The organism is Enterococcus sp. 4G2_DIV0659, from assembly GCF_002140715.2.
In the GTDB taxonomy this organism is placed as follows: domain Bacteria; phylum Bacillota; class Bacilli; order Lactobacillales; family Enterococcaceae; genus Enterococcus_L; species Enterococcus_L mansonii.
In genome coordinates this window covers 3,355,759-3,408,316 of sequence record NZ_NGLE02000001.1, presented here as the reverse complement: position 1 = coordinate 3,408,316, position 52,558 = coordinate 3,355,759, and the positions used below count along the sequence as shown (strand labels likewise).

The following is a 52,558-nucleotide window of genomic DNA, read 5'->3' as shown; positions in this document are numbered from 1 at the left end:
TTAAATACTTGGGCATATTTTCGCCTGAAAAATCTTCCGTTTTTAATAATCTCCCTGAAAAAGCAATCACATTCCCGCGATCATCATTGATTGGAAACATGACACGCTGATAAAAACGATCTAAAAACTCACCGCTTTCCCTTTGGATAAACAGACCCGATTCTTTCAATAAGTCTTCAGTAACTTCCTCATTTTGGAAAACTTGAGTTAGAAAATCCCTTTTTTGAGGCGCAAAACCAATTTTAAAAGTCTCGATAATCTCTTTTGTCAAACCACGTTCTAACAAATAATCTAGCGCAGGCTCACCAATTTGAGTGTTCATCAACACATGGTGATACAAATCTGCCGCTTTCTTATGTAGTTCAATCAGCTTGCGATTTTGGAGATTTTCTGTCGAGTTTGATTCAATCGTACTGCCCCAGTCAATGGAGACAGGGATTTGTTCTAATTCAGCTACGCGTCGAACAGATTCTGGGAAATTAATTCCTTCAATTTCCTGCAAGAAATTAAAAACAGTTCCACCTTTTCCACAGCCAAAACAATGAAAAATTTGTTTGTCTTCTGCTACTGAAAATGAAGGGGAACGTTCTTCGTGAAACGGACATAAACCCATATAATTTTTGCCAGATTTTTTCAATTGAACATACTGTCCAACAACATCAACAATATTCGTACGTTGCCTTATTTCCTCTATCACTTCTTGAGGAATTCTTTGTGCCACTGTTCTCACCTCCAAAAAATAGCTAAAAGCTAATTCACGTGATCAGTCAGTAAAAAAGCACTGAAATCTTCAGCGCGATTTTCAAAAGACACAATTACACATGTTTCATTGTATCATACTAAACATAATTTTCAAGTAAATTGCATCTTTATTTTCATGAACTGTTTAATTTATTAATAAAATGTACATTAAAATAATTGTAGTGATACAAAGCTATTCTTAATACACGAAAAAACAGATAAATAGAATCTGTTTTTTCGACGAACCAAATCAATTTTTAAGCACCAAGGAATGTGCCCTAGCCTCATTGTCTTATAAGTCTTTAATTGTTTTTCCAGCTTTTTTCAATTGAACGAGTCCAATCAAAATTCGGACTAAAATGTTAAGTAACATCATTACAGCAAATATAGGCAGTGTTTGTTGCGTTAAAAACCCGACTTCTAAAATGCTGTGGAAAAGCATAGCAGCCACATAAATACCACCTACAGTTGTAATTGCCAAGAATATACGTAAAGGATTGAAAGGTAAACAAGCTCTAATAACAGCCATACAACTAATACCTATTAATAAGTAATACATCAAAGTAGTTGTATCCATTTGTGTAAAACCTTTTCCTTGAGCTAACATATAAACCGTCACAATATTCAAAACAACCAATAGCGCATTGACAGATGCATTCCTTAACGCTGTAGGTAAAAACTTCCCTTTTACTTTTCGCTTATCCCCTTCAAACGATAGGAAAAAGGCTGGATATCCTTCAATCGCTAAATCAATCAAAGTTATTTGAATTGGAATAAACGGAAAGGCAACTGCGCTAAATACGCAAATCATTGATAAAATAAATGAGTAAATTGTTTTTATAAAGAATATACTTGCTACTTTTGTTACGTTGTTAACCACGCGTCTACCTTCAAATAAAACGTCTGGTAATGTAGTGAAGTCAGAATCCAATAAGACTAAATTAGAGATCTGTCTTGTAGCACCATCACCTTCTGCCATTGCGATACTGCAGTCAGCCTCTCTCAAAGCCAACACATCATTCACTCCGTCACCTGTCATCGCAACTACGTGATCATTATCTTTTAACTCACGAACAATAATTCGCTTTTGCTGAGGAGTCACACGTCCAAAAACGGTATATTCATGAACGGCTTGACGTACTTCGGCTTCTGTCTCCATTGTTGATAAATCAATGTAAGATTCATAGCCAAAAAGACCAGCACGACGAGCAATGTTTGAAACGGTTACTGGATTATCTCCTGAGATAACTTTGAGATCAATCCCTTCTTCACGAAGATAAGCTAATGTTTCATTTGCATTTTGACGGATAGGATCATCGATTTCCAAAACAGCTAAAGGTTCTAAATAAGGGATGTTTTCTTCGTCTAATGGCGTATTTTCTGCGATTGCTAGCATCAAAACACGATAGCCGTTTTCTTGTGCCTCATTTACTTCTTTTGGTAAGCGATCCGATGCAACTAACTTTTCAGGTGCACCAAGGTAAACGGTGCCAATCTCTTTAAATTCCACCGCTCCCCATTTACGTTCTGAAGAAAATGGTAGTGTCTTTTCAGCCCCATATCGATTAGATAGTTCAAAGTGGTCACGAATTGCTTGCATGGTAATATTGTTATCTGTACTTTCAGCTAAGTAACTACCAATGATTTGCGGAAAGTTTTCATGATGACCAGCATGAAGTACTTCTACTTTTTGAACTTTCATTTTCCCTTCAGTTATCGTTCCTGTTTTGTCTAAACAAAGTGTATCTACATGTGCTAATGTTTCGATGGAATACATATCTTGAACTAAAATTCTTTTTTTAGCTAACTTTACAACACCCGTAGTCAGAGCAATACTAATCAATAGCACTAAACCTTTAGGTAACATTCCTAACAACGCTGCAGCCGATGCCACAACAGACGCCTTCATTCCAGAATCACGAATCAGGAAACCTTCCAAGAATAAAATGATCCCAAGCGGAATAATGACTAAACTTGTAAATTTAGATACTTTTCGAATCGAGTTGACCAGTTCTGACTGAATAGGTTTATGAACTTTTGCTTCTGCTGTGATTTTAACTGCATAATTATCTGCACCAACATGAATCACTCTAGCAAAAACTTGCCCACTGGCTAAAAAGCTACCGGACAACAAAATATCGCCTTCGGTTTTCTCAATTAAATCAGATTCACCAGTTAATAAGGCTTCATTGGCTTCTGCTTTCCCTTCTATTACTTCCATATCAGATGGCACTTGTTCTCCAGCCGAAATCATGACAATATCATCCATTACTAATTCTTTTGTATCAATTTCTACCTCGTTACCATCACGTATTACATGTACACTTTCTTTCGCAACAATGGATAATTTTTGAACTAAATTCCTTGCATGGATTTCTTGATAAATCCCCATTCCCATATTCACTAGTATAATGGCTAAAAAGGCTAAATTGGAATATGCGCCAACAAAGAACAAGCAAATAGCAATTGCAAAGTTTAAAAAATTAAATAGCGTCATCACATTATCGTAAATGATATCTTTGGTTGATTTAGCTACATTCTCTTCATAATTATTTTGTAATCCTTGTTGCTTTCGTTCTTCTACTTCTAATTGAGTCAGTCCTTTTTTTATGTCAAACTTATTTGTCATGAATTCGGTTCCCTACTTTCTCCTTGGTAAAAATACATCTTCTTTAGTTTACTTGTTAATGGAAAGAAGTTCAAGAAAATCCTCAAGAATGCCTTCTTTTTTAAAGAAAAAACGTTCTTGAGGATTAAAAAAAGCGTTCATAATAGCTTATTTGAGCCACCTGATAAATTGTTGATTCATCTTGACGATCTCAGCGTAAAACATGTTTCCGCCGTTACTATATAGATAGCCGCCATTATATAGCACCGCTTGAGGGCGATAATAACGGTACGTTTTTTGATCACCATTTCCAAGCAAAGGAGACAAAATTTCTTTTGAATAACTTTCTGCAAGTCGGATCGAATTTTTTTCACCACGCTCTTTTACATAATCAATATAATCTAGTCCAAAATTGTACGCTTGAACAGCCGTCCAGATATCACAATCAGACTGATTCGCTTTTACAATTGCTTGTGCTAAAAAAGCCGTCCCCACTTCAATACTTTCTTCAGATGTTGTGATCATTTGTTGTTTTCCATAAGCACTCTCACTACTTTGCATCAGGTCATCGGATTTCCCTTTTGATTCAGTATAAATAATGGCTAAAATTAAGTCTTCATATTCAGAGATATTGTTTTCTTTTGCTGCTTGTTTCACTTGCGTTTCATACCCCATCACCTGTTGAACATTCTGGCGAATTTTAAAGCCGAAATAGGCTGAAATTATCACCATCAATAGTAACGACAGGAGTAATATTCTTTTTACGAATTTTATTAATTTGCTCATCTAATCATCCAAACTTTTTGACGTACCAATTATCATACGATATTATTCAAAAAAAATCTAAAAAAAGGTGATTTCTTTAGTTTTCTTTAATAAAAAACAACAATTATAGATTCTCTTTTCAGTTTTAAATCTAATCAAAAAACGCTATACTAAACGAGATAGGTGGTAACGATATGAAAAAGCAAAAAAAGAAGCTTATAACTGCTGATAATAGTTTAATCTATTATGAAATAACGGGTCAAGGTTTTCCTATACTTCTTCTCCACGGAAATGGCGGAAGTGGTTCATACTTTCAAAAACAGATCTCAGCATTTAGTAAGTATTATCGCGTTTATACAATTGATAGTCGCGAGCATGGTCGTTCAACCAACGAAAGCAGCATTCTTTCTTTTGAGCAGATGGCCGAAGATGTATACTTGATTATGAAACAAGAACATGTCAAGCAAGCAGATATTATTGGTTTTAGTGATGGAGCCAATTTAGCAATGGTCTTTACTAAAAATTATCCTGATTATGTTCGCCGCCTAGTATTGAATGCTGGTAACACAGTTGTTAAAGGTGTACGTTTTCCTGTTCGAGTTGCGACAGCTCTTGAATTCGCTCTTTTTCGCTTACTGTCACTATTCAGTAAAAAGGCTAAAAAAAGAGTACGAACCATAAAATTAATGACTACAGACATCGGCGTCTCTACACTTGATTTGAGGCGTTTCAATGTAAAAACATTAGTAATTGTTGGAAAATACGATATCATTAAGTATTCTCATTCGATTTATTTAGCAAAAGAAATCCCTAACGCTTCTTTTGTTATAGTAGATAAACAAGGACATTCTTTTGCAAAAAAGGCACCAGAAATATTCAATAAAAAAATTCTCACATTTTTGAAAGACAAGTAGGTATTTAGAATGAAAAAAATCTTTTATTGGTTCAAAGACCATCTTAGCTATTTTAAAACAATCTTTATTTTTTCTGTTGTTATTATTATCATTCGAGAAATCGTTTCAATTAGCAAGACGATTTCGTTCACACAGTTAGCTTCTATTTTTCAAGATCTTCCCTTGTGGAAAATTATTCTTATGTTCCTTATGGGCCTAGTCGCCGTCCTTCCTATGATCGGCTATGATGTGATTTTGAATCGTATTTTGAAGCAAAAAACTAAACGTATTTTTCTTTTAGAAACTAGCTGGACAATTAATACAATAAATAACGTCGCTGGATTTGGCGGATTGATCAGTATTGGTCTTCGTTCAGAGATTTACGGCAAAGAAAAAGACGGTAAAAAAGTGGTCCGAGCTTTGTCTAAAATTTTAATATTTCTTATGTCTGGGCTTTCTATTTATAGTTTACTAGCATTCTTCTTGGTAGTATTTGGTGATACAAATGACTATCTACAGCAATATTGGATTTGGTTGATTGGCGGTGGTCTTTATTTTCCTGTGGTTTTACTAGCTAGTTGGCTCAAAAAAGATGACTATATCGGTGATGTTGATAATCGGACACGTGCAGGATTAATCTTAACTTCTTTTTTAGAATGGACAGGTGTCTTAGTTACCTTTTTATTGATTGGCTTTTTAATGGGGGTCAAAACGGACCCTCTTCAAGTAGCACCATTATTTATCGCCGCTTCTGTCATTGGTATTGTTTCAATGATTCCTGGCGAATTAGGTAGTTTTGATCTGATGATGATTCTCGGCTTATCAGCACTTGGCATTAACCGTGAAGTTGTCGTTGCGTGGATTTTACTTTATCGCTTGTTTTACTATATCGTACCGTTTATTATTGGTGTTTTTTTCTTTATAAAAAACGTAAGCCAGAATTTAAATGCTCGTTATTCTGGTATACCAAGAGAGTTATCGACAGAATTAGCACATAAATTTGTCGTATTTTTAATGTATTTTTCGGGCATTATGATTGTATTGTCAGCGACGATTCCAGAAGCGTTTACGGAGCTTAAATGGTTAACAAAATTTAATCCCCTATCGTTTCATATTATCACCCAGTTCCCAGCTATTTTACTTGGTTTTTTGTTACTAATTACAGGACGAGGAATTGCCGCTAGAGTTAAACGAGCTTATTGGCCTACAATCGGCTTGATTCTTGCCACATTGATTTATACATTCATTAAAGACTTTAGTTGGGGAGTGATTCTTTTTCTCACCCTTTTACTGATAATCGTAATTTTTTCAAAAGGAGAATTATTCAGAGAACAACTGGTGTATTCTTGGGAAATGGTGACAGTTGATGGACTTATTTTTCTAGCGCTGACTGTATTATATATTGTGATTGGTGTATACAATTTACCTACATTTCCACATCATAAACATCGCTTTATTTCGTTCTTTCTGTTCCCTTCTGAAAAAATTTGGTTTTCCGGATTCATTGGCATTTTATTAGTCACATTGGTTAGTTACTTATTTATTCGCTATTTACAAGGTGGGAAACGCATTATTGGTATCCCTTTAGAGGAGACACGGGCTTTCACTCTATTGAAAAAATATGGTGGAAACACGGACAGTCAATTGATTTTTCTGGAAGATAAAGAAATGTATGTTTACACCGATTCTAATGGCGAAGAGACCGTTTTAATTCAATGTAAAACAGTGAATAACAAATGCATCGTGATGGGGGATCCATCGGGTAAAAAAGAAGACTTCCAAACTGCAATTGAACAGTTTATCACCGAAGCCGATCTTTTGGGCTATCTGCCAGTGTTCTATGAAGTTTCAGAAGAGATTGTGATGTTCTTACATGAATTTGGCTATGACTTTATAAAAATGGGTGAAGAAGCACATGTCGATTTGCCTAATTTTACATTGTCGGGTAAAAAAATGAAAAGCGAACGAGCTGTGATGAATCGTTTTGCCAAAGAAAATTATCATTTTGAAGTTCTTCGCCCTCCTTATTCAGATGTATTGATGGATGAATTAAAGCAAGTTTCTGATGAATGGTTAGGCAGTCGCAAAGAAAAAGGGTTCTCACTTGGGTTCTTTTTGAACCCTATATCCAGCGAGGAGAACTTGCAATTGCGAAAAATCAGGAGAATAAAATCGTTGCATTTGCGACAATCATGCCAACTTATACCAAAGAAGAAGGAACCATTGACTTGATGAGATACAGTAAACATGCGCCTTCTGGTGTTATGGATTACCTTTTTGTTTCTTTATTCAATTACATGAACGAAGAAGGAATGACTTATTTTAATCTAGGAATGGCTCCTTTATCAAATGTCGGTACTTCGAAAAAAAGTTTTATCCAAGAACGGATCGCCTATTTAGTCTATGAATTTGGTTCACGCTTTTATTCTTTTCAAGGTTTAAGAGACTATAAAGAAAAATATGCGTCTAGATGGATTCCTAGATACACCTTATACTCTAGAAACAGTTTTATCGCCTATGTAATGATTGCTATATTAATGATTGATAATGCACCTATTGAAAAACAATCCAAGATTCATGGCGTTCACCGCATATTAAGGAATAGATCCCAACGTTAAAGAACAACGGTTGGACCAGAAACATTTAACTCTAAGAGTTGTTTCTGGCCCGACCGTTTATTCAAATTTAGAAAGCGAAACAAAACTGATCTTTCGTTTTGCTCCTCTCTCATTGTCCTTTTAATCAACCCTACCTACATCGAATTCTCCATTATAACAAGCATTACCAGAAATAATTACCTTATGTTCCCCTAGAGCTTCACGAAATACCTGCACCCAGACAGTTCCTTCACTTTGGACATGCTTTCCCTGATGAATTGTAATCTCTTTGTTTTTTTCTTTGGTGTATATATGATTTAATGAATAGGCGCCCATCACCCCAGATGCCGTTCCAGTGACAGAATCTTCTGTTGTCCCAGAAAATGGAGAAGAAAAATGTCTGGCATAAAATGTACCTGCTTCTCTTGAACACAAAGCAAACGGATGGATTGATGATTTCGGCATTTCTTTTAATATATTCGGAAAATCAGTTGAATTTGGCTGCATTTTATCTAATACGTCTGAATGAACTACAGGCAAAAGCAGCGTCCAAGAACCCGTATTGCCATATTGAATCGGCAAATCTGGATGAATATCTTGCAATTGAATACCAAGACTTTTACAAAGCGCCAACCGATCTCCTTTAAAATCGAGAAACTTGGGTTTTGCTTGCTGCATAGTAATTTTTTTATCTTGGTCATTATAATCTACTGGTAAAACTCCTGCGCCAGTTTCAATTTGCAATCGACGATCTCCTTTTCCCTCCGATAACGCAAACACCGCCCCCATTGTTGCATGACCACAAAGCGGTGTCTCATGACCAGGAGTAAAATACCGTAACTTACTATCCGCTTTTTCACTTGCACAGATAAATACAGTTTCATTAAAGCCTACTTCTCTGGCAATTTCTTGCATTTCTTGTGAATTATAATCATCACCATTCAACACAACCCCTGCTGGATTTCCTTGATTGACAGTTCTAGTGAATGCATCAATCCTTAAAACAGTCCTTCTCATCTTAACTCCTCCTATTTTTGATGATAAGTATACCATATATCGTTAGAAAGAAAATCTGCAGAGATCAAATATTCACAAAAAACCCCGCCAATCTGCAAGAGAAATGCGAGGAATAGCAAAACAAGCCTGATTTTGACTGTTGCTTCAAAATCAGGCTTGTTTGTCCTTTGACTTTTTCCTAAGCATTTCTTAGAAAGCGCCTAAATTATTTGTTATAAAATTGATCCATTTTTTTCTCAACAGCTTCACCACATACATTCGCAAATTCTGCGGATAAACGTCTCAGCTCAATTGCATCTTCTAAAGATAACTCTTCTGTTTGAAATTTTTCAATTAATACCAACAATTGTTCTGTTTTTTTCTTCATGAATATTACCACCTTATTATCTATCAATCACTTGTTCAAATTCCTTTTTTGTTGAATATCTTTGTATAACTTTTTAACTCATTAAGTGTATTGTTTCGTAGATAGGTACTTATTTTGCTCGAATAAAATTATCCGAAATCTCCCCAATAAGCCGTAAAAGCGCAACTTTCTTACCAGTATGCTATTTTTAACGACATCCCAAATTCTTTACGGTCATCAAATAAAACTTCGGTGTGCAAAGCGTTCTCCAAACAAGATAATTTCCCTCTAAAAAACAAATACATATTAACCATATCATAGAAAAAAAATAAAGCAAGTAAAGAAAAAAAGCTATTCGAGATTCCCCTCGAATAGCTTTCAGTTGCTTATTTTACAGTTACTTTACCAATTGACTCATTAGCAGAAACTGTTTGATTTCCTTTTGTTAAATCATAGCTTTCAACCACATCTTGATTAGTGAAAACAACAATCAAATCAGATTTTTTGCCAGCAGCTTCTAAAGCAGCTAAATCAATTGTGGCTACTTTGTCTCCTTGCTTCAAGACTTGACCTTCTTCAACATGTAAAGTAAATGGTGCGCCTTTTAGCTCAACAGTATCTAAGCCCATGTGCAACAATACTTCGATACCAGAATCTGTTTGGATTCCTAATGCATGTTTTGTTGGGAAAATACTTGTGATTTTACCAGAAACTGGTGTAGATACTTCACCATCTGTTGGGATCACAGCAAAACCATCACCCATCATTTTTGCTGAGAATACATCATCTTGTACTTCTGAAATTGGAACCACTTTTCCGTTTGCTACTGAATATAATTCAGTCTCTTTGGCTGTTGCTTTTGGAGCTTCCGTTTTCACTTCAGGCTTTTTTACTGGTTCACCTGACGTAACTGGTGCAGCACCATTACGGATTTTATTCATTTCGTCAGCCACAAATTGAACTTCTGTACCAACAATTACTTGGATATTTGTATCATCGATTACCTTCACACCTGGTACGCCAGCTGCTTTAATTTTTGCTTGGTCAACTTTCCCTGTATCTTTAACAGTTAAACGTAAACGAGTTGTACAGTTATCGATTGACGTAACGTTTGCATCAGCGCCTAAACCTTGGTAGATTTTGTTCGCTAAAGTAGCAAAACGGTTGTCACTAGTCGTATCAACATCGGGTGTTTCTTCGCCATCACCCTCTTCACGACCAGGAGTCATCAAGTTGAATTTTTTGATTGCGAAATCAAATACAACAAAGTATAAAACTGCCATCACTAAACCTTGAACAAGCAACATATACGGTTGATTTGCAATTGGGTTACGTAAACTTAATACAAAATCGACTAGACCAGCACTAAACGCAAAACCTGCTGTCCAGTGGAAAAGTGCTGAAATCAACAATGAAATCCCTGTTAAAATAGCATGTAAAACATATAAAGGCCATGCAACGAACATAAATGAAAATTCTAATGGTTCAGTAATTCCTGTGAAGAATGATGCAAAAGCTGCCGCAATCATTAATGAAGCAGTTGCTTTTTTCTTTTCTGGGCGTGCGTTACGATAAATCGCATAAGCACCAGCTGGTAAACCAAACATCATCATTGGGAAGAAACCAGCTTGGTACATACCAGTGATTCCTTTTTCTCCAGAACCAGACAAGAAGTTACCAATATCATTGATACCAGCAACGTCAAACCAGAATACTGAGTTTAATGCGTGGTGTAAACCAGTTGGGATCAATAGACGGTTAAAGAATCCATACAAGCCAGCACCAACAGCACCTAATTTAGAAATCGATTCACCAAATGTAACTAGACCAGAGAAAACTACTGGCCAAAGGAAAAATAACACACCAGAAGCTACTAGCATTGCTAAAGCTGTCATAATTGGTACTAGTCGTTTTCCACTAAAAAATGATAATGCCATTGGTAATTTTACTTGACTAAAGCGATTGTACATTGCCGCTGCAATCAAACCAGACAAAATCCCGATAAATGCGTTACTAATTTTAGCAAACGCCGGATCAACTTGCTCTACTGGAATTCCTTTCATTGCCCCAACTGCTGCACTTGAAAGTAATGTCGTTACAACTAAGAATGCAACCAATCCACTAAGTGCTGCTGCACCATCTTTATCTTTAGACATACCTAGAGCTAAACCTACCGCAAATAAAATTGGTAGATTATCAATAATCGCTCCACCTGCTTTAACTAAAAAGACAGATAAGAAATTTGGATCTCCTAAACCAGTCATAACGTTTGGATCAATCCAGTATCCAATACCCATTAAAATCGCTGCAGCTGGCAATACAGCTACAGGAAGCATCAACGAGCGTCCCATTCTTTGCATATACGCTTTCATTTTTGTATCTCCCCTTGTCTTTTATTTGATCATCTTCAGCCGTTCAATATGAATGGCCAGATAACCTAATTCTTCGTTTGGTACTTGATAGTGAAAATTTCTCATTAACAAAACTTGAACTTTCTTGGAAATCTCGTAACTTTCCGCATACTTTTTTCTTACGATATCCAAAATCTCATCATCTAATACTGCATACTGACTTTGTTGAAAACGATGAATAAACAAACGTAAATGATTGACCAGCCGTGAATAACTTAGACTCATTTTCTCATCATGAATATTGATCTCTAATTCTTGCTCAATTAAATGAATAATTTCTGAAACGATGGTGACCTCACGAATACTTTTACTATTATCCGTTCTGCCGCTACGAGCACTATGAATATGGATCGCAATATAGCCTGCTTCATCATAACTAAATGGAATTCCAAGTGTTTGTGTCAAGTAATCAACTGCCCATTGAGCAATCGAAAATTCTTCACTATAGAGAATCTCAATCTCATTCAACAGTTTATTGCGCACAATAATATTATTTTGAATATTTTCTGCCGCAAATGCAATGTGATCACTCAAACCAATATTAATATGTTCATTCAGTTTTTCTCCAAGAACCGTCTCAGCATGTGTGATGATTTCTTCTGTGACAAAAAAATATTTTTCATCAATTTGCGATAATAAAACTTGAAGCTTTTTCAAGCCCTCAGGTTCCATTACAAACATTCGCTCCACCTGTTGTGGGGATAACAAATCATTTTTCTTTTTATTAAAACCCACGCCTTTACCAACTGCCACTTTTTCCTGTCCTTTATCAAGGACCAGTACCGCATTTTGATTGAGCACCTTTTTGATTTTCATAAACATTCCTCTTCTGCAGAAGTAGATTGTTCGCTAACTTGCGTCAGGACAACAAAAAAGCATAGAACAATCCCGTCAAAATATGAGTATATCATATTTTAATGAAATTCTTCCATGCCTAGTATTATCTAGTCACATGAAAACGCTATTCTTGTTTTGTTAACAGTGTTAGTTTACAAAGATATAGACCATTTGTCAATCATTTTGATTCATTTTTCCATACTGGTTAAAAAAATCTAGCACTTGTCGATTAAATAAAAGAAAAACGAGAGTGTTCTCAGCAATAAGAACGCCCTCGCTTACTTTTTATTCTTCCTCTTCAGGATCTGCGTACTCATCTTCATCATCAAAGTCATCATCTACATCATCTTCGTCAATGATTGTAAGATCTTCTTCGATCCCTGGTAGTTCTTCTTCTTCATCGTCAGAATCTGCGCCGATTTCTTGAAGATCTGAATTATACGCTTTGATTTCTTCATCTTCTTCATCGTCATCATCATAAAGAATGTCGTCTTCATCTTCATCCGTCAATTCGGCATCTTCCGGATCATCATCGTTGTAGTCGATCACATCTTCATCATTGGCATCAATAATAAATGCATTGACTTTCTTACGTTTTCTACGGCGTGGCTTATCTTCTTCATCATCTTCTAAACCATGAGTTACTTCTTCGTCGATAGAATCAATTGGATACCATGAGCGCAAGCCCCAACGGTTATCTCCTAAAGAGATAAAACTGCCATCAATATTTAAGTCAGTATAAAATTGTGCCAAAGAGTCACGAATTTCGCTGTCAGATTTTCCAAGATAATTTTGAATTTGGTTTACTAGATCAGAGAAGTCCATTACATCTTCACGTTGTTCTAAAATTGCGTGCGCAACTTCGATCATGGATAATTCATCTTTGTTAAACCCGTCAAATACATTAATTTCCAAACGGTACACGTCCTTTCACAGTCTACTCCTTATCATACAAAAACATCAAGAAAAAATCAATTGATTCTTTCATAATTACGCAGTAAATTCTAGTTCCAAATGATATTCCCCAATTTTTTCAGCTTGAGAGTATAAATCATAATCAACCAAAATACTTCCTGCAACAGGTTGATCCTTCAAACTAAAACGCAAATTTTGGGTAAATGTACTGATTTGAAAAAGACCATAAGGTGTTTTATAGCTTGTTTCTATACGTTCTTGGTAGGCAAACTTCAAACGCATTCTCATTTCACCTGCACGAATCAATTGTATGGTTCCATCTGGTTCAACTTTAATTGTCACGGTCACCGCTTCGCCTTCTTCTTGTTCTTCTTTGTAGCGAATATATAAGGTATCTCCTATTTTGACAATTTGCCCCTCTAAATCAAAATAAAAATTTTTCTTTTCCCCCGCCTGATCCACAACTGTTTTTAGTTGAATAGATACTGGCGTTCCTTGTGATAAATCCATTAAAAGCACTCTCCTTAATATAAATACATACCGGGCTAATCCTGCCTAAACAGAAAAATAAGACAGCATGTGAAAGCGCACTGACTTATTTCGCCTTTTTCAAATACTTAGCGCCTATTAATAGCTGTACAATCAGACCAATGCTTCTGCAATCGTCTGATCAATAACCAGAATGGTGCAGCATTTTCCAAGCAATAATGGCTTAATACTTTCGGCCTTTTCTTTGCCACAGCCAATAATCATTACATCTGGTATATTAACCAAGTCTTCTGCTTTGATTCCAAGCATTCGTTTACTTATTTCATTGTTCACTGTTTGTCCTTTTTTGTCAAATAAGGACGCTACTGCATCGCCCTTAACCCCAGTTTCTTTAATAATAGCCAATTCTTTTGTGCCTATATACCCAAGCCGTTTCCAAGTAGAACTTTCATTAGGATTTCCCACACCGATAATCGCAAAATCGACATTTTTGGCTACATCCATTGCTTTTCCAACTAACTGTGTTTCGTTTAAAACCTCTGCTAATTGGACACTTTCAGCTAATGCAGGAGCATAAAAATACTGACAGCGACTATTTAGTTTTTCCGCTAATCGGAAGACTAAATGATTCGTATCGAAATAAAGATGCTCACTAGATACTCCGCCAACCAAAGGACAAACATTCATCGTTGGAAATGAACAATAGGGCATTTCATCAATCATGTCAGCAAGAGTTGTGCCCCAAGATAACCCTACATTCATTTCTGCTTTCAAGCGCTCTTTAAGGTAAAATGCAGCGGATCGGCTGACTTCCCGTTGTAAAGATTCCGCTTGACTCTGATCATTGGCTGGGATCACAATGACATCATTTAGCTGGTATTTTTTTTCCAAACGCAAACCAAGTTCAACGGCATAGGCAGATTCATCCTTGATCGAAATTGAAACAACGCCAGACTCCTTCGCCTGCTGCAAAATTTTAGAAATAACAGGACGTGAAATCCCCATCTCCTTAGCAATTACTGCTTGTGTGAGGCCTTGTTCATAATACATCGTGACGATTTTCAGCATTTTTCTATGGTCTTCACTAATTTTCATTTTACATTATTAACCTCTACCATTAATTCCTCTATTGCTTGGACGATGGATTCAACTTGCGGGATCGCCTTAGACTCTAATATCTTTTGGGCCGGCATCGGTACAAATGCTCCGCCTAACCGAACAATTGGTGCTTTTAATTGCATCGCAATGTCAGATTCTGCGATGATAGAAGTGAGTTCTGCACTAAATCCGCTATTTTTAACAGCTTCTGTCACGACAATTGCTCGTTTCGTTTTTCTAACTGAGCGTAAAATCGTCTCGGTATCTAACGGTACTAATGTTCTTGGATCAATTACTTCAACTGAAATTCCTCGTTCTTTTGCAATGGCTGCGGCTTCTAATGCTTTATTCACCATTATTCCTGTTGCAATGATACTTACATCTTCCCCTTCATGTTTGATATCAGCAACACCAATTGGAATCATGTAGGGTTCATTTGGGACATCACCACTTGTTTTGTATAATAGTTTATGTTCATAAAACATAACAGGATTATTATCTTTTACCGCGGCGTGAAGCAACCCTTTTGCATCATAGGCATTAGAGGGTTGAATAACTTTTAATCCTGGTATATGAGCCATCCAATTTTCTAAGCTCTGTGAATGTTGAGCTGCTGCTCCTGTACCGGCTCCTGCCGCTGTCCTCATTACCAAAGGAACATTCGCTTTTCCACTATACATGTAATGAATTTTTGCTGCTTGATTAACCAACTGATCCATTGCCACAGTAATAAAATCCGAAAATTGAAGTTCCATGACTGGACGCATCCCAGTCATTGCAGCGCCTACAGCTGCGCCTGCAATTGCACTTTCAGATATCGGAGTATCCCGAACACGTTCTTGACCATATTTTTCTTGAAGTCCTTGAGTAGCGCCAAAGCCTCCGCCATAAACGCCAATGTCTTCTCCTAACAAAAAAACACGTTTATCTTGCGCTAAGGCTTCATCAAGCGCTTCATTGATTGCTTGTAAATAAGTGATTGTTCTCATTTTTCATCCTCCGCATAAACATGAGTCCATAAATCTTCCCCAATTGGCTCATCATCCATTTTTACTGACTCAACGATATCCGATAACTCTTTTCGAATAGTCAATTCTAGATGCCTAATATCACTTTCTTGCAACGTTCCATTTTTAATCAATTCGTTTTCCAAACGTAAAATCGGATCATTATGTTCTTGCCATTGACGGCATTCTTCTTCTGATCGATACATCAACTTATCTGATTTAGAATGACCTTTATGACGATAGGTCAACGCTTCAATCAAGGTTGGTCCCTCACCACTTCTAGCTTTGGCTACAGCCTGAGACACGGCTTGTGTCACTGCACTTAGATCATTTCCATCAATTGTCACGCCATCAATACCGTAACTTGTTGCTCGATCTGAAAGTTTGTCAATATTGACCATCTGTTGAATCGAACTGCTCATGCCATATTGGTTGTTTTCTATAAAATAAACAACAGGCAACTGCCAAATAGATGCTAAATTCAACGCCTCGTGAAAACTTCCTTCGTTCGTAGCTCCATCCCCTGCATAGCATAAGACAACTTGATCTGACCCTTGCATTTGTGCGCTCATAGCTGCACCAGCAGCAATAGGGAAACCAGCGCCAACAATGCCATTAGACCCCAAATTACCTACATCTAAATCAGCAATGTGCATACTACCACCTTTGCCTTCATTTGTCCCAGTTTTCTTTCCAAGCATTTCAGCAAACATACTTCTAATGCTTGTTCCTTTGGCAATACAATGCCCATGGTTTCTATGTGTGGAAACAATCCAGTCACTTTGTTTTAAAATCCCTGCTCCACCGACAGCTGTGGCTTCTTGTCCAATACAAAGGTGCATTGTTCCATAAAGTTCTCCAGCGTCAAAAAGCTCTTGAATCATTTCTTCAAAAATACGGATTTCCCACATTTTTTTTAACGCTTCTATATTATCTATTCCGTCAGTTGATTGAGTCTTGATCCCTGTTTGGTTCATCTGCTCACTCCTTTACATTTGTTCTTCTAAGAATCATATGTAAATATTCTATAGGTTTATTGGAACTATAGCAAGATTTTCTTTATTATTTTTTTATTTCCTTAAAGTTTTTCAACTTTCCTAATGATTTCTACACAGATAAGCATGATTTTTCTTTTAAATCGTTTATAATAGAACATGGAGGTGGAAACCTATGTTATTTCACGATGAAGAAGCAATGCTTTTTTGTATGCATTGCCAAAAAGAGACACTTCACGATATTCAATATATGAATGAAATCATTTCGAGTATTGAATGCGAGGAATGTCATAACCAAATGAGCATCGATATTGATGCAATGAATCATTTCTATCATTATTTATATGAGCGTTTAGTTTCTAAACCTGGTCGCTTAACTGAAGAAGCAAGACAAGATTTCAGTAAGTTTTTAGCCACCATGCCAATGCGGATTATCAGTAAACCTATGCGTTTTACGAATGAATATAATCAAATGAATAAAGAAGTGAAAGACTATGTGTCTCGCGCAAAACAGGATGATGAGTTAGATGATTAATTTAAATGAGCACTTTACATCGAACCCCGTTTTTTTATATGACCAAGGTTGTTTAAGGAAAGAAGACTACTTTCTACCTTTTGCATTAACCGATACGTTAACGACTTTTTCTGGTATCAATCAGCAAACCATTATTCATTTTTGGCAACTTGATCATGCGATGATTCTTGGTATGAAGGATACCCGTGTAACAGATTTGGCAAATGGTTTAACGTCTTTAGAACATGACGGTTACAATGTAGTCATTCGTAACGCTGGAGGCCTTGGCGTGATTGCGGATGAAGGCATTTTAAATGTCTCATTGATTCTTCCTAATCCATCTAATAAAAAACTAAGTATAGACGAAGCGTACACGTTCATGTGGCATTGGATGAAACAAGCATTTGAAGATTCTTCCCATATAATTTCAGCTTTTGAAATTAAGGAATCCTATTGCCCAGGAACCTTTGATTTAAGCATAGATGGAAAAAAATTTGCTGGTATTGCCCAACGTCGCGTAAAAGATGGAACGGCTGTAATGATTTACTTAAGCATTAATGGAGATCAACAACAACGTGGTGAAAGCGTCCGCCGTTTTTACCAAGCAAGTTTACATGAAGAATTCGGGAAAAATGGCTATCCTCCAGTTAATCCTGCTGTGATGGCAAACTTACAAGACCTACTTCAACGACCATTGACCGTTACTGAAGTAAAAAAACGATTAGTAGATGTATTATTAGAAAACACATCCATTGTAATGGACGAACAAACAGTACCGACACTAATGACATCTGAATGGTTCACTGCCGAAATAGAAAAACAAATGCAAAAAATGACCCAACGCAATCAATTATTAATACCTTAACATTCAAATGAAAAACCTATCTTATTCAAATTTTCCGCTGTAAGCCACAGCCAAAGGAGTGAAATGATGTCAACCCCTTATAAGTATCAAATTTTACCTATTGAAAAGGTTTTTCGAGACCCTGTTCATAATTACATCCATGTTCAGCATCAAGTTATTTTAGACTTGATTAATTCGGCTGAAGTTCAGCGTTTACGCAGAATCAAACAATTAGGCACATCTTCTTTCACCTTTCATGGTGCAGAACATAGCCGTTTTGCTCACTCTTTGGGTGTTTATGAAATTACTCGACGTATTTGTGATATTTTCCAACGAAACTATTCCTCTGATCATTTAGGAGAAGAAGGATGGGATGATAGCGAACGTCTCGTAGCTTTATGTGCAGCATTGCTTCATGATGTTGGTCACGGACCTTATTCGCATACATTTGAACATATCTTCAATACGAATCATGAAGCGATCACAGTTGAAATCATCACCTCACCAGAAACAGAAGTATTTCAAATTCTGAATCGAGTGTCAGCCGATTTCCCTGATAAAGTAGCAAGTGTTATTACTAAACAATACCCTAATCCTCAAGTTGTTCAAATGATTTCCAGCCAGATCGATGCAGATCGCATGGATTATTTATTACGAGATGCCTATTTTACTGGAACGGAATACGGAACATTTGATTTGACCAGAATTTTGCGTGTGATCCGTCCTTATAAAGATGGCTTGGCTTTTGCGATGAACGGGATGCATGCAGTTGAAGACTACATTGTCAGTCGTTATCAAATGTATGTGCAAGTCTATTTTCATCCTGTTTCTCGTGGAATGGAAGTAATATTAGATCACTTGCTTCATCGTGCCAAAGAATTATACGAGCAACAACCAGAAGATTATCAATTACATTCTCAATTGCTTGTACCCTTTTTTAATGGTACTTTTTCATTACAAGAATACTTAAAATTGGATGATGGTGTGCTGAATACTTACTTTACCCAATGGACATCTTTACCTGATCCAATACTTAATGATTTAGCCAACCGCTTTTTAATTCGGAAACCGCTGAAATCGGCAACTTTTTCAGGGAATAAAGACTCCGTTACGATTCGTCATTTAAAAGCCTTAATTGAAAAAGTTGGCTATAATCCTAAATATTATACAGCGATTAATTCAAGTTACGACTTGCCTTATGACTTCTATCGCCCAGAAAAAAATAGCCATCGCACTCAAATTGAAATTATGCAAAAAGACGGCACCTTAATCGAATTATCAAAAGTCAGTCATTTAGTTGCAGCCCTTGCTGGCCAAACTCAAATTGATGAACGTTTTTACTTTCCTAAAGAAATGGTTGATCCTAAACGGCAACAGCATTATGATTTATTTGATGATACGTATCGGGAATTTTCGGCCTATATCCATAATGGCGCATTAGTTGAAGGAAAAAATTAGAAAAGCGACTTACAGGAGGAACTTATGTCAATTAAACTAGTTGCAATAGATATCGATGGTACACTACTTGATTCAAACAGAAAAATCACCCCAAAAGTGAAAGAAACACTGAAAAAAGCCAACGAAAAAGGCATCTACATTGTTTTATGCACAGGACGCCCGCTCCCTGGTGTAAAAGAACAGTTAACTGAATTAGAGCTCTATGGAGACAATGATTTTGTAATTACTTATAACGGTTCTTTAGTACAAGCGACTAAAACCAACGAAATCATTTCTCGCTATACACTAAGCCATGATGATTTCTTAGAAATCGAATATATGGCTAGAAAAGTAGGCGCACATCTTCATACTATTGATGACAAAGCCATTTATACTGCAAATCGAGATATTGGGAAATATACTGTACATGAAGCTCATTTGGTTGATATGCCGCTGAAATATCGAGCAGTTGATGAAATGACTCCAGATATGTCGATTATCAAAATGATGATGATCGACGAGCCAGAGATTTTGGATCAAGCTATCAGTCAATTACCAGAAGAATTTTCTTCTAAGTATACAACTGTTAAGAGTACCGATTTTTATTACGAGATTTTAAACAAAGAAGCGAACAAAGGGAATGCATTAGCCAAGCTTGCTGATCATTTAGGTATTTCCCAAGCCGAAACAATGGCCATTGGTGATAATGAAAATGACTTATCTATGATTGAATATGCTGGTGTTGGTGTTGCTATGGGTAATGCAACTGAAAGTGTTAAACGTGCAGCCGATATTCATACAACAAGCAATGATGAAGATGGTGTAGCAGAAGTTTTACTGAAATATATGTAAAATAAGACAATAAAGCAGATTGCAACGATCGATGCAATCTGCTTTTATTATTTAGTTTGACAATGGTTAATTCATTCTTACAAAAACTTTGACTCTCACAATTCAATCCCTTTATAATCTATTTCTATCTGAACTTGTACATTATAAAGAATTTATCGCGTTCTTTTGATTCGCTTTCCATTTTTTTACTGCCCATTTATGGCTGCCTCTTTTAAGCAAATCAATACTCTCATCAACAGAAACCCAGCGTAATGTGTTTGTTTTTTCCAAAGGTTCACAAATCTGCTTCCAACTATCCGCTACAAAAAAATAACCTGGATTGTAATAATCTGTTTTACGATGTCTCGAATGGAAATATTCATCCGCCTGTCCTAAATATTCACCAATAACTACTTCAACACCCAATTCTTCTATCATTTCTCGATGTATCGCTACTTCTTTGGTTTCTCCTTGCTCGATTTCTCCGCCAGGTAAAAAGTATGCCCCATTTGGCGCTTGGACCAACACAATTTCTGCTCCATTGTTTCTTGATACAATAATATACGCACCCAGTCTTTTTTTATATACCAATGTTTCCGATTTTTCACCAAATGATGGTGTTTCCATAAAAACAACTCCTTTATCGTTTGACTTAATTTTACATGAGAATTTTCTCATGAACAAGTAATATCTTATCATTTCACTCACAATTTTAGTTCAGTCTATGCTACTATGAAAATGATGATAGGTTCTTTTGGAATTTATCCAGATTACCCACTTTTGAAAGGAAGATGATTCATATGAAAATGGCTCATACTTGTGTTCGTGTCAAAGACTTGGAAGCCTCACTAGACTTTTACCAAAAGGCCTTCAATTTTGAAGAAAGCCGCCGTCGTGATTTTCCAGAACATAAATTTACTTTAGTTTATCTAACATTGCCTGGTGATGGCTATGAATTAGAGTTAACGTATAATTACGATCATGAAGCATACGATTTAGGAAATGGCTATGGTCATATTGCGATCAGCACTGACGAAATCGAAAAATTACATGAAGAACAAAAAAATGCAGGATTTAATGTTACGGATATGAAAGGGTTACCTGGAACACCACCATCTTACTATTTCATTACTGATCCAGACGGGTACAAAGTCGAAGTTATTCGTACTCGCTGATAGTCAATGAGCGGTTATTCACTTTTTAGGTTCATTCTAATCAGTGAATGACTGTTTCTTTTTTCTTATTTATCTTGAACTATACATAAATAACTATTTTACAAATAAACGAAGGACGTGATTAAGTGACAACAACTATTGGTATAGCAGGAAATCAAATTATTAAATCTGTAGATGTTTTTAATGGAAACCATGTAACCTATACACCTCAAGGATTCGTAACCGCCGTTCAAAATGCAGGCGGATTACCTATTGTTTTGCCCATTGGTAAGGCAGAATCTGCCAGTGGCTATGTAGCAAAAATCGATAAATTATTATTAGCAGGTGGACAAGATATCTCCCCAGAATTTTTTGGACAAGAACCTCATCCAAAATTGGAAGAAACAAATAAAAATCGTGATCTTTTTGAAATTGCACTGATCAAAGAAGCAATAAAACAACAAAAACCAATTTTTGCTGTTTGTCGTGGTATGCAGCTACTAAATATTGTTTTAGGAGGAACCTTATATCAAGATCTCTCCTTGTATCCTGATTGGAAAATCAAGCATGGGCAACAACCAACCCTCCCTCAATTTGCAACACATGCTATTCAAATCGAAAAAAACAGCTCCCTATATCAATTATTTGGTAAAGAGTATCGTGTTAATTCTTATCATCATCAAGCAATCAACAAACTAGCACCTACACTAAAAGTCACTGCGATGTCAACTGACGGTATTGTAGAAGGCGTTGAATCTGTTGATACGGCACAGCGACTGCTAGGTGTTCAATGGCATCCTGAACTACGTTTTGAAGTAGATGAGAAAGAATTCAAACTCTTTGACTATTTTGTAAATAAACTATAAAAAAAGAAGTTTCTGGCGTATAACCTAATTCGTTATACGCCAGAAACTTCTTTATTCCTCTAGAAATCTGATTAAAAATCAAACTTCTCTGGATTAGACCCAAAACGTTCATTTTTATTCAACTGATTAATTTGCTCCATGTCTTCATCCGTTAATTCAAAATCAAAGACATCTATATTTTGTTTGATTCGTTCTTGATGGACAGATTTTGGAATAACAATGATATCATTTTGTAAATGCCAACGAATAATAACTTGAGCAGGTGTTTTATTGTATTTTTTGCCTATCTCAACCAGTATAGGCTCTTCTAAAATATTCCCTTGCCCTAACGGCGACCAAGCTTCAACTGCGATATTATTCTCTGCTAAAAATGCACGTAATGGCTCTTGTGTCAACCTTGGATGAAGCTCTATTTGATCAAGTACAGGCACAACCTGGGCATCTTTTAATAAATCCTCCAAGTGATGTTGATGGAAATTAGATACACCAATTGCCTTAGCACGACCACTCTGATAAATCTCTTCCATTGCACGCCAAGAATCTTTATATTTCCCTTTTACCGGCCAATGGATTAAATATAAGTCGACATAGTCTAAACCTAATTTATTTAGACTTTCATCAAAAGCCTTTAACGTTGATTCGTATCCTTGATCTGTATTCCATAATTTTGTTGTAATAAAAATCTCTTCCCGTGGAACACCAGACATTCGAATGCCTTCTCCTACACTGACCTCATTTTTATAAACTTCAGCAGTGTCAATCAATCGGTACCCTGCTTCTAACGCCCATTTGACTGAATTCATAGCCTCTTCTCCATCTTGGGCTTTCCAGACACCTAAACCCAACCGTGGAATAATTGATCCATTTGATAATTTTTTCGTTTTTTCAACAGACATATTTTTCATCCTTTCTAAAGCACGACTCTTATTTCATTATACTCTTTAATCTTTAAGCAGAAAATAACAATGCCTATTCTTCCTTTCTTTTTTTCTTATGAGACCTAGAAATCTCTCGTTGAGTCGCTTATCATAAAGAATGATTCTATTTGAACAAAAAGGAAGGTTGAACATAATGATGATTGATTTTGAAAAACATATTAACAGCTATCTTGAAGAAAGAAAGACATTTAGCAACATCTCTCCAAAAACACTTAAAGCCTATTATTCTGATTTAAGTAACCTAAATCAATACTGCATAAAAAATAATTACATTTATACACTAGGTATAAGCAAGTATATCAACGAATATCAGCAAACGTTAAAAGCTACCACGTTAAAAAGAAAAATCGTTGTTTTTAAAATGTTCTATAACTATTTAATAAACGAAGATTTAATGAAATTCCCTACAAACCAAAAACCCAATTTTAATCACAACTACATCACTCCAAGAAAACTCCCCAAAATTTTAACACCCGAACAAATCAATACAATATTAAAGCAGATGTACTTTCTCCAAAAATCTAACTTGACCTCATCAAAACGGATAAATCTCATTCGTGATATTGCATTAATTGAGCTGTTAATTGCAACAGGTATCCGGATTGGCGAAGCACATAGGTTAAACACCATTGACTACCATCCAACGACTCGCTTGCTATTGATCAAAGGTAAAAACCATAAAGAACGGCTAATTTACGTCTCACCGTCTGAAACCAATAAGGCTCTTGCTGAGTATCTTTCGGTTAGAAAATTCTATCAACCAAAATCAGATGCGATCTTCTTAAATAAATATGGCAAACGGCTTTCGATTTATGGGATAGAAAATATTTATTCAAAATATCGAGACTTAGCAAAGATTGCTCCTTCTTCTACTCCTCATCATCTACGTCATACATTTGCAACAGAACTCTTATCAAATGGAGCAGATATTAGAGAAGTACAGGAATTACTTGGTCATTCAAGCATTGTAACCACTCAAATCTATACTGCGGTCTGTACAAATCAGAAAATTAAAGTGTTGGATACGTATAATTTGAGGAATAAATTGCATCCAAAAACCTCCGAATAACTATAAATTATTTGGAGGTTTTTGGATGTTAAATAAAATTGAAGGCTACGCTGCTTTTAAAGATATCGAAGATCGTTTTAATATTATCAAAAAGAAAACTTTACCTTTATGTGCTGCAGAAAATCTTATTTCACCTTTCGTAAAGCTGCCACTTAACGGTGATTTTCAAGAGCGTTACATCATGAACGGTGTCTTAGACTATGAAACTGATAATAATTTTATTGGCAGTAACTTTCTTTTTGAAATTTATGGACTAATCAATAAGCAATGTGCAAAATTATTTGATTGTAACTATGCAGATGCTCGAACACTTACAGGAATGAATTGCATCACATCACTTCTTATGTCTATCACAAAAGCTGGTGATAAAATTATGGTTTCTGATAGTGAGTGCGGAGGACACCAGTCTATGAAAGTTGTTTGTAAAAGATTAGGATTACAAATAATTGATATGCCCTATGACTATAATCATTTTGATATGGATTATGAAAATGTCTATTCCGTATTAAAAAAAGATGATATCAACTTTTTCTTATATGCTCCTTCAGATATTATAAATCCACCCGATTTTGATAAGCTAAAGCTACCTTCAAATACTGTATTATTATATGATGCTAGTCAAACATTAGGTCTTATAGCAGGAAAACAATTAGATAATCCTCTGAATAAAATAGATAATTGCATCTTATTCGGCGGGACACATAAAACTTTACCCGGTCCTGCAAACGGACTAATTATGACAAAAACAATGAATGGGCCAAACTTATTGATAAAACAATTAGCCCTCTATACATTCGTCATACGCAAATGCATCAAATTGTTAGTTTATTATACGCATTATTTGAGATGGAGGCTTTTGGAGAGTCGTACTCAAAAAAAACAATCGATTATGCCCAGAGACTTTCCAATGAATTAAGAATGAAAAATTTTGATATTCCTAGTATTAATGGCGTTCCGACATTCACTCATCAAGTTTTTATTAGAACAAATAAAATTGAAATGAATGATATCTATTTTAATGCTTTTAAATATAATGTAACTTTAAATAAAAAAATAAACAGTTGTTCAATAATCATGGAATCAGGATAGGAACCCAAGAAATCGCGAGATTAAATTGGGATATTGATCCAATTAACTTAATCGCTGATATTATTGATTCTTTAAGGTCACATACAAAAGATACCGAAGAACTACTTAAAAAGTTGACAATACCCAATGATATTTTATTCACTTTTAAAAAAGAGGAAGCATCTCACTGAAAAATTCACTTTGCAAATCAGACTTGTCTAACAGAGTTTTGATTTTATTGACATGAATTAGTCCTAATTCAAATCTAATATCGTTGGAGTCATCATAATGACATAAGTCATAACATTTTTGTAGTGACTTATACTGTTCATCGTTGTTTTGATGATAATAAAATTGGCTTGCTTGTAATTCCGCCAATAAAATACCTAAAAGAGAATATAATTTTATATTTTTATCTCCATTATGTTCTGAAGAATCAAAACTTTTTTCAAAAAATTGAACGGCAGACTCAAATTTTTTCTTACGCCTTAAAAGTTCTCCTTTTTCAAAGTACAAATTAAAACGCAATCTTTCAAACGTTTGTTCATAAATATTTAAAGTTGATTCAATTAAACTGATAGCAGTATCAAAATCGTTATCTTTTCCAAGCATGATTGCTTCATACTTATTCGTTGATAACTCAGCAACTTTATTTTTAAATTTGTTAGAATTTTTCTGCACAATTTTCTTCAAATATTGTGCAGAAAATGGTGGTAATTCGTTCATATATACATATATACTATTGCATTCATTTAAACATTTAATTAGAATATCAAGAGTTTTATATTCATATGATTTACAAATTTTTATAGCCTGATTATACCATTCAATCGCTTGTACAAAGTTCCCAATATGACGATGAACATGTGCGATTCCCCAAGTTACTTTTGCTTTATAGTATATATTTTTTTGTACAACCTCTGAGTTTAGCATTTGCGAATAAATATCCAAAGCTGAGTTATAATCATTTTTTAGGTGTGCTAAGTTAGCATTAAGAAATTGTAAATTTAGATTACTCTCGTTAATGTACATATTACGATTAATAAAATATTGATTATACCTATCATCATCTATTAAATTTGATGCCTGTGTATAGTTTCCAGCACCAATTAGCGCCTCTAAAATACAGAATAAAATCTGATTAAAATCTTTACAAGTTCGTATTAAATGTTCCGAGAAACAAGAACCTGTATCTAGAATTTCATAAATCTCTAAAGCAATTGAATAATCCTTCTCTCTCTGTTTTTTCTGTAGTGTCTCCAATACTACATGGTTATGTTCTACTGAAAATAATGCATGTAAAACAAATCTTTCTTCTAAATTAAGTTTATCATTTTTATTATATTTTAATAGCTGAGCTTGATTTTGAATGATATCCGCAGATTCAGAATTGTACATAATTGAGCGTACTACTTTTGAAATACTATACATTGAGTTCGTATTTTTTACCTTAGTTAAAAATCCAGCACAAGCTAGTTTTCTCATATTTTTTCCTACATCTATTCCGTCCTCAACTAATATACTAATCTGAGAAGGAACTATTAATGGTTGAGAAAGGGATAATGATAGATATGCTTTGAACACATTCCATGCTTCGATATCCTCATTTAAGTAATCTACAAAATATTTGTCTAAATCTGAAAAACGGGTAATCACCTTTAACTCTTCTTTTCCAGCCATCTTTACAATTTTAGTTACAATGTTTAGTAATTCCAAATTTCCATTAGTAACTTTGTGAATTTCATTAATTTCCGATTCAGATAAATTATTCAGATTATGTTTTTTAATAAACTCTTTAGTATTTTCTATTTTAAATTCTTTGATCCTCTTTAGGATACTACTGTTCCTATTATCAGGTGAGAATAAGCTAGAATAAACTATGAAAAATATATATTTATTTTTTTTTGAATACAAATTTAATATTTTGAAAAAATCAAATAAGTCACTAGCTAAATAATTATTTTCAATGTTTTCAAATATAAAAATTATGTGGTCACACCGTTTAGTTTTTTTGTATATTTTTGACGATATGATCTCAAAATTCCCCATATTAGCATCATTATCAATGTCTAAATTTAGGCTATTAATAATACTGGAAAAAACCGTTTTTATTTTTTGATCTTTACAATTGAATATATATGACTGAGATTTTTTCCGTACAAATTGATCAGGTAAATAACCTTGCAAGAAATTTCTAGTTTCAGAATCTACAAAATATTTTGGTGAATTAAATACTAAATTTATTAGTTTCATAAGTTCGCTTTTTCCAATACCAGCTGGCCCATATATAGAAAACAACTCCCCTTTACTAGACTTTTCAATGTTTTCAAATATTTCCTTAGTTATTTCTTCCCTATCAGTAAAATATTTAATTTCCGGCTTATCCGAGTTAGTAAAAACTTTTCTCTTCTTTATATTTTTTTGTATAAAATAGTATACCGAAATAAATATAGATATAATACTAATTAAGGCAGCTATTCCTTCAATTTTCCTAATTAAATTTTCATCAAAATGGTTTATAAGCTGCTCAAACAAGTTTCAAAAACCTCCAAATAATTTATAGTTATTTGTATATTATTGTATCACATAAGTCTTCAATATATAACTATAATAAAAAATAATTATCAATATTATCTATTTTTTATTTATATAGAAATATTAAACCCTACTTATATCCATTCCAACCAACAATACCATCATCCGTAATCCAATTTTTAACCAAAAAAAGAAAACAACGAAACTTTTCGTCATTTTCTTCCATAGTTTAAAATATTACATCTTTTAAACCCGTATATTCCTAATCCAACCATCTGGCGCTGATAAATCACCAAATTGAATGCCAGTCAATTCATCATAAAGTTTCTGCGTAACTGGTCCAACCTCTGTTTCACTATAAAACACATGAAACTTATCGTAAGTCTGAAATCCGCCAATCGGTGAAATCACAGCCGCTGTGCCACACGCCCCCGCTTCTGTAAACTCATCTAAAGAATCCAAATATACATCCTCTTCTACCGCTTCCATCCCTAAATGATGCTCAGCTAAGTACAGTAATGAATATTTAGTAATACTTGGCAAAATCGATGGAGATAACGGGGTTACAAATCGATTATCTTTTGTAATACCAAAGAAATTAGCCGAACCTACTTCCTCAATTTTTGTATGAGTAGCAGGATCTAAATAAATACAGTCCGAGAAATTTTTCTCTTTTGCTTCCTCTCCTGGAAGTAAACTTGCTGCATAGTTGCCTCCCACTTTAATTGCTCCAGTTCCTTGCGGTGCTGCTCGATCATAGTCAGATACGATAAAGTTTGTCGGCGTTAAACCACCTTTAAAATAGGCACCAACAGGCATACAAAATACAGTGAATAGATACTCTGGTGCTGGGTGTACGCCAATTCCTGCACCCACACCAATTAGTAACGGACGAATATATAATGTTCCGCCACTGCCATATGGTGGCACAAAAGCTTCGTTTGCTTTCACAACTTCTTCAACAGCGCGAATAAATTTTTCTTCTGGAACTTCTGCCATTAACAAACGCTTAGCACTTCGATTCATTCGCTTAGAATTCTCATCTACTCGAAACAAATTAATCGAGCCATCTTTACATCGATATGCTTTCAATCCTTCAAAACATTGCTGCCCATAATGAAGCGCAGCTGAACCTTCATGCAGATGCAATGTATTATCTTCTGTTAATTTACCGTCGTCCCACTTGCCATCTTTCCACATAGAAATATAGCGAAATGGGGTTTTTATATAATCGAAACCTAAATTATCCCAATCCAAAGTCATATAATCACTCCTTATTTTCAGAATATTGTAACACATTTTTCATTAATTTGTTAATCTTTTTACAGAACTAATGACATTTTTTTTCAAATTCAAGTATAATGTTAAAGGAATCAACAAAGTTATTTCCCTCTATCCATAAAACAGATGAAAGAAAGTTGGAATGATCATGTTTTTTTTAGGACAATCAACCTCTCATGTAACAGCAGAAAGCACACTAGATTCTGCGATTGATATAAAAACGGTAACAGAAAAAAAAGTAAATGCCTTACAGCGTTTTTGGAATGGAATTAATTGGGATCAAATTATTGCAACAATAATTGAAAAAGCACTCTATCTTATATTTTTGATTCTACTATTTGTCATTCTGAATAAAATCGGAAAAAGTATCATCGATCGAACCTATGGTAATTATAGTAAAAAGCAAGCGTTAAGTGAAAGTCGTTTAAAGACATTACACACTCTAATCGTAAATGCATTTCAATATACGCTCTTCTTTTTCTTCATCTATTCTTTATTAACCGTTTTAGGTGTCCCAGTCGGTTCATTACTTGCCGGAGCGGGTATAGCTGGGGTAGCCATTGGTTTAGGGGCACAAGGTTTTATGAACGATATTATTACTGGTTTTTTTATCATTTTAGAACAACAAATGGATGTTGGCGATTATATCCGATTAACAACACTAGGTATAGAAGGAACCGTCACTGCCGTGGGTCTTAGAACGACACAAATGAAAGCACTGGATGGAACTGTTCATTTTATTCCGAATCGAAATATTACGACAATAAGCAACCTTTCCCGCTCAAATATGCAAGTATTAATCGATGTTCGGATTATGCCAGATGAAGGATATGACCAGATTGCAACGATTATCGATCAAGTAAATCAGGAATTAAAAGAAAAATATTCAGACGTTATTCAAACAGGTCCAACTATTTTCGGAATGGTCGATCTTGGAAACGGCAACTTTGCTATTCGGACAACCATGTATGTGCTAAATGGTAATCAAGCATCTATCCGAGAAGTATTTATAGCTCAGTACGTAAAAAAACTATCCGCTGCTAATTTCACTATTCCAAATACACCAATTACATTAAAATAAAAAAATGGATCAAATGGTTATTGTATCAACCGTTTGATCCATTTTTTTATTTGTCTAATGATTGTAAAAACCTACTAATATGCTCTACACCAAAGGTAATTGCTTCTTCATTGGGGTCAAATTTTGCTGAATGTAACCCAAATGGACTATCTACACCTAACCAAAACATTGTTCCTGGAACTTTAGAAAGTAAGTAACCGAAATCTTCACCTGTCATAGCAACTTCTGCTTCTTTGAACACAACACTTTCCTCGTGCTCCATAAATGACATAAAGTTTTCTGTTGTTTCTTTATTATTAATTACTGGAACATAGCCTTTTTGATCCAGAAAAACATCAACTTCACAATTAAACGATTTAGCAATCCCTGCACCAATTTCTTTGATCCGCTGTTGGGTTAATTGATTCATCTCTTCTGTCAACGTACGAATCGTTCCGGAAAGTGTAGCAACTCCTGCGATAACATTTGTCGCTGTGCCTGCGTGAAACGTGCCAAAAGTCACCACAGCTCCTTCAACTGGATTTACATTGCGACTAACAATCGTTTGCGCCTGTTGTACAAGACTCATACCTGCTACAATCATATCATTAGAAGCATGAGGAAACGCTGCATGTCCACCTTTTCCTTTCAGGGTAATTTGCACTTCACAGGTCGCCGCAAACAACGTTCCAACTCTAGTAGCTATCGTACCAACCGGCAAGTCCGGATTCACATGCAATCCATAAAATTCATCTGGTAACCAAGAGCCAAATGCGTTGTCTTCATACATTAACATCCCACCAGCTTCGTTTTCTTCTGCTGGCTGAAAAAGAAATAAGTAATTATTTTTCGGCTGTTTAAATGATAATTGTTCCAATAATCCCAAACCGATTGTCATATGAAAATCGTGACCGCACGCATGCATAAAACCAATATGTGTTGATTGAAAATCTGAAACCACTTCTTCTGTTATAGGCAGACCATCAATATCCGCACGCCAACCAATTGTTTTGTCAGGTGCTGAGCCATGGACGAAAACCAGTATTCCTGTTTTCCAAGTTTTTACTTCAAGGTAACTTTTATCTATGGAAGCAATAATTTCTATTAACTTTTTTTGCGTTTTTACCTCTTCTAATCCAATCTCAGGAATTTTATGTAGTTCTCTACGAATGTCGATTAATTTATCTTGAATCACTTTATCCGCACTCCCCTTCTCGTTCTTTATAGAAAAAATTGTACACTGTTTGACAGAGCATGTATAGCATTATTTTTGATGACTGAGTCAAAAAGAAAAATGCAGCCTCTCCAATGCTTATGAAGTAAACTGCATTTTTTTCTTATTTTAAAATATCAATTAAATCTTTTTTAGATGCTGCAGAAGCTGGCATGTAACTAAATACAACACCAATTAAAATAGAAATTCCCACAGCTAACGCAATCGTAAATAAATCTGGTCGGACTGCGAAAGGTAAAAAGATCGAAGCAAGCAATCCTAGCAACATCCCTAACAAATAGCCAATCAATCCTCCAAGCAGCGTTAGTGTTAATCCTTCTGCTAAAAATTGTTTTTTGATATCTATTTCTGTTGCGCCTAAAGCACGACGAACACCAATTTCTTTTGTTCGTTCAGAGACAGAGATATACATCATATTCATCACACCAACTCCTGCAATAAACAATGAAATACCCGCAACTGCTGAAATAAATAAGGTTAAGTTATCTAAAATACTGCCCATCTGATCAATATCTGATTTTGGATTATATTGTTCATATTCACCAGTATTTCTCAAACTACCATTAAAATTCAGTTGTTTCAAAACGTCTGCGGTGACTTTTTCCTTATCTTCACCAGGAATAACTTCCAAGTTTAAAATTGATTGACTTTCTGGTTTATGGAAATAATGGTCATAGCTCTTTACAGGAAAGTAAGCGAGTGGTGATTGGTTGTCCATCGATAATGTGCCGCTTTCGCTGGCTTTTACTCCTACAATCGTAAAGATCTCTTTCCCCACTTCAAAACCTTTTCCAATAGCTTTTTCAGCATCGCCAAACAATTTTTGTGCTAATACTTCATCAAGTACAACGACTTTATTTAACGTGTCATTATCTTTGGGTTGAATTTGACGACCAGCTAAAAGCTCCACGGTTGTTTGCTCCACACGTTCTATTTTTTTCGTCAATTTCTTACCACGGATGTATATTTCTATTTGACGCTCTGTTTGTTTTTGCTTTGGCTTATAAAAATCTACTTTGTTTATTCCTTTGATATTTTTAATTAAATCAAGATCACTCTTTTTAAATACTTCATTTTCAGTAAATGCATTTGATACATCAAAATAGTTAAAAGTAATGTTTGTCACGTTTTCATTCGTGTTCGTCATTGACATTTTATTGATCATATCTCGCTTAAATCCATTCCCAATCGATACAATTGTGATCACTGACGCAATACCAATAATAATACCAAACATCGTTAGGAAACTGCGCTTTTTATTTTTAAGAATTGATTTTAATGCTGTCTTCCCAATAACGAAATTCTTCATTGAACCAACTCCTCTTCTACAATTTCGCCATCTTTTACTCGAATTAAACGATCGCAATAATGAACCATTTCAGGGTTATGTGTAACTAAAATAATTGTTACACCCTCTTCTTTATTTAAATCTTGAAACAACTTCATAATATCGTCTGATGTTTTGGAATCCAGTGCTCCTGTTGGTTCATCTGCAATGATAAATCTTGGAGAATTAACAATCGCTCGAGCAATAGCAATACGCTGTTGCTGTCCACCTGAAAGTTGTTTAGGATATTTATTCCCTTTATCTCCTAACCCAACTTTTTCCAAAACCTCCTGCACTCTTTTTTTTGTATCTGTATAAGCAGAACCATTGTATAACAAAGGTAATTCGATATTTTCAAATACCGTATTGTTCTCAATCAAGCTAAAATTTTGAAAGACAAATCCTACCGATTTATTTCTAATCATTGAAAGTTCTTTATCCGAAAAGTCCGTAATTTTTTTTCCTTCAAATAAATATGTTCCTTCAAATTTTTTATCAATAAAACCAATTAAGTTAATCAACGTTGATTTCCCAGATCCAGATGGTCCCATTACTGCGACAAACTCTTTTTCTTTAATCTCAAAATTGATGTTTTTTAAAACATGTAAACGTTCCTCTGCTAATGTGTAATATTTATTAATTTGCTCTAATTTAATCATTTTCAACCACCTGCACTTCTGCCTTATCTTTTAAGGATTCGTCAGGATTACTAATAATTTTGGTTCCTTTTGATACACCGGACTCAACTTTTTTTGTTCCTTGTTGATCCACTACTTTCACTTCCGTTTTTGATGCTCGACCGTTTTTATACGTGTAGACAAACGTCTTATCATCTTTAGAAACGATAGATTTTTCAGGTAAAAACAGTTGTGATTGGTTTAAAGAGACTTGGACAGAAGAACCATACGCCCAAGTGAAATCTCCATCCACAATAAATTCATAGGTAGGGATTTCCGCATCGCTATTATTTTTTGTTTTTGGCAATTGATTAATAGCACTGATTTTTCCTTGAGTCGTTTCACTCGATCCAATTGAAGTAACACTAACTTCTTGACCGATTGACAGTTTATTAAAATCATATTCTGTTACAGTTCCTTTGATTTGTTTTGCCTTACTTAATACTTGTATTAGTGGTGTTTCTAGCGATTTTTTACCTGCTTCATTGACCATTGCAATCCCATCAATTGTCGCATTCACCGTTGATGTAACTTTTCCTTGTTCCGATTCTAATGAAGCTGCTTCATCATTTACTTCTGTATTTGCTAACTCAAGTGCTTGTTGAGCTTGTATAACTTCATTGTTAAATGTCGTCACTTCTGATTTTTGCTGTTCAACTTTTCCTTTCAACTCTTCTTTTTTCTCTGGATCAGCTTCTCTATTATATTCGGCAGTATTTTGGTCTAATTTTGCTTGCGATTCATTGTATCTTACTTGTGCTCTGCTTAAATTTTGTGCAGCTTGCTGAGCGGATATGCTACTTTTATTCACTGCGCGCTGTTGTTGGTCCGCTCTATTTTGCGCCTCACTATTTTGATAATTCAGTAAAACATCCCCATTTTTAACCTCTTGTTCGTGTTTAACTGGAATATCAGCAATGCTTCCCAATGTTTGATCATAAAAAACATCTTGTGTTTGTGTTGCCTTCACTTCTCCTTTTAACAGAAGTGGATCTAGCTGATTTAACGTAAAAACATTATATGCTGGTTCCATATTGTCTGAAGAAGGAAAAAACAAGAAATAGCTTCCTCCTAATACTCCTAGTACAATACCACCGATAATCAATTTAAATTTTTTACTTTTCATAATTTGTGTTCCTCCTAGTTTCTCTATAGGATAGATTATAAGCGGAAACAATCTTACAGAAAATTGAATTGGCTAACAGTCAACTTACACAATTGAAAGTTGTATACAGTGTATTTTTGATGTACACAAAAAATAGTTCTAGGGAACAAACTCTTTGAGTTAGTTCCCTAGAACTATTAGATAAGACTACGTAATAAACTAATAGATTAAAAGGTGATGATACATCACTTTTTTACGAATCACTTACAACTTGCGCAATTCTTCCATCATATTGGTCTTGCCTTTTGTTTTTTCATCTATATCTTTGATTTTTCTAGCAGGCACACCAGCGACTACTGTGTTTGGTGCGACATCGTCAACAACAATTGCTCCTGCTGCAACAACTGCTCCTTCACCAACTCGAATTCCTTCAAGTACTACAGCGTTAGCACCAATCAGCACATTATCTTCGATGATAACTGGTTCTGCACTAGGAGGCTCGATGACACCTGCAAGCACTGTTCCCGCACCGATATGACAATTTTTGCCGACCGTTGCGCGACCACCAAGAATTGCGCCCATATCAATCATCGTTCCATCACCAATGACTGCTCCAATATTAATCACAGCCCCCATCATGATAACTGCATTATTGCCAATTTCAACTTGGTCTCGGATAATTGCCCCAGGTTCGATGCGAGCATTAACTTCTTTGATATCAAGCATTGGAATCGCAGAATTACGCGCATCATTTTCAACAACATAATCCTCGATTTTTTCTTCGTACTCATCTAGAAAAGCTTTGACGACCTTCCATTCCCCAAATAATGTTCCTGTTTTGCAATTGGTAAATGCTTGAATCTCATCGGGAAAGGTCACTTCTTTTAATTTCCCTTTCAGTGTCACCTTTACTGGTGTTTTTTTCTCAGCGTTCCCAATATAATTGATAATTTCATATGCGTCCATTGAATAGCTCCCTTCACTTATCTAACATTTACCTTCTTCGCTCTTCAAAAATCAAATTGCTTTCATTTCTCTAGCTTCTTCATCAGATTTTGGTAGAATGACATTCTTTCGTTCTATTTCATGCGCCATATGGTTGATTGCTTTTAATAATTCTTTACGGGTAATAATCCCTTTAAAACATTGATTATCATCCACGACTGGTAGAAATGCTGCATCAACTAATAAATGTAATACATCTTCTAATTCCCATTTTTCACCAATGACCGGGACATTAACTTCCATCACATCTGCTACAGTAAAATCTTTTAGCTTGTCAAAATCAACAGAGGTAATATCAAACATTTTATCGACAACGTCTGATAAGCTGATCAATCCTACAAACCGATCGCCTTTATCTAGAACGGGTATTTTTGAATATTTTACTTGAGACAATACCAACAAAGCATGGCTTAAGGGGTTTAAACACATCACATTCGCTACATTTTCTGCAGGTATCAAAAAAGTTTCTTGTTTTTCTAATAGTAATTCTTTAACAGCAGTTCCAATCATTGGAGTGCCTCCATTTCATTTTCTTTGCCACAGCTATTATTGTACCGAAAACGGATGCAAATGTCTTCAAATTCAAACTTTTTTCATAATTGTTAAAAAAAATTAAGATTTAAACGTAAGGTTTTTCACTTGATGAATTCATTGAAAAGGGTGCGTGACAAAACTAAAGATCAGTTTTGTTTCACACTCTAATTCCTAATAAACGGTGGACAAAAGTCAGGTTCTTCGGCAATTGGAGTAAAAATCGAGCAATACAAGAAGCGTATTGTTCGATTTTTACTCCAATTGCTCGAACCTAATCGACTTTTATCTCAACCTCTTTCCAAACTATTTTTTATTGAAAATAAAATGCAATTCCTTAAATGGTTTATGATCGCGTCCGTAATACTGAATCTCAAATGTATCCGATGTACTTTCAATAATCGCATATGATTTTAATTGGATTGCCCCTCTTGGTTGACTGATACTTCCCGGATTTAGATAAAGAACATGCTCTTGCACCTCACAACCAATTTCATGTGTATGACCAAATAAAGCAATATTAGCATTTGCAGATTCTGCTTGTAAAGCTAGATTTGTTAAACCAAAACGAACATTTGCAAGATGTCCATGAGTCATAAAAATTGTATCATCTCCAGCTATTTCTACAGCTGTATCTGGAAATTTTGGATCATAATCACAATTTCCCCCTACAACAATAAAATCAGTCCACAATACATCATTGGGCTCTAACTCTGAATCGCCGCAATGAAACATTCTGTCTACTTTTCCTTGATAGGTTTGAGCTAAGTCAACTAAAACGTCACGATCTCCATGATTATCACTTACTACTAAATATCTCATGCAAAGCCTCCTAATTGTTCAACCAATCTTCCCATTGATTTTTTAATTTTACAACGGCTTTTCCTCTATGGCTGATTTTATTTTTACGCTCATCAGAAAGTTCAGCAGCTGTTTTTTGTTCCTCTGGTATAAAAAAGAGCGGGTCATAACCAAATCCGTTATCTCCTCTTGGGATTGTGCCTATTTCACCTGACCAATCCGCTTCTACAACTAAGCTTTCCTTGTTCGGCGCTGCAAAAACAAGGGTACAATGAAATCTAGCCGTCCGCTTTTCTTTTGGTACTCCTGTTAATTCATGGAGTAATTTTGCATTATTTGCCGCATTATTTGTAGGTTCACCTGCAAAACGAGCAGAAAAAATTCCTGGCATGCCATCCAATGCATCAACAATCAGTCCTGAATCATCGGCTAATACAGGTTGCTTTAAAAGCATAGCAATCGTTTCTGCTTTTAGCCGGGCATTTTCTTCAAATGTTTTTCCTGTTTCTTGAACATCTGGCAATTCAGGATAATCCAGCAATGTTTTTACCTGATAGCCTTTTTCACCAAATAGTTTTGAGAATTCTTTCGCTTTTCCGGGATTTCTTGTCGCAATCACAATTGTTTTCTCATCTGAAACCCTATTTTCTTCAAGGCTAGATTCTATGAACGCCCCTTTTTGATAAGCAATCAAATGTTCAATACCGGTCTTTCCATAAAATAGTAAGGCATTTAACTCATCACCTGAAAATGTTGCTTCTTCTCCAGTTCCTTGAAGCTCCACAAATTTGCCAGACTCAGTCATTACTAAATTCATATCAACAGCTGCTGCTGAATCTTCTACATAATCCAAATCAAGTACACAATTTCCGTCACTTAAAATACCAGCACTTACAGCTGCTAAGTATTCTTTGATCGGATTTTCAGTCAATTCTCCTTTTTGAAGCATCTTGTCTACTGCCAATTTCATTGCAACAAAAGCACCAGTTATACTTGCTGTTCGAGTACCACCATCCGCTTGAACAACATCACAATCAACAATGATACTTCTTTCTCCCAATTTTTCTAAATCAATAACCGCTCTTAACGATCGACCAATCAACCGTTGAATTTCCATGGTCCTACCCGTTAGTTTTCCTTTAGCGCTTTCACGAATATTCCGTGTGTTGGTTGCTCTTGGCAACATACTATATTCAGCTGTTACCCAACCTGTTCCTGCGCCTCTTAAAAATGGTGGCACTTTTTCTTCCACGGTTGCTGAGCAAATCACTGTAGTATCGCCAAAAGAAATGACCACTGAGCCTTCTGGGTGTTTGTAGACATTTGTTTCTATTTTGATTTTTCTTAATTCTTTTGCTTGCCTGCCATCATGTCTAATCATGCTTCACTTCTCCTAATCTAATATGTTCTATTTCGATTGTTTCTAAATTCAACCAATCATCAGCGATAGCTTTAAACATTTTAGCTGATCCTGTGGTAAAAAATTCATGTTGCTCATTGTCATGTAGAGGCGTATTCGCAATATCAAAATAATCCAATAACATGCTGACTTCGCTTACCGTTTCAGCACCAGAATCAATCAATTTCACTTGATTGCCCATCACATTTTGTATTAACGGACGTAACAATGGATAATGGGTACACCCTAAAATTAATGTATCTAATTCTTTTATTTGCAAAGGTGCTAGTGTTTCTGAAACGATCTTTTTAGCCACTGACGAGTAAAATTCATTACTTTCAACGATGGGAACAAATTTTGGACACGCCAAACTAGTCGTAAACGTATTAGGTGCTTTACTTTTTAACGCCTTCTCGTAAGCATTACTTTTGATCGTACCTGCTGTGCCAATAACACCAATACGATTTTTTTTCGTTGCTTTTAGTGCCGCTCTAGTTCCAGGCAAAATTACACCTACAACTGGAATATTTAACTGCTCTTTAATCTCTTCTAATGCTACCGCGGTTGCTGTGTTACAAGCAATCACTAACATTTTTATGTTTTTCTTCAAAAGAAAATTAGTCATTTCCCAAGTGAACTGAACAACTTGTTCTGCTGGTCTGGGACCATATGGACATCTCGCTGTGTCACCAAGATAAATCAACCGTTCATTCGGTAGCTGACGTAATGCTTCTTTTACAACCGTAAGTCCACCGACTCCGGAATCTATAAATCCTATTGCTTCATGGTTACTCAAGTCAATCAAACCTTTACAGTATTTTTCCAACACTCTTATTCTCTACTTTTTAGTGTTTTTTTTCAAGTTTTATTCATCACTTTCCTTCTATTATAACATTATTTAGGCAGTATTTTTTTATTTGATTGCTTGTTTTCCTCTCTTTCTTACTCTTAGTAATAAAAAAAACTAGTAATCCAATTTACCTTATGTTATAATTTCTAACATTAACAAAAGAATAGAATCGTGACATAAAGATTAAAAACAAAATAGCTATTTTATTATAAACGAGAAGTTAACCAACAATCAATATCATTATATAATCCATGTTTATAATAAGAGAAACATTAGTTGCGCTATTCTTATTTTATTCTCATTTTTATAAAAAGAGCATATTTTTTCTTTTTATATCCACTCACCTTATTTGTTCGCACACAAAAAGTCACCAAGTAGATGTGATAAATCTATACATAAAGGAGAATAACAATGATTTTATTAGAACATGTAAATAAGTTTTTTGGCGACCATCACGTCTTGAAAGATGTTTCTTTACACGTCAACGAAGGCGAAAAAATCGTTATCATCGGTCCTTCTGGCTCAGGAAAAAGTACCTTAATCCGTTGTATCAATCGTTTAGAAAAGGTCAGTGATGGACATATTTTTATAGATGGAATTGATATTACTGAAGCTAAAGCGCCTGTTCAAAAAGTACGCCAAAAAGTCGCTATGGTTTTCCAAAGTTTTAACTTATATGCTCATAAAAACATTATCCAAAATCTTACTTTGGCGCCAATCAAGGTCAAAGGAATCAGTAAAGAAGAGGCGACGAAGACTGGAATGGAGTATTTAGAACGCGTCGGTTTAGCCGACAAAGCCCATGCCTACCCTGCCCAACTTTCAGGTGGGCAACAACAACGAGTTGCCATTGCTAGAGCGCTAAATATGCATCCAGAAATCATCCTTTTTGATGAGCCGACTTCTGCCCTTGATCCAGAAATGATCCAGGAAGTTTTGGATGTCATGATCGATTTATCTAAGCAAAATATTACAATGATTTGCGTCACACATGAAATGGGCTTCGCACGACAAGTTGCTGATAAAGTTATTTTTATGGATGATGGACAAATCATCGAAACAGGCACGCCAGAACACTTTTTCACCAGCACACAAAATGAACGAGCAAAAGAGTTTTTGAGTAAAATTATCCATAATTAACTTAATTTCAATCACAATAATTACTATGAGGAGGAATTTTAAATGAAAAAGACGAAAAAACTATTAAGCCTATTCTCACTTGTTTTGTTACTTGGATTAATCGTTGGATGCGGCGAGTCAACTGATAAAGATTCTACAAATTCTCAAAGCAAGGGCACAACTGATATTCAAAAAATAAAAAAGGCTGGAGTCATTAAAGTCGGCGTTAAAGAAGATGTCCCAAACTTTGGCTATATGAACCCTGACACGAAAAAAAATGAAGGAATGGAACCTGATATCGCAAGATTAATTGCAAAAGAATTAACTGGCAGTGAGGATAATGTAGAATTTGTTGGCGTAACGGCTAAAACACGTGGCCCGCTATTGGATAATGGTGAATTAGATATGGTAATCGCTACCTTTACAATCACGGATGAACGAAAAGAGACATACCATTTCACCACACCTTATTATAAAGACGAAGTTGGCTTTTTAGTAAGAAAAGCTGATAAATTTACAGATACTGCTAGCTTAGATGGTAAAACAATTGGTGTGATCCAATCAGCAACAACAAAAGAAGCGATTGAAAAACAAGCAAAAGAGCTAGGCATTAGCTTTAAATACCAAGAACTCGGCTCTTACCCTGAACTAAAAACAGCTTTAACTTCAAAAAGAATCGATGCTTTTTCTGTCGACAAATCTATTTTAACTGGCTACGTTGATGATCGTACAGAAATTTTAAAAGACGGCTTTTCCCCCCAAGAGTATGGCATCGCTACAAAAAAAGCGAATACCGAATTAAATGACTACTTGGATAAAAAAATCGAGGATTGGCAAAAAGACGGCACCTTAGAAAAAATTTACAAAACTTGGAATCTAGATTGACATATCTCGATTCTAAATAGCTTTGTTAGATAGAGTTTGGGAGGAATTTAGATGTTTATTATAGCAAATACAAGCCCTTTTGCGTTTTATCGATGGGAAGCGCTGTTTAAAGATTGGAAACTTTTCAGCGATGCTTTCTTCTATACTATTCTATTAGCCGTCGGTTCGCTGCTCGTTGCCATGTTATTAGGTGTATTCTTCGGTAGTTTATCAGCTATTAAAAATAAACTGTTAAACATAGTCAGCCGAATTTACGTCGAATTTTTCCAGAACACGCCTTTATTGATCCAGTTTATTGTCGTTTATTATGGATTTCCTTTGGTTAGTCCACTGTTGACCTTCTCAACTACTACTATAGCAATTTTATGTGTCGGTCTTTATCACGGGGCATATATTTCAGAAGTCGTACGTTCTGGTATCGGAGCTGTTCCTAAAGGGCAATTTGAAGCGGCATATTCTCAAGGCTTTTCTTACGGTAAAACGATGCGTTACATCGTCTTGCCCCAAGCATGGCGAATCATGTTGCCTCCGTTGACGAATCAAATTGTTAACTTGATTAAAAACACATCGACTGTTGCAATCATTTCCGGTGCGGATATTATGTTTACTGCAAATAGTTGGTCTTCCATTAATTTAAATTATATTCCAGCTTTTGCTGTAGCGGGATTTTTGTACTTTATTTTATGCTTCCCGCTAGCTAACTTCGCTCGGAAATTAGAAGAAAATAATAAGAAAGCTTATAGTCGATAGGAGGATGCAAACATGTCATTTCCAGAACAAATGAGTCAACTTTTGACCAATAATAATTTGCGCTTTTTATTTGATGGCTTGAAGCTTACTCTGTATATTTCTTTTGTATCTATTATTTTAAGCACGATTTTTGGTACGATACTCGCTGTATTGCGTAATCAAAAAAAGGGCCCATTCAAATTTTTGGCTAGCGTCTACATCGAAATTGTTCGTAACATCCCGAATCTATTATGGATTTATGTTATTTTCTTGATTTTCAAAATCAAATCGACGCCCGCAGGTATTGTAAGTTTTACTGTTTTTACAACCGCTGCCTTAGCTGAAATTATACGTGGTGGTTTAAACGGTGTCGATAACGGACAAAAAGAAGCTGCTCGCTCCCAAGGGTTTAGTCAATTTCAAATTCTTTGGTATATTGTTTTGCCTCAAGCGATTCGAAATGTCTTACCAGCAATTGTGTCTCAGTTTGTGACAGTAATTAAAGACACTAGTTTTTTATACTCTGTTATTGCCTTGCAAGAACTTTTCGGAAAATCCTATATTTTAATGGGGCGTTATGCACAAACTGAACAAGTTTTTATGATTTATGGTTTAGTCGCATTCATGTATTTTGTCATCAATTTTTCCATTTCTCAGTTTTCAAGATGGCTGTCTAGAAACTGGGTCTAAGTAGTATTCAAAAAAACCACCTACACTCTTTATTGAAGGCAGGTGGTTTTTCATATTATCTAATTGTTACATCAAATTGTTCGACCAAGGCTTTTTCTACTTTTTCTAATGATTGGTTGATTTCTTCATCAACTAATGTAGCTTCAGCATTTACAAAAGTTAGACTATACCCCATCGATTTTTTCCCTTCAGCAATATTCTCGCCTTGATAGACATCAAATAAATGAATAGATTGCAAGAATTTTCCAGCATTCTTGGAGATCGTTTCTACTAACGTTTGATTCGTTACAGATTCGTCAACCAGTAAAGCGATATCTCTTGAAATGGCTGGGAATTTTGAAATTTGTTGATAGACTAAAGCATCATTTTCAGCTTCTATGATTGCTTGTAGATTTAATTCAGCTACATAAGTTTCTGGAACTTCGTATTCTTTAGCAACGGTTGGATGGACTTGACCAATAAAACCGATCACTGTTTCATTCAATTTTACCAAAGCAGTTCTTCCTGGATGTAGTTCTTTGTTTTCCTTCGTTGCTTCGTACGAAATTTTCGCTTCAATACCTACAGCTTCAAATAAAACGTTCAATATTCCTTTAAGCGTATAGAAATCTACAGGTTCTTCTTTCGTTTGCCAGTCCTTAATCGCTTGATTTCCAGATAAAGCAATACCTAAATGGTTTTCCTCACGAGGAAGTTCTTTTTGAGGATCATTTTCTTGGTAAAATACGCGACCAATTTCGTAAAGAGCAACCGTTGAATTTTTACGAGCAACATTGTATGACACATCATCTAACAACCCTGAAATTAAGTTCATTCTTAAAACAGAACGTTCTTCGCTCATCGGCCACTGCAAGCGTGTTGTTTGGCTTTCTTTCATCATGAATTGACGAGATTTTTCTTCTGTAGTCAGTGCATAGCTGATTGCTTCACTTGCTCCGCAACCTTCTAATACATTTTTGATTTTACGAACCAATAATTGACCACTTGTTAAACTCCCCGCAACCGTTTCCCCTTTAGGCAAAGTAGACGGTAAATTATCATAGCCATAAATCCGCGCAACTTCCTCAATTAAATCTGCTTCAATTGTAATATCCCAACGTCTTGGAGGAATTGTCACATTATATTTTTCTTGTTCCAATGTAAAACTAAAGCCTAATGATTCAAAAATTTCGCTAACAGTGGCTTGATCTAATTCAGTTCCTAAATAATCATTAATCCGAGAAATTGTTACACTCACTTTAACATCCTCAATCGTTAATTCAGAACCGATACTTTTTCCTGATACCACTGTTCCTCCAGCTAAATTCGCAATCATTGCCGCGGCCACATCGCTTGCTTCACCGACTGTTGCATGATTAATGCCTTTTTCAAAACGGCTAGAAGACTCACTGCGTAAGTTAAACTCTTTTGATGCTTTACGCACAGCTAACGAATCAAATAAAGCAGACTCTAAAGCAACCGTTGTTGTTCCGTCTGTGATTTCTGAATTTGCTCCACCCATTACGCCAGCTAAAGCAACCGGAACGCTGCCGTTTGTGATAACAATATTTTCATCAGACAGCTTGCGCGACTCACCATCTAAGGTAACAAGCTCTTCTCCTGATTTTCCACGTCTTACTAAAATATTTTTGCTATCTAATTTGTCATAATCAAATGCATGCAAAGGCTGTCCAAATAACAAAAGAATGTAATTTGTTACGTCAACAACATTATTGATTGGACGAATCCCTTCATTCATCAAACGGGTTTGCAGCCACAAAGGACTTTCCGCAATTTTTACATCCTTGATGATTCTGATTTGATAAGCCGGAACATCTTTTTCATCCTCTACTTCTACAGATATATACTCTGTAGCTGTCTCACTGGAATCTTCTTTTAATGGTTGATCATTGAAGTGAGGTGTTTGACGATAGATAGCACCTACTTCATAGGCAACGCCACGCATACTCAATGCATCCGCTCGATTAGGCGTGATTGACAACTCAATGATTTGGTCATCCATATCTAAATAAGAAAAGACATCTGTACCATTGACTGCCTCTTGAGGCATATAATAAATCCCCTCTGAATAAGCTTTAGGAATCACATTATCTGAATATCCTAATTCTTGCAAAGAACAAATCATACCATTTGAGACTTCGCCTCTCATTTTCCCTTTTTTGATTTTCTGATTCCCAGCGATCCTAGAACCTGGCAGCGCAACGATAACTTTGATACCGACTTTCACATTGGGCGCACCGCATACGATTTGTGATAGTTCTTCTTCACCAATATCTACTTGGCAAATCGATAGATGATCTGAATTTGGATGGGGAATGCATTCCTTCACTTCTCCAACTACTATTTTTTTCAACCCTTCTTGCGGTACTTCAACACCTTCAACTTCAATACCTGTCAAAGACATTTGATCAGATAATTCTTTTGCGGAAATTTTAGATAGGTCTAAATATTCACTTAACCATTTATAAGAAACTAACATCGTCGATTACTCCTTTACCTTGAACTGATTTAAGAAACGCAAATCATTTTGATAGAAATTACGAATATCATTCACACCATAACGTAGCATTGCCACTCGATCTGGGCCTAAACCAAAAGCAAATCCGCTATATTCGTTAGGATCGATTCCTGACATTTTTAAAACATCTGGATGAACCATACCGGCACCTAAAATTTCTATCCACCCTGTTTGTTTACATACGTTACAGCCTGAACCACCGCATTTAAAGCAACTAACATCTACTTCAACGGACGGTTCTGTGAATGGGAAATAACTAGGACGAAGACGAATCTTACGGTCTTCACCAAACATTTTTTTCATCACAACTTCAAGGGTTCCTTTTAGATCACCCATTGTAATATTTTTATCGATTACTAATCCTTCGATTTGGTGGAACTGGTGACTATGGGTAGCATCGTCGGTATCTCGACGGAATACTTTCCCAGGAGAAATCATCCGTAATGCCCCTTTTGAAAAATCATGCTTTTCCATTGTTCTTGCTTGCACAGGTGATGTATGCGTACGAATCAAAATCTCATCTGAGATATAAAATGTATCCTGCATGTCCCGAGCTGGATGATCTTTAGGTAAATTCATCCGTTCAAAATTATAGTGATCAGATTCTACTTCGTAGCCTTCGACAACTTGATAACCCATGCCGACAAAAATATCTTCCATTTCTTCCATTACTTGAGATAACACATGACGCGTACCATGCGTTGTTTGTTTTCCTGGTAAAGTCACATCAATCGTTTCTTTTGCTAATGCTACATTCAGAGCTGCTGTCTCCAACACTTCTTTGCGTGCTTCAAGCGCTTCAGTTAATAAATCTCTAATCTCATTTGCAAAACTTCCTACAACTGGACGTTCTTCTGCAGACAAGTCTTTCATTCCTCTTAGCACTTCTGTGATAGGTCCTTTTTTTCCTAGTGTTTCTACTCTGATTTGATTTAAAGCTTTAAGATCGACTACATTTTTAATATTCGTCAAGGTTTCATCTCTTAAAGCTTCTAATTGAGCTTTTAATGTCATTATTCTATTCCTTTCTTTTGCTTGATAATCAAATTGAGTTGACTTAAAATGAACAGAAAAAACGATAGCCCGCTCCTTTATAAAGGAACGAGCTATCGTGTTACCATCCTAATTCATGATAAAAAATCATGCACTCAATTCTTATAACGGTTTTCACCGGTCTGATCTCTTTGGAACAAACAAACTCCGGAAGTGAACTTCATTTTTCGATACGTGATCTGTTTGCAGTCTAAGACAGATCTTCCCTTCTACGTATCTAGCCAAATTACTCTTTTCCATCAACATTTTTTGTTATTCAATTGATTACAGTTTACAAGATATTAAGCGTTAGGTCAACTGCATTCTTCTGCTGTTACCCATTTTTCTGCCCAGTACTGAATTTGTTCCATTGCTTGCTGTAGGTCTTTTCCTTTATTCGTGAGGAAATATTCTAGACGGCTGCTCTCATCGCATCGAACTGCTTTTGTGATGATTCCTTCAGCTTCAAGTTCTTTTAAACGCTCAACTAATACTCGATCGCTAAGTTCAGGAATTTTTTGTCTTAACTCACCAAATCGTTGAGGACCTCTTTCCAACAAAACATCAATGATCAAACCATTCCATTTTTTTCCTAAAATCGCAAAAGCTTTCTCGAATTTGGGGCATAATGAAAAATCTGTTGTTTTTACTTGATCCATTTTCCTCACCTCGTGACATGAGTATAGCACACAACTTACAATTTGTAAGTAAATTTGCTTTCATTTTTCAACTCATTCGTTCTATTATTTTTTCACTATCCATATCAATAATAATCCCAGCAGATAATAAGACTAAATATACCTTGGTCACTGGTTTATTTGTCGCTTGTGCCAAGGCCTTGCGATATAAATTTAATTGTCCTATATACCGTTGAATAATTTTCGATATTTCTTGTGGATTTTCAGTATTTTTTACAAAATCCGTTTTATAATCATATAAAATACACGACTCTTCTTGTTCAATAAATCCATCGATCATTCCATGAATCAACAGATCGTCTTTTGTTTGTTCAGGATAATCTTTAATGATCTCTTTAGCACCTAATAACATTGAAAACGGTTGTTCCCGGACAACTTGAGTTGGATTGGTTAGTAGCATCTGTCCTAGGTTTGTTTGATAAAAAGTTAAAATTCGATCGATATTGATTTGTGCGCCAACATTTTCTTGAATGATTTTCGCTTGAATTAACTCCGCCAATAATTGTTCAATGCTTTCTTTTGTTGGTTCTTTTGTTAAATCTAATAACTGTAATAGATAATGTGTTGCTGTCCCGATCTCTACAGCTGACGGTTTACGGATGGACTCAAGAAACCGTGGTTTACCCAATTCACCATCACTCATTCGATGGACAATCATGGATGTTGGTTGAATAGTATTTTCTTTATTTAATTCAATTTTAGCAATTTCTTTGTTGTCAGGGTCTTCAAAAACACGCTTGATTTCAGATACCGATTGATAATTCGTCGTTTGTGTTGATAACTGATATGGATACTTATACTCTAAACGACGGATCCCTTTTTCTACTTCTTTTGAATGAGCAGTTTTGTGATTTTCCTCTTTTACAGAAGCTGTTTCACCAAATTGAAGTACAGCAAACTTTTCTTGAATTTCTTTATCTGTCATAAAGGCTATACTAAAACTTGCAGGATGTTCACTAATTCCAGGAACATGTTCAGTTAAAAATGCTGTTTGATATTCCGCCATTTTCTGATGACGAATCAAACTCATTCCAACCCAGTTCATCAAGCTGCTCTTCCCTTGTAGCCGGTTTTCACTTGGTAGACTTTTTGTTTGAACATCACTGACTTTTAACCATTCCTTCCAAGTTGCTTCTTGGTCATTATAAGAGCCGATTAGGTAAAGTTTTTGTTCCGCACGCGTTAGGGCAACATAAAGTTTTCGCATTTCTTCTGAAAGTAATTTCTTCAACTTTGCTTGTTTAATCGCTAAAAATGGCAACGTTTCATAGAGCATACGTTCCTTTGGCTCAAGGTAACGAATCCCTACGCCTAAACGATCATCAAAAATATAACGTTCATTTAAATCACCTAGATTAAATTCTTTTGTCATATCTAACACAAAGACTACTGGAAACTCCAACCCTTTACTTGCGTGAATCGTCATGACACGAACCGCATTTTCTTCGCTTAAAATGACAGGTTCAGCTAAATCTTTATCTTTTTCCTGCATTTTTTCGATAAAGCGAACAAATTGGAAAAGACCTCGGAAACTTGTTTGTTCATAACCAGCTGCTCGATCAATTAGCGCATACAAATTCGCTTGTCTTTGCTTGCCAGCAGGCATTCCTCCAACATAGTCTAGATAGGCAGTATCCTGATAAATTTCCCAGATCAGTGTTGCCAATTGATTTCTTCTAGCAATTTCTCGCCACTTTTCCAACCAAGCCGCAAATTGCAGTGTTTTTTCTTGAAGTTTTTGCTGATTTTGTTTGACGTTTTTTTCTTGATTAAAAAGTAAAAAAGCATCGTAATACGAACTTTTTTTAGCCATCAAACGGATCGTAACCAATTCATTTTCTTTCAATCCCACAATCGGAGAACGCAACACTGCAGCCAAAGGTATATCTTGATACGGGTTATCAATAATTTGTAAAAGAGCCACCATTGTTTGTACTTCTGTTGCTTGAAAATAGTTTTGCGCATCGTTGACCTGAATCGGAATTCCAGCTAATTTGAATATCTCTAAAATCGTTAAATTATTTTTCTTTGTCGGCGTAAGTAAGACAATATCTTTATACGTAATCGGACGATTTTTCTTCGTCGACTTATCATACACTAAAAACTGGTTATCAATCAGCTCTCTGATTTTGAGCGCTGTCATATGCAGTTCGCCTTCTGTCTTGTCTTCTAAAATCACTTGCGAGCCATCAAGCAAAAGAGGTTCTTCTGGGGTTTCTGATTTCTTCTCATAAATCAGAATTTCCGTATCGTAATTTTCAGCTTCAGGAAATTGGTCAAATCCATGAACCAATTTCGCAGCCTGGTCATAAGCGATTTGCCCGACTTTCTCATCCATCAATTGTTCAAAAACTAAGTTAGTAAAATCCAAAACATTTTTTCTTGAGCGGAAATTTTCAGCTAAAATGATTCGTTTTCCTTCTTTATTTTGACCATATTGATTATATTTTTCAATGAAAAGCGTTGGGTCTGCTAATCTAAACGAATAAATTGACTGTTTTACATCCCCAACCATGAACAAGTTTCCATCTGAAGATAATGGTTTTCGTAACCAATAAAGAATCGTTTCTTGCAATCGATTGATATCTTGATATTCATCAACCAGTACTTCATCAAATTTATTTCGATAATAATTAGACGCTTCTGTTGCAGCCCATTCATTTTCTATTTTTTTTGCTAAAATCGCTAAAGTGAAATGTTCTAAATCATTGAAATCAACTAAACCTTTTTTTAATTTTTGCTTACTATATTCATCAATGAAAGCTTCACCTACTGTGCTCATTTCTTCTACAATAGGAGCTGCTTGTGCCATGATTTTTTTCATTTGATCAGGTGATAATGTAAACAAGTTTGCTATAATATCGTTTAACGCTTTTTTATTTTGTTCACGTAAATTTTTAGCTTGGACGGCAAGTTCTTTTACTTCTTCCGCCCGTATGCTAGGATATCGATCAAACGTAATCGTTTTGGAAATCTCAAAAGCAGTCTCTAAATCGTTATCTGCTAATTGGCTTGTAAACGTTTCTGTAAACTCTTTTTCATTTCTAGCAAGATCAACTATTTTTTCTAGTTTTTCTACTCCTTCTGTTAAACGGATCATTTCTTCATAACGATCCACACAGCGTAATAAACTTTCCATCATTTGCGGTTTTAAAAACTCTTGAAATAAGTCGGAATCTCCCAATTTCCCTTCCACTCGATATGCTCTAGCCAAGTGTTGCAACCATTCTTTAGGATCTGGATTCGCTCTGGCGAAATCATAAAGAGAAAATATCAATCGGGTTAATCCATCATCACTACGATCATTAGAAAAGTTACTGGTTAATTGATAAAACATTTCACTGTCTTCCGCATAGAAACCTTCTCTAAGCTCATCCCAAACATCTTCTTTTAACAAGAGAATCTCGGTTTCATCCGTTAACAATCGAAAGACTGGATCCATTTCAATCAAATAATAAAAACGACGAATCACAGTTAAACAAAAAGCATGCAGTGTGCTGATATTGGCTGTGGGCAATAAACTTAATTGTTTAATAAAGTGTTGTTTACGTGCTTGTTCACTTTCATTACTGATCGCTTTTTGAAGAGCAACTTGAATACGCTCTTTCATCTCTTTCGCTGCTGCTTCTGTATAAGTCACGATCAGTAGTCGATCAATATCGACACCACTTTTCAACTTTTCAATTACCCGCCGAACAAGGACAGTTGTTTTACCAGAACCAGCAGAAGCTGAGACTAAGATATTTTCATCCCCATCAAAAACAGCTTGCCATTGATTATCTGTAAACTGTTCATTTTCTGGACGTAAAGGAATCTCTTTAGTCATTTATATCGCCTCCTTCTTGATTAGTTTCAATCAATCGGTTCATCACTTCATTCTTCGATAACGTTTCAATCCGATTATAGTTATTTTCTTTTAACATCACATCAAAATTACAAACACTTCTGAATGGGCAAAAACGACAAGCAATTCGTTCCTTCCCTTGATAGGCTGGGTTTAAGTCAATTTCACCACTAGTAATATGATTCCCAGCCTCGATAAATTTACTACGATTATGTGTCAATAACGCTGTCAATTCAGGCTCTGTCACAAATTTATCTTCCTGGCGACGACCAGGTTTAATTAGCTCTTTCGCTGATTCTTCTATTGGATAAATTAATGATGATTGTTTCGCTTGTAAACTCTTATCTAAATTTTCTAGCAGGACTGGATCATTCAATAACAACCCATCAAATTGAAATTTCTTTAATAGTTGCCCTTCTTTTTTATCTTCTGTTTCGTAAGGTAAAATTGGATTATGCACGTGTAAGTAAAAGGAACCTGCTGGTTTAGCTGCTTGTCCAACTAAATTCACCGCATCCATTAACGCAACATCTAAATAAGTTAACATCTGCATAGCTAAACCATAGTATGCTTCTGTAATATTGAATTTCTTATGACTCGATTTATAGTCAACTACTCCAAGATATACGCCACCAGGTGTCACTAATTGATCTAGACGATCGATTTTCCCTCTTACATTGATATTACCCCCATTGTTTAAAGGCAATTCAAGGCCTTTGATCCCTTTTTGGCTTGCCAACTGACCAAACAATACTTCTGTTTGAACGGTGCTCATACCACTACGTTCGCTTTGTTTTTTTAACGCCCAGCTGACTTTTTTGATTGTTTGTCCCAATTGATATCGAATATAGTTCATACGATTGGATGTATCCAAAATAGAAAATTTTATCTCGCCAAATACAGCATTCAATATTTTCTCTGTAAATTCATTAACTTCTTGGTCACTCAGTTCGGATAACTGCTTATTTTCCATAATTAGCAATTTAAAAAACTGATCAAGCGCTTCATGGAAAAAATCGCCGGTTGCTGCTGGTGATAAGCCGAAGACATCTCGTTCTTTTAATCCTAGTCCGAAACGTGAAAAATACTGATACTGACAGCGATAAAAGCTTTCCATTCGAGAAACAGAGGTATAGATTTTTTTGCCATATAATTCATCTGCTAATTCTTCCACTAAATTTTCAGGCAGATTTTGATGATTCAAACTTTCAAATACATGTCTCGCTAAATCTGCTTGCGGCTGATTGAATAACTCTCGTTCCAACTCCAGCCAAAACGGTGAAATCCCTTCTTGTGTCTCTTTCCTCTGACGCTTCAAGTTGGTTAACTCACCAATCAATGTTCGATAAGTCCCCACATGTTGCAAACTAATCTGTCCATCATCAAGAATCGTTAATGCATTTCGGTTTTGCATTACCAAGCCTAAATCTTGTTGAATATTTGCTATATATGGAGAGACTTTTACATCTTTGGCAGTATCTTTCACACTTGGATAAGAAAGATACAAGTGCTCTGTCGCAGATGCAAACATAATATATGCATTAAAGGGTTCTTTAGCAATGCTTTTCCTTGTATCTTTTAATAAAAATTGACTATCATCTAATTGATCGTTCACAACCAATCTTTCTTCATCAGAAAGCAAAGTCTTGTTATCAAATTTTTGCGGTAAAACTTGATCCGTCAGCCCAATAGCAAAAATAACTTTCGCCTGACCTGGTCGAGCTAAATCTAGTGCACGTACTTGAACTTGGTCAATAGCTGTCGGCACTTTGTTGTAACGTAATCCTTCCAATCCACT

At 35.5% G+C, this 52,558-nt stretch carries 44 protein-coding genes, 1 pseudogene and 1 other annotated feature (1 of these 46 cut by a window edge); of the genes and pseudogenes, 15 read left to right on the top strand and 30 right to left on the bottom strand.

Annotated elements, in window-relative coordinates; translation table 11 throughout:
* The 3 genes from dnaG to A5880_RS15940 all read right to left on the bottom strand — a co-directional run.
* The coding region (gene dnaG, locus A5880_RS15950) for a DNA primase (protein ID WP_336577242.1) at positions 1-721 on the bottom strand (721 nt) is incomplete at its 3' end.
* 312 nt (positions 722-1,033) lie between these two features.
* Positions 1,034-3,370, bottom strand: coding sequence for a cation-translocating P-type ATPase (locus tag A5880_RS15945; RefSeq protein WP_086330035.1), 2,337 nt, complete (start codon positions 3,368-3,370; stop codon positions 1,034-1,036).
* Between the two features lie 147 nt (positions 3,371-3,517).
* A complete protein-coding gene (locus A5880_RS15940) occupies positions 3,518-4,135 on the bottom strand; it encodes a lysozyme family protein (protein ID WP_086330034.1) in 618 nt (205 codons plus the stop codon).
* 173 nt (positions 4,136-4,308) lie between these two features.
* On the opposite strand from A5880_RS15940, the gene A5880_RS15935 reads away from it, so the two are divergent.
* Together A5880_RS15935 and mprF are read left to right on the top strand one after the other, a co-directional pair.
* Complete coding sequence (locus A5880_RS15935) at positions 4,309-5,028, top strand: alpha/beta fold hydrolase (protein ID WP_086330033.1); 720 nt, start codon at positions 4,309-4,311, stop codon at positions 5,026-5,028.
* A 9-nt stretch (positions 5,029-5,037) separates the two neighbouring features.
* Positions 5,038-7,625, top strand: a pseudogene (mprF, locus tag A5880_RS15930) (bifunctional lysylphosphatidylglycerol flippase/synthetase MprF).
* Between the two features lie 120 nt (positions 7,626-7,745).
* Here the strand turns inward: mprF and A5880_RS15925 are convergent.
* From A5880_RS15925 to A5880_RS15885, 9 genes are all read right to left on the bottom strand, one after another.
* Positions 7,746-8,621 carry a PhzF family phenazine biosynthesis protein gene (locus A5880_RS15925; protein WP_086330031.1) on the bottom strand — a complete coding sequence of 292 codons (876 nt, stop codon included), beginning with the start codon at positions 8,619-8,621 and terminating at the stop codon, positions 7,746-7,748.
* Positions 8,622-8,826: 205 nt separating this feature from the next.
* Positions 8,827-8,988: a hypothetical protein gene (locus A5880_RS15920; RefSeq protein ID WP_179190373.1), complete on the bottom strand. Its 162-nt coding sequence runs from the start codon at positions 8,986-8,988 to the stop codon at positions 8,827-8,829.
* A 365-nt stretch (positions 8,989-9,353) separates the two neighbouring features.
* Complete coding sequence (gene nagE, locus A5880_RS15915) at positions 9,354-11,339, bottom strand: N-acetylglucosamine-specific PTS transporter subunit IIBC (protein WP_086330030.1); 1,986 nt, start codon at positions 11,337-11,339, stop codon at positions 9,354-9,356.
* A 21-nt stretch (positions 11,340-11,360) separates the two neighbouring features.
* The gene (locus A5880_RS15910) at positions 11,361-12,194 is read right to left on the bottom strand and encodes a PRD domain-containing protein (protein WP_086330029.1); all 834 of its coding nucleotides are present in this window, start codon (positions 12,192-12,194) and stop codon (positions 11,361-11,363) included.
* A 306-nt stretch (positions 12,195-12,500) separates the two neighbouring features.
* Positions 12,501-13,130: a DNA-directed RNA polymerase subunit delta gene (gene rpoE / locus A5880_RS15905; RefSeq protein WP_306298342.1), complete on the bottom strand. Its 630-nt coding sequence runs from the start codon at positions 13,128-13,130 to the stop codon at positions 12,501-12,503.
* Positions 13,131-13,205: 75 nt separating this feature from the next.
* Complete coding sequence (locus tag A5880_RS15900) at positions 13,206-13,640, bottom strand: YwiB family protein (protein ID WP_086330027.1); 435 nt, start codon at positions 13,638-13,640, stop codon at positions 13,206-13,208.
* Between the two features lie 132 nt (positions 13,641-13,772).
* On the bottom strand, positions 13,773-14,714 hold the full coding sequence (locus A5880_RS15895) for a sugar-binding transcriptional regulator (RefSeq protein ID WP_086330026.1): 942 nt from the start codon (positions 14,712-14,714) through the stop codon (positions 13,773-13,775).
* Entirely contained in the window at positions 14,711-15,706 is a 996-nt protein-coding gene (locus tag A5880_RS15890; RefSeq protein ID WP_086330025.1) for an alpha-ketoacid dehydrogenase subunit beta, read from the bottom strand. Before A5880_RS15890 ends, A5880_RS15895 begins: the two co-directional genes overlap by 4 nt.
* Entirely contained in the window at positions 15,703-16,701 is a 999-nt protein-coding gene (locus A5880_RS15885; RefSeq protein WP_086330024.1) for a thiamine pyrophosphate-dependent dehydrogenase E1 component subunit alpha, read from the bottom strand. The genes A5880_RS15890 and A5880_RS15885 overlap by 4 nt, the downstream gene beginning before the upstream one ends.
* Positions 16,702-16,894: 193 nt before the next feature.
* On the opposite strand from A5880_RS15885, the gene A5880_RS15880 reads away from it, so the two are divergent.
* The 4 genes from A5880_RS15880 (at position 16,895) to yidA (ending at position 20,366) form a co-directional block, all read left to right on the top strand.
* Positions 16,895-17,254, top strand: coding sequence for a hypothetical protein (locus tag A5880_RS15880; protein ID WP_086330023.1), 360 nt, complete (start codon positions 16,895-16,897; stop codon positions 17,252-17,254).
* On the top strand, positions 17,247-18,098 hold the full coding sequence (locus A5880_RS15875; RefSeq protein ID WP_086330022.1) for a lipoate--protein ligase family protein: 852 nt from the start codon (positions 17,247-17,249) through the stop codon (positions 18,096-18,098). Before A5880_RS15880 ends, A5880_RS15875 begins: the two co-directional genes overlap by 8 nt.
* 66 nt (positions 18,099-18,164) lie before the next feature.
* The gene (locus tag A5880_RS15870) at positions 18,165-19,535 is read left to right on the top strand and encodes an HD domain-containing protein (protein WP_086330021.1); all 1,371 of its coding nucleotides are present in this window, start codon (positions 18,165-18,167) and stop codon (positions 19,533-19,535) included.
* A gap of 24 nt (positions 19,536-19,559) precedes the next feature.
* On the top strand, positions 19,560-20,366 hold the full coding sequence (gene yidA / locus A5880_RS15865) for a sugar-phosphatase (protein ID WP_086330020.1): 807 nt from the start codon (positions 19,560-19,562) through the stop codon (positions 20,364-20,366).
* A gap of 141 nt (positions 20,367-20,507) precedes the next feature.
* Here the strand turns inward: yidA and A5880_RS15860 are convergent, their stop codons facing one another.
* Positions 20,508-20,972 (bottom strand): NUDIX hydrolase, encoded by a 465-nt coding sequence (locus A5880_RS15860; protein WP_086330019.1) that lies wholly within the window; start codon positions 20,970-20,972, stop codon positions 20,508-20,510.
* 173 nt (positions 20,973-21,145) lie between these two features.
* Between A5880_RS15860 and gloA the strand changes: the two genes are divergently transcribed.
* Positions 21,146-21,520 (top strand): lactoylglutathione lyase, encoded by a 375-nt coding sequence (gloA, locus tag A5880_RS15855; protein WP_086330018.1) that lies wholly within the window; start codon positions 21,146-21,148, stop codon positions 21,518-21,520.
* Positions 21,521-21,645: 125 nt separating this feature from the next.
* Positions 21,646-22,365: a gamma-glutamyl-gamma-aminobutyrate hydrolase family protein gene (locus A5880_RS15850; RefSeq protein WP_086330017.1), complete on the top strand. Its 720-nt coding sequence runs from the start codon at positions 21,646-21,648 to the stop codon at positions 22,363-22,365.
* Positions 22,366-22,436: 71 nt separating this feature from the next.
* Here A5880_RS15850 and A5880_RS15845 read toward each other — a convergent pair whose 3' ends face one another.
* A complete protein-coding gene (locus A5880_RS15845; RefSeq protein WP_086330016.1) occupies positions 22,437-23,261 on the bottom strand; it encodes an aldo/keto reductase in 825 nt (274 codons plus the stop codon).
* A gap of 175 nt (positions 23,262-23,436) precedes the next feature.
* On the opposite strand from A5880_RS15845, the gene A5880_RS15840 reads away from it, so the two are divergent.
* Both A5880_RS15840 and A5880_RS15835 read left to right on the top strand, forming a co-directional pair.
* Positions 23,437-24,372, top strand: a complete 936-nt coding sequence (locus A5880_RS15840) for a tyrosine-type recombinase/integrase (RefSeq protein ID WP_179190372.1) — start codon at positions 23,437-23,439, stop codon at positions 24,370-24,372.
* A gap of 25 nt (positions 24,373-24,397) precedes the next feature.
* On the top strand, positions 24,398-25,288 hold the full coding sequence (locus tag A5880_RS15835) for a PLP-dependent aminotransferase family protein (RefSeq protein WP_336577241.1): 891 nt from the start codon (positions 24,398-24,400) through the stop codon (positions 25,286-25,288).
* Positions 25,289-25,605: 317 nt separating this feature from the next.
* Here the strand turns inward: A5880_RS15835 and A5880_RS15830 are convergent, their stop codons facing one another.
* A complete protein-coding gene (locus A5880_RS15830; RefSeq protein ID WP_336577240.1) occupies positions 25,606-27,975 on the bottom strand; it encodes a hypothetical protein in 2,370 nt (789 codons plus the stop codon).
* Between the two features lie 246 nt (positions 27,976-28,221).
* Entirely contained in the window at positions 28,222-29,238 is a 1,017-nt protein-coding gene (locus A5880_RS15825) for a branched-chain amino acid aminotransferase (RefSeq protein ID WP_086330013.1), read from the bottom strand.
* 166 nt (positions 29,239-29,404) lie between these two features.
* Here A5880_RS15825 and A5880_RS15820 point away from each other — a divergent pair, with 166 nt between their 5' ends.
* Positions 29,405-30,337, top strand: coding sequence for a mechanosensitive ion channel family protein (locus A5880_RS15820; RefSeq protein WP_086330324.1), 933 nt, complete (start codon positions 29,405-29,407; stop codon positions 30,335-30,337).
* Positions 30,338-30,383: 46 nt separating this feature from the next.
* Here the strand turns inward: A5880_RS15820 and A5880_RS15815 are convergent, their stop codons facing one another.
* The 9 genes from A5880_RS15815 to racE all read right to left on the bottom strand — a co-directional run bounded on the left by A5880_RS15815 (position 30,384) and on the right by racE (position 39,197).
* Positions 30,384-31,511: an N-acetyldiaminopimelate deacetylase gene (locus tag A5880_RS15815; protein WP_086330012.1), complete on the bottom strand. Its 1,128-nt coding sequence runs from the start codon at positions 31,509-31,511 to the stop codon at positions 30,384-30,386.
* 142 nt (positions 31,512-31,653) lie between these two features.
* Complete coding sequence (locus A5880_RS15810) at positions 31,654-32,859, bottom strand: ABC transporter permease (RefSeq protein WP_086330011.1); 1,206 nt, start codon at positions 32,857-32,859, stop codon at positions 31,654-31,656.
* Positions 32,856-33,536, bottom strand: a complete 681-nt coding sequence (locus tag A5880_RS15805; RefSeq protein WP_086330010.1) for an ABC transporter ATP-binding protein — start codon at positions 33,534-33,536, stop codon at positions 32,856-32,858. Before A5880_RS15805 ends, A5880_RS15810 begins: the two co-directional genes overlap by 4 nt.
* Positions 33,529-34,680, bottom strand: a complete 1,152-nt coding sequence (locus A5880_RS15800) for an efflux RND transporter periplasmic adaptor subunit (RefSeq protein WP_086330009.1) — start codon at positions 34,678-34,680, stop codon at positions 33,529-33,531. The genes A5880_RS15805 and A5880_RS15800 overlap by 8 nt, the downstream gene beginning before the upstream one ends.
* 243 nt (positions 34,681-34,923) lie before the next feature.
* Complete coding sequence (dapD, locus tag A5880_RS15795; RefSeq protein WP_086330008.1) at positions 34,924-35,625, bottom strand: 2,3,4,5-tetrahydropyridine-2,6-dicarboxylate N-acetyltransferase; 702 nt, start codon at positions 35,623-35,625, stop codon at positions 34,924-34,926.
* Positions 35,626-35,676: 51 nt separating this feature from the next.
* The gene (gene cbpB / locus A5880_RS15790; RefSeq protein WP_086330007.1) at positions 35,677-36,174 is read right to left on the bottom strand and encodes a cyclic-di-AMP-binding protein CbpB; all 498 of its coding nucleotides are present in this window, start codon (positions 36,172-36,174) and stop codon (positions 35,677-35,679) included.
* Positions 36,175-36,501: 327 nt separating this feature from the next.
* On the bottom strand, positions 36,502-37,017 hold the full coding sequence (locus A5880_RS15785; protein WP_086330006.1) for a metallophosphoesterase: 516 nt from the start codon (positions 37,015-37,017) through the stop codon (positions 36,502-36,504).
* A gap of 10 nt (positions 37,018-37,027) precedes the next feature.
* A complete protein-coding gene (rph, locus tag A5880_RS15780; RefSeq protein ID WP_086330005.1) occupies positions 37,028-38,377 on the bottom strand; it encodes a ribonuclease PH in 1,350 nt (449 codons plus the stop codon).
* A complete protein-coding gene (gene racE / locus A5880_RS15775) occupies positions 38,370-39,197 on the bottom strand; it encodes a glutamate racemase (protein ID WP_306298346.1) in 828 nt (275 codons plus the stop codon). Before racE ends, rph begins: the two co-directional genes overlap by 8 nt.
* A gap of 459 nt (positions 39,198-39,656) precedes the next feature.
* Here racE and A5880_RS15770 point away from each other — a divergent pair, with 459 nt between their 5' ends.
* From A5880_RS15770 to A5880_RS15755, 4 genes are read left to right on the top strand one after another with little or no spacing between them, the layout of a single operon-like run.
* Positions 39,657-40,385: an amino acid ABC transporter ATP-binding protein gene (locus A5880_RS15770; RefSeq protein WP_086330004.1), complete on the top strand. Its 729-nt coding sequence runs from the start codon at positions 39,657-39,659 to the stop codon at positions 40,383-40,385.
* Between the two features lie 42 nt (positions 40,386-40,427).
* On the top strand, positions 40,428-41,249 hold the full coding sequence (locus tag A5880_RS15765) for a transporter substrate-binding domain-containing protein (protein WP_086330003.1): 822 nt from the start codon (positions 40,428-40,430) through the stop codon (positions 41,247-41,249).
* Between the two features lie 51 nt (positions 41,250-41,300).
* Positions 41,301-41,999 carry an amino acid ABC transporter permease gene (locus A5880_RS15760; protein WP_086330002.1) on the top strand — a complete coding sequence of 233 codons (699 nt, stop codon included), beginning with the start codon at positions 41,301-41,303 and terminating at the stop codon, positions 41,997-41,999.
* A 12-nt stretch (positions 42,000-42,011) separates the two neighbouring features.
* Positions 42,012-42,668 (top strand): amino acid ABC transporter permease, encoded by a 657-nt coding sequence (locus A5880_RS15755; RefSeq protein WP_086330001.1) that lies wholly within the window; start codon positions 42,012-42,014, stop codon positions 42,666-42,668.
* A gap of 55 nt (positions 42,669-42,723) precedes the next feature.
* Here the strand turns inward: A5880_RS15755 and pheT are convergent, their stop codons facing one another.
* The 5 genes from pheT to A5880_RS15730 all read right to left on the bottom strand — a co-directional run.
* The gene (gene pheT / locus A5880_RS15750; protein ID WP_086330000.1) at positions 42,724-45,147 is read right to left on the bottom strand and encodes a phenylalanine--tRNA ligase subunit beta; all 2,424 of its coding nucleotides are present in this window, start codon (positions 45,145-45,147) and stop codon (positions 42,724-42,726) included.
* 6 nt (positions 45,148-45,153) lie between these two features.
* Entirely contained in the window at positions 45,154-46,200 is a 1,047-nt protein-coding gene (gene pheS, locus A5880_RS15745) for a phenylalanine--tRNA ligase subunit alpha (protein WP_086329999.1), read from the bottom strand.
* A gap of 80 nt (positions 46,201-46,280) precedes the next feature.
* Positions 46,281-46,491 (bottom strand) — a binding site (T-box leader).
* 41 nt (positions 46,492-46,532) lie between these two features.
* Complete coding sequence (locus A5880_RS15740) at positions 46,533-46,877, bottom strand: winged helix-turn-helix transcriptional regulator (RefSeq protein WP_086329998.1); 345 nt, start codon at positions 46,875-46,877, stop codon at positions 46,533-46,535.
* Positions 46,878-46,944: 67 nt separating this feature from the next.
* Positions 46,945-50,742, bottom strand: coding sequence for a helicase-exonuclease AddAB subunit AddA (addA, locus tag A5880_RS15735; protein ID WP_086329997.1), 3,798 nt, complete (start codon positions 50,740-50,742; stop codon positions 46,945-46,947).
* Positions 50,735-52,558, bottom strand: the 3' portion of a protein-coding gene (locus A5880_RS15730) for a PD-(D/E)XK nuclease family protein (protein WP_086329996.1). It continues 1,752 nt past the right edge of the window; the window shows 1,824 of its 3,576 coding nt (coding positions 1,753-3,576); its start codon lies beyond the right edge, outside the window — the gene reads right to left on this strand; the stop codon is at positions 50,735-50,737. Before A5880_RS15730 ends, addA begins: the two co-directional genes overlap by 8 nt.

Bases quoted from the DNA above. Each gene is read 5' to 3' on its own strand.
- dapD (WP_086330008.1), bottom strand. From the start codon at position 35,625: ATGGACGCATATGAAATTATCAATTATATTGGGAACGCTGAGAAAAAA.
- gloA (WP_086330018.1), top strand. From the start codon at position 21,146: ATGAAAATGGCTCATACTTGTGTTCGTGTCAAAGACTTGGAAGCCTCA.
- A5880_RS15910 (WP_086330029.1), bottom strand. From the start codon at position 12,194: ATGAAAATCAAAAAGGTGCTCAATCAAAATGCGGTACTGGTCCTTGAT.
- A5880_RS15755 (WP_086330001.1), top strand. From the start codon at position 42,012: ATGTCATTTCCAGAACAAATGAGTCAACTTTTGACCAATAATAATTTG.
- A5880_RS15885 (WP_086330024.1), bottom strand. From the start codon at position 16,701: ATGAACCAAACAGGGATCAAGACTCAATCAACTGACGGAATAGATAAT.
- A5880_RS15805 (WP_086330010.1), bottom strand. From the start codon at position 33,536: ATGATTAAATTAGAGCAAATTAATAAATATTACACATTAGCAGAGGAA.
- A5880_RS15800 (WP_086330009.1), bottom strand. From the start codon at position 34,680: ATGAAAAGTAAAAAATTTAAATTGATTATCGGTGGTATTGTACTAGGA.
- A5880_RS15840 (WP_179190372.1), top strand. From the start codon at position 23,437: ATGATGATTGATTTTGAAAAACATATTAACAGCTATCTTGAAGAAAGA.
- pheS (WP_086329999.1), bottom strand. From the start codon at position 46,200: ATGACATTAAAAGCTCAATTAGAAGCTTTAAGAGATGAAACCTTGACG.
- A5880_RS15945 (WP_086330035.1), bottom strand. From the start codon at position 3,370: ATGACAAATAAGTTTGACATAAAAAAAGGACTGACTCAATTAGAAGTA.
- A5880_RS15875 (WP_086330022.1), top strand. From the start codon at position 17,247: ATGATTAATTTAAATGAGCACTTTACATCGAACCCCGTTTTTTTATAT.
- cbpB (WP_086330007.1), bottom strand. From the start codon at position 36,174: ATGATTGGAACTGCTGTTAAAGAATTACTATTAGAAAAACAAGAAACT.
- pheT (WP_086330000.1), bottom strand. From the start codon at position 45,147: ATGTTAGTTTCTTATAAATGGTTAAGTGAATATTTAGACCTATCTAAA.
- A5880_RS15940 (WP_086330034.1), bottom strand. From the start codon at position 4,135: ATGAGCAAATTAATAAAATTCGTAAAAAGAATATTACTCCTGTCGTTA.
- yidA (WP_086330020.1), top strand. From the start codon at position 19,560: ATGTCAATTAAACTAGTTGCAATAGATATCGATGGTACACTACTTGAT.
- A5880_RS15880 (WP_086330023.1), top strand. From the start codon at position 16,895: ATGTTATTTCACGATGAAGAAGCAATGCTTTTTTGTATGCATTGCCAA.
- A5880_RS15765 (WP_086330003.1), top strand. From the start codon at position 40,428: ATGAAAAAGACGAAAAAACTATTAAGCCTATTCTCACTTGTTTTGTTA.
- A5880_RS15820 (WP_086330324.1), top strand. From the start codon at position 29,405: ATGTTTTTTTTAGGACAATCAACCTCTCATGTAACAGCAGAAAGCACA.
- A5880_RS15890 (WP_086330025.1), bottom strand. From the start codon at position 15,706: ATGAGAACAATCACTTATTTACAAGCAATCAATGAAGCGCTTGATGAA.
- A5880_RS15895 (WP_086330026.1), bottom strand. From the start codon at position 14,714: ATGAAAATTAGTGAAGACCATAGAAAAATGCTGAAAATCGTCACGATG.
- A5880_RS15740 (WP_086329998.1), bottom strand. From the start codon at position 46,877: ATGGATCAAGTAAAAACAACAGATTTTTCATTATGCCCCAAATTCGAG.
- A5880_RS15900 (WP_086330027.1), bottom strand. From the start codon at position 13,640: ATGGATTTATCACAAGGAACGCCAGTATCTATTCAACTAAAAACAGTT.
- rph (WP_086330005.1), bottom strand. From the start codon at position 38,377: ATGATTAGACATGATGGCAGGCAAGCAAAAGAATTAAGAAAAATCAAA.
- A5880_RS15920 (WP_179190373.1), bottom strand. From the start codon at position 8,988: ATGAAGAAAAAAACAGAACAATTGTTGGTATTAATTGAAAAATTTCAA.
- A5880_RS15845 (WP_086330016.1), bottom strand. From the start codon at position 23,261: ATGTCTGTTGAAAAAACGAAAAAATTATCAAATGGATCAATTATTCCA.
- A5880_RS15860 (WP_086330019.1), bottom strand. From the start codon at position 20,972: ATGGAAACACCATCATTTGGTGAAAAATCGGAAACATTGGTATATAAA.
- addA (WP_086329997.1), bottom strand. From the start codon at position 50,742: ATGACTAAAGAGATTCCTTTACGTCCAGAAAATGAACAGTTTACAGAT.
- A5880_RS15835 (WP_336577241.1), top strand. From the start codon at position 24,398: ATGTTAAATAAAATTGAAGGCTACGCTGCTTTTAAAGATATCGAAGAT.
- A5880_RS15770 (WP_086330004.1), top strand. From the start codon at position 39,657: ATGATTTTATTAGAACATGTAAATAAGTTTTTTGGCGACCATCACGTC.
- A5880_RS15925 (WP_086330031.1), bottom strand. From the start codon at position 8,621: ATGAGAAGGACTGTTTTAAGGATTGATGCATTCACTAGAACTGTCAAT.
- A5880_RS15760 (WP_086330002.1), top strand. From the start codon at position 41,301: ATGTTTATTATAGCAAATACAAGCCCTTTTGCGTTTTATCGATGGGAA.
- A5880_RS15785 (WP_086330006.1), bottom strand. From the start codon at position 37,017: ATGAGATATTTAGTAGTAAGTGATAATCATGGAGATCGTGACGTTTTA.
- A5880_RS15870 (WP_086330021.1), top strand. From the start codon at position 18,165: ATGTCAACCCCTTATAAGTATCAAATTTTACCTATTGAAAAGGTTTTT.
- nagE (WP_086330030.1), bottom strand. From the start codon at position 11,339: ATGAAAGCGTATATGCAAAGAATGGGACGCTCGTTGATGCTTCCTGTA.
- A5880_RS15810 (WP_086330011.1), bottom strand. From the start codon at position 32,859: ATGAAGAATTTCGTTATTGGGAAGACAGCATTAAAATCAATTCTTAAA.
- A5880_RS15935 (WP_086330033.1), top strand. From the start codon at position 4,309: ATGAAAAAGCAAAAAAAGAAGCTTATAACTGCTGATAATAGTTTAATC.
- A5880_RS15825 (WP_086330013.1), bottom strand. From the start codon at position 29,238: ATGACTTTGGATTGGGATAATTTAGGTTTCGATTATATAAAAACCCCA.